The sequence below is a fragment of the Chelativorans sp. ZYF759 genome, from assembly GCF_012911015.1.
Lineage (GTDB): Bacteria > Pseudomonadota > Alphaproteobacteria > Rhizobiales > Rhizobiaceae > ZYF759.
Window position 1 is genome coordinate 680,311 of record NZ_WVVV01000001.1, and the last position, 56,284, is coordinate 736,594.

The window sequence follows — 56,284 nt, forward strand, 5'->3', positions numbered from 1 at the left end:
GCGCCTATCTCGACAGCAAGCGCGCCGTCATCGCCACCTTCAAGAGCCTGGGGGCCTCGGGGCGGCTGGTCTTCACCATCTACCTGACGCAGATCCTGGCCATTGCGGGGGTCGCAATCCTCATCGGCCTCATCCTGGCGGCCCTGATGCCGCAGGCGACGGCTCTCTTCCTGGCCGACATATTGCCGGTTGCGGCAGGTGGTGGGCTCTATCCCGGCGCGCTGGCGCTGGCCGCGCTGTTCGGGCTGCTGGTCACGCTCGCCTTCGCGGTGCTGCCCCTGGGCCGCGCGCGCGACGTGCCCGCCGCCTCGCTCTTCCGCGAGGCGGGTTTCAACGGCCAGGGCTGGCCGCGGCTCACCTACGTCCTTCTCGCGCTCGCCATAGCGGCGCTTCTGGCCGGCCTGGCGATCTGGTTCTCCTCGGAGCGGCGGGTGGCGGCGATCTTCGTTGGCGCGACGATCTTCGCCTTCGTGGTGCTCAGAGCGGTGTCGCTCCTGGTCCAGTGGCTGGCGCGCCGCGCGCCGCGCGTGCGCTCCACGGCGCTGCGGCTGGCGATCGGCAACATCCACCGGCCGGGCGCCCTCACGCCGTCGGTCGTGCTCTCGCTCGGTCTCGGCCTGACGCTTCTGGTCACGCTGGCGCTGATCGAGGGAAATCTGCGCAACCAGATCGCCGGCAACCTTCCCGAACAGGCGCCCAATTTCTTCTTCGTCGACATCCAGAACCGCGATGTCGAGGCCTTTTCCGAACTCGTGCGGGCGGAGGCGCCTTCCGGCACTCTCGCCACCGTGCCCATGCTGCGCGGACGCATCCAGGAACTCAACGGCATCGACGTGCGCGAGATAGAGGTGCCGGCGGAGGGGGCGTGGGTATTGCGCGGCGACCGCGGCATCACCTATGCGCGCGACGTGCCGGAAAACTCCACGCTGGTGGAAGGCGCGTGGTGGGACGGCGACCACGAGGGCGAGGCACTTGTGTCGTTTGCCGCGCAAGAGGCGCGCGAGATCGGGCTGGGCATCGGCGATACGGTGACCGTCAACGTGCTCGGACGCAACGTGACGGCGACCATCGCCAATCTGCGCGAGGTGCAATGGGAATCGCTCGGCATCAATTTCGTGATGGTGTTCTCGCCCAACACATTTGCCGGCGCGCCGCATGCCTGGCTGGCGACCCTGACCGATCCCCAGGCCAGCGCGGCCGACGAATCCCGCCTGCTGCGCGCGGTGACGCAGGCCTTCCCGGCGGTCACCAGCGTTCGGGTGAAGGATGCGCTCGAGATCGTCAACGACATCATCGCGCAGCTGGCGCTGGCCATTCGCGCCGCGGCGGGCGTCGCGCTGATCGCATCGATCCTCGTTCTGGCTGGCGCCCTGGCGGCGGGAAACCGGGCGCGCATCCACGATGCGGTCGTGCTGAAGACGCTCGGCGCCACGCGGGGCACCCTCATCAAGGCATTCTCGCTCGAATACGCCCTCATCGGTCTCGCCACGGCCATCTTCGCGCTTGCGGCAGGCGGGATCGCTGGCTGGTTCGTCGTCTCGCGGATCATGGGGTTGCCGGCCGCTTTCCTGCCCGAGGTCGCGCTGTCGACGATCGCCGTTGCGCTGGTGCTGACGGTCGGCATCGGCCTCATCGGGACGTGGCGGATTCTCGGCCACAAGGCGGCGCCGGTGCTGCGGAACCTTTAACTCTTTCTTCACCATCGTGACTGCGACCGAGCCCGAGGTGCCCGATGCGGCGATTTTACCGCGATCACGGTCGGTTAACCCGCATTACAGGTCTTGTTCTCGTCACGAACAATGCGCATATTTGCGCCAGGCATGCTGGAGTCCCGCCAGCGGCGCCTGGGCGTATGCCTGACACCCGACGGGACATGAGCACAAAGAGGTAATCATGGCTGACCTTCGCAATTATCAGGCACGCGCGGCCGCTGCCGGCACGAGGGCCGACGCTGGCATCGACGAGGGCCTGCGCGCCTATATGATCAAGGTTTACAACCTGATGGCGCTGGGTCTGGCGATCACCGGCGTCGCCGCGCTCGGTACGGTGTCGCTCGCAACGACTTCCGATCCTTCCCAGGCCGTCGCCACGCTCGGCAACGGACACATGCTGACGTCGCTCGGCGCCGCCCTTTATGGCTCAGCCCTGCGCTGGGTCGTGATGCTGGCTCCGCTCGGCTTCGTCATGTTCATGTCGTTCCGCATCCACACGCTGAGCATGCCCGCTGCCCAGGCAACCTTCTGGGCCTTCGCCGCCCTGATGGGTATCTCGCTGTCCTCGATCTTCCTCGTCTACACGGCGCAGTCGATCGTCCAGACCTTCTTCATCACGGCGACCGCCTTCGGCGCCCTGTCGCTGTGGGGCTACACGACCAAGCGCGACCTCACCGGCTGGGGTTCGTTCCTGATCATGGGTGTTTTCGGCCTGATCATCGCGATGATCGTGAACATCTTCCTGCAGTCCTCGGCGCTGCAGTTCGCCGTCTCGGCGATCGGCGTGCTCGTCTTCGCGGGCCTGACCGCCTACGACACGCAGAAGATCAAGGAGATGTATCTCGAGAGCGACAGCACGCTTGTCGCGGGCCGCAAGGCCATCATGGGCGCGCTGCGTCTCTATCTCGACTTCATCAACCTGTTCCTGTTCATGCTCCAGTTCCTGGGCAACCGCGAATAGGACTGTCGCAAGACATCGGAAAAGGGCGGCCTGCGGGCCGCCCTTTTTCGTGGAGGGTACCTTGAACGATCTCGTCATCCGCCCGGCACTGGCCGCCGATCTCGTCGCCATCACCGCGATCTATGCAGATGCGGTGGAAAACGGCACGTCTAGCTACGAACTCGACCCCCCGGGCCTCGCCGAGATGACGCAGCGCTTCGAGGCGCTCAGGGCCGGCGAGTTTCCCTACATCGTCGCCGAGGAGAATGGGCGGATCCTGGGCTATGCCTATGCCGGTGCCTTCCGGCCGCGACCGGCCTATCGCTTTGCGGTGGAGGATTCGATCTACATCGATCCGGACGCCAAGGGCCGCGGGCTCGGGCAGCGCCTGCTTTCTAGGCTGATCGAGGAGTGCCAATCGCTCGGCTTCCGGCAAATGCTGGCGGTGATCGGCGACGCGCGCCCCGACAGCGCGTCCGTCAGGCTCCACGAAAGGCTGGGGTTTACCCATGCCGGCCTGATCAAGGGGACCGGCTACAAGCATGGCCGTTGGCTGGACACCGGCTTCATGCAGCTTGAGTTGAACGGCGGGACAGGTGCTGCGCCCGATCCCGAAAGCCTGCCGGAGCGCCGCTTCCAGGCCGGCCGGATCAGGCCTTGACCAGTCGCAGCCTGTTTTCGAAAACCGCCAGCACACGGCCGAGTTCCTGGCCGCGCTTGAGGATCTGCCCGCTGGCCGCCACCACCGAATAAGCGCCTTGGCGGCGGGCGAGCGAAGGATCCTTGACGATCTGGAAGAGCGGCACCTCGCTCGTTCGACGGAACACCGAGAACACGGCGCGGTCCTTCAGGTGGTCGATCGCGTAGTCCCGCCACTCACCGGCGGCGACCATGCGGCCATAGACCTTCAGGATGAGATCGAGTTCACGGCGATGGAAGGTAACCTGCTGCTCCACTCGCGCTGCGCGCGCTTCCTGGAGCGGGATGAGAACTGCGTCAGCGTCCTCCGAAACATCTCCGCGATCGACCATTCGCGATGTCCTTTGTGACAGTTTCGTTGCGGGCAGGGTCGCGCGTTGAGGCATCAATTGCAAGCCCGCCGCAATGAAACGGGCCGGCCGCAACAAGTGCGGCCGGCCCGAGGAAGCGTTGTTCCAACCGTTCACCGCCCGTAGATGACCTGCGGCAGCCACAGTCCGATTGCCGGGAACATGTAGAATAGGAACATCGTCACGAAAACAAGGCCCAGGAACGGCATGATGCCCCGGAAAATGTCCATCAGCTCGATTCCCGGCGGTGCGATGCCCTTCAGATAGTATGCCGACATCGCCATGGGCGGGGTCAGGAAACTGGTCTGGATGTTCAATGCGACCAGCACCCCGAACAGGATCGGATCGATGCCGAAGGCCGGCAGCAGCGGGAGGAAGATGGGCACGAAGATGATGATGATCTCCGTCCATTCCAGCGGCCAGCCCAGCAGGAAGATGATCAGCTGCGCCAGGAGCAGGAACTGCAGCGGTGTCAGTTCCAGGCCCGAGAAGAACTGCTCGACGATGTGGTGCCCGCCGAGCAACGAGAAGACCGAGGAAAACAGCCAGGAACCGACAAACAGCCAGCACACCATCGCGGTGGTGCGCGCCGTCAGGTAGACGGATTCGGTGAAGCCTTTCCAGCTCAGCCCGCGATAGATCAGGGCGAGCAGGATGGCTCCGGCCGCACCCAGCCCCGCCGCCTCATGCGGCGTCGCAAGCCCGAACAGGATCGCGCCCAGCACGGAGGCAATCAGCGCGAAGAGGGGGACGAAGGAAGTCGCCAGCTTCAGCAGGATGACCTTGGCGGGAATGTCGTCGTCGGCGAAGGTGGGTCGGGGCGCGTCCTGGGGCCTGAGCGTGGCCCGGGTGATCACATAGACGATGTAGAGGCCGGCCAGCAGGAATCCCGGTATGAGCGCCGCTGCATAAAGCCGGACGATCGATTCGCCGGCCATGGCGCCATAGAGGATGAGCATGATGGAGGGCGGGATCAGGATGCCCAGCGTACCGCCCGCACAGATGATGCCGGCTGCCAGGCTCTTGTTGTAGCCGGCCTTCAGCATCTGGGGAAAGGCGAGCAGGCCCATCAGGGCGACAACCGCCCCCACGATGCCTGTCGCGGTGGCAAAGAGCGCGCAGGTGACCAGGCTTGCCACACCGAGCGATCCGGGCAGCCTGCGGGCTGCCAGTTGAAGGCTCTCGAACAGTTTCGACAGAACATTCGCGCGTTCGACGACATAGCCCATGAACAGAAACAGGGGCACGGCGATCAGAACCTGGTTGGTCATCACGCCATAGGCGCGCAACACCAGAAGCTGAAATATGCCGTCGCCGATGGCGTAGTAGCCGAACATGACGGCAAGCGCGACGAGCGTGAAGGCGATGGGAAAGCCAAGCAGGATCGTCAGAATGAAGACGCCCAGCATAACAACGCCGAGGATGGGTCCAGTCATCGTGGCGTGCTCCCGCCGTCTGTATTGCTCGGTCTGCCGGGCGCCGGTTCCGGCCGCAGGGCCGGGTCGATGACGACCTGATCGGCGATCGTCCCGGGCAGTGCGCCCTCCAGGGCCAGATCCTGGATCTCCTTCACGTCGGACCGGCGCGGCGGCCACTTGTCGTCCCGGATGGCGATGATGCAGCGAATGGTTTCCGCGACGCCCTGCACGAACAGGAAGGCGCCCGCGATCGGGATCAGCGTCTTGAAATGGTAGACGGGGATGCGGAAGGGACTGGCCGAACTCACTTCGCCCATGACCCATGAGCGGGCCGCGAATGTGTAACCCGAATAGACGAAGAAGAAGGCGGCCGGAAAGAAGAAGATCAGGTAGAGAACGAGATCGATGCTGCCCTGCGTTCTCGGTCGCAGAAACCGGTATATGACGTCGGCGCGCACATGCGCATTGCGGGCCAGTGCATAGGCTCCGGCCATGAAGAACATGGCCCCGTAGAGCATGTAGCCTGCATCATAGGCCCAACGGGTCGGCGCCCGCATCACGTAGCGCATGAAGACTTCGTAGCAGACCACCACGGTGAGAATGACGACGCACCACGCAAACAGCTTGCCGCACCATTCGCTGACCGTGTCGACCCAGTCGAGATATTTGAGCATTCGCCTCTTCCGCCTCCGGGTTCCGCCGCGCGACATCCCCGTCAATATCGTTCATAAGACGAGGCGGCGCCGGGCGCCGCCTCGAAGCACGCTCGAGCGAAGTCCGCCTCAGCTCCGGCGGGAGAGCGGCAGTTCGCCGAAGAAGTGGCGGTAGGCCGGTTCCTTGGGCGTGGTCGCGATAAGGTGATAGGCGACCGCCTTCTGGGCGAATTCTTTCTGGGATTCGATGACCCTGTTGAAGAATTCGTCCTGGGTGGAGTTCTCGATCACCGTGTCCCAGGCATCGAGCTGGGCGTCGAGGATCTCCTGCGGGGTGAGGTGCATGGTCACGCCGCCTTCCGTCTCGAGCCATTCGTAGTCGGCCGGATAGCGGACCTGGGCCTTCCAGTACATGTCGGACGAAACCGCAAAGGCCGCGTAGCGCAGGATGGCCTGGAGTTCCTCGGGCAGGTTGTCGACATTCGACTTGTTGAGCACGATCTCGAAGGCTTCGCAGTCCTGATGGTAGGACTGGTGGTACCAGTTCGAGGCGACATCGTAGAAGCCCAGTATGCGGTCGGAGGTCGGGTTGTTGAACTCCGCCGCGTCGATGACGCCGCGGTCGAGCGATGGCACGATGTCGGGGCCGCCCAGGATGGTGACCGAGGCGCCGAGCTCGTTCATCAGATCGGCCGCCAGACCGACAGTGCGGTAGCGCAGGCCTTCGATGTCGCCGACGCCGGAGATTTCGCTGCGGAACCAGCCGAGCGCCTGGGTCGGCATCGGTCCCGTCAGATAGCCTGTGACGTTGAGACCGAGCACGTCCTGAAGAAGTTCGTTGTAGAGGGCTTCGCCGCCGCCCTGGTAAAACCAGCCTAGGAACTGGTTGGCATCCCAGCCAAAGGCAGGCGGCGTGCCAAAGAGCGAGGCGGCCTTGTTCTTGCCGTACCAGTAGGCGGTCACGCCATGAGCGCCGTCCAGCGCGCCGGCGATCACCGCGTCCTGCACCTCCAGCGCGCCCACCACGGCGCCGGCCGGCAGGAGTTCCATGTTCAGCCGGCCACCCGACATCTGGTTGACCATGCGCACATATTCGGCGGCATTTTCGTGGAAGAAGTCCTGCTGCGGCCAGGTCGACTGGAACCGCCAATTGATGGTTTCGGCGCGCGAAATCTGCGGCATGGCGAGCGTGCCGGCGGTAGCCACCGCGGCACCTGTGAGGAACCGCCTGCGCCCCATGCTGGGGCCGGCGTCCTTCGTCGGTGTGGTCTCGGCTTTCATCTTCGTCATGGGTCGATTCTCCTCCACATTGAACGAAATCCCGACATGAGAGAACGGGATGCTGCGGAATGCCTTGCATGAGCCGTCCGTCGATGACGGGCGCCGACATGCTGCATCGGCCTGCTGCGAAGTTAAGCCAGATCGGCGCGAAAACTCTTCCCGCAACTGGCCAGCGACCCTGTCAGGTCTCCTCCCCGAGGGCCGGTCCATGCAAGCAAACGCAAACGCGAGCCGATGTTTTGATTGTAAGATTTCGGCCCGCGTGTCTTCCGAACGTTGCCATAGTGGCGACTTTTCTCACCATAGGCAACCAACGCTCATCCGAGGGGCGTACGACTTTTGTCTAATACTGCTGGAATCTCAGAAAACGAGAAGCCCGTACTGCGAACCGCGCCAGCGCCAGATCGCGACATCGCCTTGGCCCCGCAGGGGCAGGGTCACGAGGTCAGGCCAGCCAAATTCGTCATGCCGATGGTCGACGTGGAGTGCCACGCCCTCGGAATCGTAGGCGATCTGCCATTCATCCTCGCCCGAGGACGGGGCGAAACCCGTCACGTTGCAGCCCGTGCGGCCGAAATACCAGGACGAGCCGCACAATCGCGTGAAGAGCACCCGGCGCCCGTTTCCGAACTCGGCCATCGCGACCGACAGCACCGGCTCGGAGGCGGTGGAGAGGCGGAACTGCGCGATGTCGTCCGCGCGCAGCCGCCGCGCCAGCGCCATGTAGGAGGAGAACGGCGTGAAAGTAAGTGCGCGGTAGGCCGACATGTCGGGCCGCGAGCAGACCTCCTCGGCAGCCGTGATCGCCGCGCGGGAGCCCGCAAGGGAAAATCTCGGCCGACCGAGCACCGCGTCGGCGTCACCTTCGAAACGGAAGGCCAGGCCCACACCGCGCTTGAGTGGTTCGAGCGCATCCGACGGCAGTGCGATGGCGATGCGGTCGCTCGAAAATTCTGCCTCTGCCGCGAAGGTGGCCGCGTCGATCTCCAATTCCACAAGAACCGCACCGGCAAGGTCCACGGGCTGCCGCGGGGACAGTTCGAACGTCCATTGCCGCTCGGCGCAGGCAAGGCTTGCCGCTGACACTGCGGTGTCGCCCTGCGGAGGGGGAAGGACGGCCTCCGCGCGGTCCTCCGGCGCCGCCCAGCGTTCCTGGGCCGCCGCGGCGAGGGGGAGAGTCAAAAGCAGCGCCGCAAGAAGGGCGAGCCGCCCCGTCGTCGCCCGGATTGATGTCATGTCGCTCCCCACAGAGAATCAGCACTGCATGGTAGCGCTGCGCTGGTCGGCGGCAAAGCCGGCAAGGCGCCACGAGACTTGTCGCGGCCGGCGTTCCTGCTAAAAGAGCGGCCGATCGCAATTCGGCCATCGGCGGATGGCCGCAAGCAAACGGACCCAGATTCCATGTCGAAATTCCCGGACGTGAAGAAGGTCGTGCTCGCCTATTCCGGCGGCCTCGACACCTCCATCATCCTCAAATGGCTGCAGACCGAACTTGGCGCGGAGGTCGTCACCTTCACCGCCGATCTCGGTCAGGGCGCCGATGATCTCGAACCCGCGCGCCGCAAGGCCGAACAGATGGGTGTCAACCAGATCTACATCGAGGATGTGCGCGAGGAGTTCGTGCGCGATTTCGTGTTTCCGATGTTCCGCGCCAACGCCGTCTACGAGGGCACCTATCTGCTCGGCACGTCGATCGCGCGTCCGCTGATCTCCAAACGCCTGATCGAGATCGCCGAGGAGACTGGCGCCGATGCCATCGCGCACGGGGCGACCGGCAAAGGCAACGATCAGGTGCGTTTCGAATTGTCGGCCTATGCGCTCAATCCCGACATCAAGGTGATCGCGCCGTGGCGCGACTGGGAATTCAAGTCCCGCACGGATCTCATCGATTTCGCTGAAAAGCATCAGATCCAGGTCGCCAAGGACAAGAAGGGGGAGGCGCCGTTCTCGGTCGACGCGAACCTTCTGCACTCCTCATCGGAAGGAAAGGTGCTGGAGGATCCGTGGGTCGAACCGCCGGAGTATGTCCACATGCGCACCATCTCGCCGATGGATGCGCCCGACGAGCCGACCGAGATCACCGTTTCCTTCAAGAAGGGCGATGCAGTGGCCATCAACGGCCGCGAGATGACGCCGGCCTCGCTCTTGGGCGTGCTCAACGAGCTCGGCCACGACAACGGCATCGGTCGCATCGACCTGGTCGAGAACCGGTTCGTGGGCATGAAGAGCCGCGGCGTCTACGAGACGCCGGGCGGCACCATCCTGCTCGCCGCTCATCGCGCGATCGAATCGATCACGCTCGACCGGGGCGCGGGGCATCTCAAGGATGAGCTGATGCCGCGCTACGCGGAGCTGATCTACAACGGCTTCTGGTTCTCGCCCGAACGCGAGATGCTGCAAGCGGCGATCGACAAGAGCCAGGAAGATGTCGAGGGCGAGGTTCGCCTGAAGCTCTACAAGGGCAATGTCATCGTTACCGGTCGGCGTTCGCCGAAGTCGCTGTATTCGGACGCGCTGGTCACCTTCGAGGATGATCGCGGCGCGTATGACCAGAAGGATGCCGAGGGCTTCATTCGCCTCAACGCGTTGCGCCTGCGCACGCTGGCCGCGCGCAAGCGCAACTCCTGAAGGGCGGCGCGGCAGCGCGCGGCCAGGAATCGGCCATGACCGAGCAAACGATCGTGCGGCGGCGGCTCGTGGTGTTCCTTCCCGGCTTCGAAGCGATGCCGTCGGTTGCGCATGCCAAGCGCTTCCGGCGCGAGGCATCGCGCACGGCGCCTGTCTATGGCCTGGTGTTGCCGGAGAACGTTCCGATCGCGCAGGATGGCGATGTCGCGGTCGCGGAGATCGCGTGCGCCGGTTCGGCTGGTGCGACCTTCACCGAGCTGCATGTCGACAGCCTCGACGGCATCGCCGCCTTCTATGCAGGGCGGGGTGGCGTCGAGCGTCTGGTCTCCGGTTATGGCGCACTCGTCGACTTCGCGTTCAGCGGCGCCGCCTTTCGCTTCGCGCGGACGAGTTGGCGTTATCTTATCTTCTACCTCTACCCGCTGCTCTTGCCGCTGCTGGCCATCGTGCTGGCACTGACGGCCTTGCAGGTGACGGGGAGCTTGGGAGCGGGGGTGCTGACCGGCGCTGTTGCCGCCTCCATCCTTGCCTGGACCGCGCTCAACCGCCTGCATCTGATGCTGGTGATGGACGATTGGGCCTTTGCCCGCGATCTCGCCCACAGACGCCAGCCCGCCTTCGATGCGGCCATCGAGCGGCTCGCGGAGCGGACGAGGCGGCGGGCATCGGACGGGTCCTTCGACGAGATCGTGATTGCGGCCCACAGCCTCGGCGCAATCACCGCCGTGGCGCTTGCCGCGCGGCTCTTGCGGCAGGCGAAGGCGCCGATGCCGCCGATCGGCGTGCTGACCGTCGGCTCGAGCCTCTTGAAGGTCGCGCTCCATCCGCGGGCGGCATGGCTGCGGGACGACGTTCGAACGATTGCCGAAAGCAATTCTGCCTGGCTCGACGTGCAGGCGTTGACCGATCCGATCCATTTCTACAAGAGCCATCCCGTCCGCAGCCTCGGCCTCGCCGAAGTCGGGTCGGCCAATACCATGCGGGTTCGCTTCCGCGACCAGCTCCATTCCGACCGCTACCGGCAGATGAAGTTCGACCTGTTCGCGGTGCATCGGCAATTCGTCAATGGCGTCGATCGCGCTTCGGCCTATGCCTTTCATGCGATCCTGCTGGGCCCCACCAGCTTCGCGGCCGTTGCGGCCCGACCCGGGCTCCAACAGAAGAAAGAGACCGACAGATGATCGAGCTGGCGCTAGCGGGACAGATCGCCTGGGTGGTGATGGTGATGGCGTGGTACATCCTGCGCTATCCCTTTGACCGGAGGGCGAAACGGCTGAACGTGGCGGACAATCGCAAGGCGCTCGGCGAGCGCGTGCGCATGACGATCTCGCTCACCGGCCTCGGCATCGTTCCCGCTATCCATGTCGCCACGGGCTGGCCCGTGTTCGCCGATCGCGTACAGCATCCGATCGTGTTCGCACTCGGCGTTCTGGCCGCCATCGCGGCCCTCGTCATGTTCCGGCTTACCCACAAGGCGCTGGGGGCCATGTGGTCGGTCTCTCTGGAACTGAAGCAGGAGCACAGGCTGGTTACGAGTGGCGTCTACCGGCATCTGCGCCATCCCATGTACACGGCATTCTGGCTGATGGCGTTGGCCCAGGCGCTGCTGCTCTCCAACTGGGTGGCCGGGCTGGCGGGTCTCGTGGGCTTCGGTACCCTTTATGTGCTGCGGGTCGGCGAGGAAGAGCGCATGATGGAGGAGGCCTTTGGCGAGGAATACCGGCTCTACAGCGCGCGCACCAAGCGCATCATACCCTTTGTCTACTAAGCTCGTCCGCGCTACATAGTGGCCGGCGGGGCGAGGATAGGGACATGCTGAAAAACTTCGCGACACTCGCCGCTTTCGTTTTCATTCTGGCGGCCTGTCAGGCAAGCGCCCTGGATGATGTCGATCTCCTGGCAGCCGACTCGGCGCTGGACTTTCCGCAACTGTCCTGCGCGCCGCATGGCCGGCCCAATGGCGAACCCGCCCGCCTGACCGCGCATCAGCACGTCGCGGGGCACAGGGCCTATATCGAATTCCGCCAACGCCTGTCGCCCGCCATACCGAGCGGGCATCTTTACGTGGTCTTCGGGCGCTTGAATGCCAGAGGCGAAGTGCTGACCCGGCAGTATGTCGGCCTCTATCCGGTCGGTTCGCTGATCGGTCTCTACGGCGGCGCGATCGTGCCGATGCCGGCGGAGCTGACCCCGAGCTATTCCGACTGCCGCTTCAATGTCCAGGCAGCCTACCGCGTCTCGCTCGATGAACAACAATATCGGCGGCTTCTCAACGCTGTGCGCGATGCGCTGGCCGATCCGCCGCAATGGCACATGGCGGCGTTCAACTGCAATCATTTCGCGGCGTCGCTGGGCAACGTCGTGGGTCTTCAGGCACCCCGCAACCGGCTGCTTCCCGCCTTCGCCTATATCCATGCGCTCATCGGCGCGAACGGAGCCGCCCGCACCGACGGGGCCTGATCGTCGGCTCCCCGGCAGGTGTCGCCAGGGAGAATCAGGTCATGCGACGATGCGGCCGCGCGATCAGCGGCTGTCGATGCGCTGCCCGATGATCGCGATGGACTGCTGGTAGACGCCGGCCGCGTTCCAGGCCTGAATGGCGGCGAAGTTCGGCTGCCCGGGCTGGTAGCCCGCGCCCCTCTGCCAGCCATGGGCGCGCAAGAAATTGGCGGTGGAAGCAAGCGCATCGGGGACCGAGCCGATGAGATCCACGCGTCCGTCGCCATCGCCATCCACGCCGAAGCGGATCACGTTGGCGGGCAGGAACTGTGTCTGTCCAACCTCCCCATGCGCCGCGCCACGTGCATTGGGCGAGAGCCACCCCCGATCGACCAGCTGGAGCGCGGCCAGCGCATGGGGCCGGAAGAAGTCGGTGCGGCGGCAGTCATAGGTCAGGGTGACGATGGCTGAGACGATGTTTTGGTCGCCGAGGAAGCCGCCAAAAGCGGTCTCCATGCCCCAGATGGCCAGAAGCGGGCCGGGCGGCACGCCATATTGCTGCTCGATCCGCTGCAAAAGCCCCGCATGCTGGCCCTTGAGGCGCACGCCGCGCTGCGTGATGGCATCTGCGCCACGCCGCTGCATGAATTCGTCGAGCGACAGGCGGAAGGATCGCTGGTTGCGATCCGCCGAGATCGTGCGCGAGTTGTAGCTCGTCTGGTCGAGGGCGGCCAGGCCCCGCGCACCCACGCCGTTGGCGGCCGCCACCTGGCGAAATTCCGCCTTCCAGGCGTTGAACCGCGAACCATCATTGCTGCATTGCTGGGCCGAAGCCGTCCCGGCTGACATCGCAAGCGCGACCGTCGCCGCGCCCAGGATGCCGATCCTTGCGATTGCGCGCATCGAAATTTCCTTCATGGTCAGAAAGCCCTTCAAATCCATTTTGCCATCCCCCGCCGGCGCTGTCATGCCAAAGCGGATCGGGCCGTCCCTGCATGATCAACTAGGCCACCATGGTTACCGGCGCGTTACGGCGCGATCACACGAACTTGAGCGGAGCCGGGCTGTGCGCCTCTTTCTGCGTGCCGGCAGACCTATGATCGCGTTGTGCCCGATCCGAGTAGAGGCAACGCAACAATGCAGGAGGCAAATCCGTACATCGGTGGCCGGCGTATCCCGCGGACAGAAATCCGAGGTTGCGCATGCCAAAGACAGGACCCCGCCGGCTGATAGTGGTGCTCGGCGACCAGCTGAGCACAGACCTTTCCAGTCTGCAGGCAGGAGACCGCGAAAGGGACGTGGTCCTGATGTGCGAGGTGGCCGAAGAGGCCACCTATGTCGACCACCATAAGCAGAAGCTCGTCTTCGTCTTCTCTGCCATGCGCCATTTCGCGGATGAATTGCGCCAGGAAGGCTGGGAAGTCGACTATGTCGGGCTCACCGATAGCGGGAATACGGGTTCGTTTGCCGGCGAGGTAAAGCGCGCCGCCCATCGCTACGAGCCGGACCAGATTATCGTGACCGAGCCGGGCGAGTGGCGGGTCCTGAAGGACGTAGAGGGTTGGGAGAAGAGCACCGGGCGCCCGGTCAAGACCCTGCAGGACCGGCGCTTTCTCTGCTCGCGCGCCGAATTCGCCGAATGGTCTGATGGCCGCAGGGAAATGCGTATGGAGCATTTCTACCGCGTCATGCGCCGGCGAACGGGGCTTCTGATGGACGGCGACCATCCCGAGGGCGGGCGGTGGAATTTTGACGAGGAGAACCGCAAGCCGGCCGATCGCAGTCTCTTCATGCCGGAGCCTCCACGATTCCGACCCGATGCGACGACGCGCGAGGTCATGGCGATGATCGAGCACCTCTTTGGTGACAATTTTGGCGATCTGCAGGGCTTCGGGTGGGCGGTCACGCGCAAGGAGGCTGAAAGGGCACGCGACCATTTCATCGACAACGTCCTGCCCGGCTTTGGTGACAATCAGGACGCGATGCTACTCGGCGAGGATTTTCTCTATCACTCGCTCTTGTCTCCCTATCTCAATACGGGGCTCCTCAACCCGCTCGATCTGTGCCGGCGGGCGGAGGAGCGATGGCGCGAGGAAAAGGCACCGCTCAACGCCGTCGAGGGCTTCATCCGTCAGATCATCGGCTGGCGCGAATATGTGCGCGGCATCTACTGGCTGATGATGCCCGACTATGCGGCCAGCAATCACCTAGATGCAAAGCGCGATCTTCCCTGGTTCTACTGGTCGGGCGAGACGGACATGGCATGCATTGCGGAAGTCGTCTCGCAGACGCGCCGGAACGCCTACGCCCATCACATCCAGCGGCTCATGATCACCGGCAACTTTGCGCTTCTGGCCGGCGTTGAACCGCGGCAGGTCCACGAATGGTACCTGGCGGTCTATGCCGACGCCTTCGAATGGGTTGAACTGCCCAACACGATCGGCATGAGCCAGTTCGCCGATGGCGGCATACTGGGTTCCAAGCCCTATGCCTCAAGCGGGGCCTATATCGACCGCATGTCGGATTATTGCGGCAAGTGCCGCTACGACGTGAAGAAGCGCGTGGAAGAGGAGGCCTGTCCCTTCAACGCACTCTATTGGGATTTCATCGCCCGCAACGAGAGCAAACTGGGCAATAATCGCCGTCTGGCCTTTGCCTATCGCAACTGGGCGCGGATGGATCCGGCAACCAAGAAGGCGCTGCGAACACGCGCCCGTTCGTTTCTGAATCAGCTGTCCTGAACAGGCACGAAATCGTTACTGCTGCAACAATTCGTGAGCCGGCGAACGGGCACCCGCCGGAACGGCTTTCGTCCAGCCCCGTTTTCAGCGCGGAAGGGACGTTGCAGGAGTACACACTATGAAGACCAAGCTATTCGCAGGCGTCGCCGCAGTTGCCATGCTGGCCGCGAGCGCCGTTTCCGCCCAGACGATGGCCACCGCGACGACCGATCTCAACGTACGTGCGGGCCCCGGCCCGCAATATGAAGTCATCGGCGTGATCGGCGTCGACGAGCAGGCGACCATCCTTGGCTGCCTGGAGGCCAGCCAGTGGTGCGAGGTGTCCCACGGCGGCGGCGAGGGCTGGGCCTATTCGGACTATCTCATCGCCGAATATGAAGGAACCGGCTACGTGGTCACGGAGCGCCCGGCCGAGGTCGAGGTTCCGGTCGTCGAATATCGCAGCTCGGGTGGTGGCGCCCTTGCGGGCGGCGCGACGGGTGCTGTTGCCGGCGCCCTGATCGGCGGCCCGGTCGGTGCCGCGGTCGGTGCGGTCGCGGGTGCGGCGACCGGCGGCATCACCGAGGGCGTACTTGCCCCGGAAGCCCGCTCCTACGTGGTCGAGAATCCGGTCGAACCCGTCTATCTCGAGGGTGAGGTCGTGGTCGGCGCCCAGGTGCCAGAGACCGTGGAAGTCCGCGAGATTCCCGACTACGAGTATCGCTACGTCTATGTGAACCAGCAGCCGGTAATCGTGGAGCCCGATACGCGGCGCATCGTCTATATCGTGCGCTGAGCCGCCGATTCAGACCAGCAAGGGCCGGTGCAATGCACCGGCCTTTCGCTTGCCGGTTGCACGGCGTGCCGCTACGGTCGCGTGCATGGACATGCCGGTAACCTATTCCGATTTGAAGGACGCCTCGGTGCTGATCACCGGCGGCGGTTCGGGAATCGGCGCCGCACTGGTGGAAGGCTTCGTGCGGCAGGGCGCGCGCGTCGCTTTCCTCGACGTTGCCCGCGAAACCAGCGAGGCGCTGGTTGCCCGGCTTGCCAATGTGGCGGGACATGCGCCCCTCTTCATCGAGACAGACCTCACCGACGTCGCCGCGCTCGAGGCATCAGTGGCAAGCGCGGCCCGGGAGCACGGACCGATCAGCATTCTGGTCAACAACGCGGCCCGCGACGATCGCAATGGTGTGGGGGGCTATTCGGTCGAGGAGTGGGATGCCAACCACGCGGTCAATCTGCGTCCGCATTTCTTTGCGATCCAGGCCGTCGCCGAGGAGATGAAGCGCCGCGGCAAGGGCTCCATCATCAATTTCTCCTCGATCTCCTTCATGATCAACGGGCCGGAATACCCCGTCTATGCGGCGGCAAAGGCGGGCGTGATCGGCCTGACCAAATCGCTGGCCGGCGCGCTCGGACCGCATGGCATCCGCGTTAACGCGGTCGCCCCCGGCTGGGTGATGACGGAACGCCAGAAGAAGCTCTGGGTCACCGAGGAGGCGCTTGCCGAGTTCGTCGAACGCCAGTGCCTGCGGCGCGCGATGCTGCCGGAGGATCTGGTGGGACCCTGCCTGTTCCTCGCTTCGGACGCCTCCGAGATGATCACGGCCCAGACCCTCATCGTCGACGGAGGCGTCAGGTGAGCAGCCCGAACGTCACGATCTTCAGCCATCATGTCTGCGAGCTGGGGGAAGGGCCAAGCTACGACCCCCTGCGCAATCGCCTGTTCTGGTTCGACATTGTCGGCCGCAAGTTTCTCGAAAAGGCCTGGCCCGACGGGGAGACCATTGTCCACGACCTGCCGGAAATGGCGAGCGCGATTGCCGTTATCGACCCCGACCGCCAGTTGCTCTTCACGGAGACGGGGCTTTTCATTCGCCACGAAAGCGACGGCCGTCTGGAGCCCCATTGTGCGATCGAAGCGGATGATGCGGCCACCCGCTCCAACGATGCGCGGGTGCATCCGTCCGGCGCTTTCTGGCTCGGCACGATGGGCAAGCGCGCCGAGAAGGCGGCCGGTGCCATCTACTGGCATCGCGGCGGCGAGTTGCGGCGGCTTTTTGCCGGCATCACCATCCCGAACTCGATCTGCTTTTCGCCCTGCGGGACAATCGCCTATTTCGCCGACACGGACGAGGGCATCATTCACGCCGTCGATTGCGATTCCGAGACCGGTCTGCCCCGCGGCGCGCCGCGCATTTTTGTCGATGGTCGTGGCGGGGAAGGGGGCATCGACGGCTCGATTGTCGATGCGGAGGGCAGGCTGTGGAACGCGCGCTGGGGAGCCGGCGCGCTCGACTGCTATTCGCCAGCCGGGCAACATCTGCGCAGCATCGCGCTGCCAGCCAGCCAGACCTCATGCCCGGCCTTTGTGGGCCCGGATGCCATCCGGATCGCCGTCACCTCAGCCTGGCAGGACATGGGTGAGACAGCGCGCGATGCCGATCCGGAGGCCGGCAAGACTTTCCTGGTGGATATCGCGGTGCCGGGGCGATTCGAGCCCCTTGCCGTGCTCTGATCAGCTTTCGTCGCTCACAGGCACCACACTCAGCGAGCCGTCTGTCTCCAACGTGACGCTCTGCACGGAAGTGATGGCCGCCACCCCGTGCTGTCGGAGGGCGGCTTCGATCTCTTCGCGCGTCACCCGCTGGGCACGCATGTTCTCCTCCAGATAGCTGCCGTTGCGCACGAGCGCGGTCGGGGCGGCCTTCACGAGTTCCTGGAACCGGTCGGAGCGGACCGATCCCCAGGTGATGACATATTGGAGAAACACAAGCAGACCGAGAGCCAGCAGACCGTCGGCAAGAGGAACGTTGCGATCGAGCAGCACCGTCGCCAGGGTCGACCCAAGCGCGACCGTCACCACGAGGTCGAAGGCGTTCATCTTGCTAAGCGTGCGTTTGCCGGACACGCGAAGCATGACCACCAGTCCCACATAGGCGGCGGCGCCGACACCGAGCACGCGGAGCAGGCTTTCCCAGCTCTCGAAGATCATCGCGTTTCCGCCGTTCGGCTCTGCGGGTTCAGCGGGCCGATGTCAGGAGGTCTTCGCAATGCAGCCACCATCGTTCGGTCACCGCCGCCTCGCGCAACTGATCGATGAGACCCTCGCCCGTACCAGTGAAGTCAACCAGGCAAAGCCTGTCGCCATCGCCGTCGAGCACGCTCACAGTCACCTCGCGGCAACCTTCCGGCATGATGTCGCCATTGCTGGCGCTGACCTGTTCGAGTTGGGACTGCTCCTGGCACGCAATCAGGGGCTCCTGGGCGCTGACGCCGGCTGTGCCCAGAAGAAGAATTCCAAATCCGGTTGAAATGAGTCGCAGCATGTCTGTCTCCCTGCCTATGGAGAGCAAACGCCCAAATGCCGGAAATGTTCGCCGCCCGGAGGCCTAAGGCTCCAGTTCGACATCCCAATAGAGATAGTCCATCCAGCTTTCGTGCAGAAAGTTGGGCGGAAACAGGCGGCCATTGTTGTGCAGATCGTGCACGCTCGGCTGGAAAGGCTTCTGGCGCGGCCACATCTTGGCGTCCGCCGGCATCTCTCCGCCTTTCCGAAGATTGCACGGTGAGCAGGCGGCGACGACGTTCTCCCAAGTGGTCGCTCCGCCGCAGCGGCGCGGAATGACATGGTCGAAGGTCAGATCTTCCGTGGTGCCGCAATACTGGCACTGGAAGCGGTCGCGCAAAAAGACGTTGAAGCGGGTGAAGGCAGGGAAGCGAGACGGCTTCACATAGGATTTGAGGCTGACGACGCTCGGCACCCGCATCGAGAACGATGGGGAGGATACCGCGTGATCGTATTCAGCAACGATGTTCACGCGGTCGAGAAACACCGCCTTGATGGCGTCCTGCCACGACCAGAGCGACAGGGGATAGTAGCTGAGCGGGCGGTAGTCGGCGTTCAGCACCAGGGCGGGAAGCCCATCCGGCGAGACCGCGATCGTCACTTAACTGACCTCCATGGGCTGTCCGTCGATCGACACGGATAATGTAAGCAGGACATGACAGGCTTGTGAAGCTGTTTGTCGGGGGTCGGAGCTGCCAAATTCGCGGTTTCATTCAATTTTTCGCGCTATTGCCGTTGTGGGTGCGGCGTCGCGCCCCTTGATGCCCGCGTAGTGGGCCCAGAACAGGCGGGCAGCGMCGCCCCGCCACGGGGCCCATGATTCGGCCAGACGTGCCGTTTCGCGATGGTCGGGACGCGCTCCAAGCCCGAGGGCGTGGCCCACGGCCACCTGCAGCGCGAGGTCCCGGGCGGGGAAGATGTCGGGGTGTCCGGCGCAGAACAGGAGATAGATCTCGGCCGTCCACGGCCCGATGCCGGGGATGGCGACGAACTCCGCCATGGCGGCCTCGGCCGGCATCTCGCAGAGCCGATCGAGATCGAGCCCGCCATGCACGATCCTCGCCGCCAGCCCCAGCAGCGTTTTCTGCTTCGGGCGCGACAGGCCAGCCTCGATCAGGCTTTCCGCCCCGCCGGTCAGCACCCCCGACGGGGTCAAGGGCTCGATCGTGCGACACAGGCGGGCAAAGATGGCCTCGGCGCTGGCCCGCGACACCTGCTGCGAAATGACGATCGAGCAGAGGCTTGCAAAGCCCGGCTCCAGCCGGCGCAAGGGCAAGTGGCCGGCATCCGCGATCAAAGGCTCCAGGCGTCGGTCCCTCGCACGGAGTGCCACCAGCCCCCGCTCGATATCGGCTGTCGTCTCGATGCGGTCCATCTTCGATCTTGCCTTCCACTCGCGTGGCTGCGAGCCTACCGCCCCACGTCCCGCACGCAATCCGGATTCTCGCAATTTGCCAGCATGACCAGGCCTGTCTTTCGCTTCGCCCCCAGTCCCAATGGCGAGTTGCATCTCGGCCATGCCTATTCCGCCATGCTGAACCACCAGTTGGCTCGGGAGGCCGGCGGGCGCTTCCTGTTGCGCATCGAGGACATCGATATCGGCCGCTGCCGGCGTGAATACGAGGATGCGATCCTGCGCGACCTCGCCTGGCTCGGGCTCGAATGGGAAGAGCCGGTGCGGCGTCAATCGGATCATTTCGAGGATTACGCCGAGGCGCTGGACCGGCTGATTGACGCGGGGCTGGTCTACCCGGCTTTCATGAGCCGGGGCGAAATCCGCGCCTTCATCGCCGGCACCGACGACGGCGGTGCATCCTGGCCGCGCGATCCGGACGGCGCGGCGCACTATCCGGGGGAAGACCGCCATCTTTCCACCGCCGAGCGCCGTGCGCGGATCTCGGCCGGGGAACCCTATTCCTGGCGGATCGACATGATGGCGGCCGTGGCGCACGCCGGCGCTGGGTTGTCATGGCGCGAGGAAGGTTCGGGTCCGCAGGAAGAATGCGGGCTGGTGGCGGCCGACCCGGCAGCCTGGGGCGACGTGATCGTGGCGCGTCGCGACGTGCCGACGAGCTATCATCTGGCCGTGGTGGTCGACGACGCCATCCAGGGCATCACGCATGTGGTGCGCGGGCGGGATCTCTTTCAGGCCACCGCCGTGCAGCGACTGATACAGGAGCTTCTGGGCCTGACGCCCCCGACCTATCTGCACCACGACCTGATCCTGGGCGATGACGGCCGCAAACTGTCCAAAAGTCGACGCGACACGGCGATCTCCGTGCTGCGTGAGGCCGGCGCTCAGCCGGGCGACATCGCCCGCATGGTGGGCCTGAGGCAGCTTACCAGCGGTTGAGAAGTCCCTTGAGGGTCGCGAGAGACGTCATGGCGGCGAAGGCGCCCAGAACACCGGCCCCGGCACCCCATTTCATGTCGGAAAGGTTGTAGCCGTACATGTTGAAAAGATAGATCGACAGGAAAAAGCCGGCAGTCAGCACGAAGGCGTTGCCAACCGGGCCGAACCCGTCGCGACCCATCAGCGCGTCCAGCGCCATGGCGAGAATGAAAGCCAGGATCGTCACGCAGCCGATCATCATGACCAGCCAACCAAATCCGAGGTTCCAGATCATCGATCCCCTCCGCAAGGATTGAAACATTGCCCCGAGGGCCTGCCGACGCACAGTGTAGTGGATCAATCCTTTCCCTTTGCTTGCCAGACCGAATGCGGCTAGTGCGGGGCAACCCTCACGCCAATCGGCAATACCCCGCCATGACAAGCTTTTCCCGTTTCGCGCCCGCGCTCTTCGTCCTGCTCTGGGCGACCGGCTTCATCGGCGCGGGATATGCGATGCCTCATGCCGAGCCCTTTGCCTTCCTGTTCGTACGTTTCGCGCTGTCGGCGGTCCTGCTGCTCCTGATCATCTGGTGGTGGCAGGCGAAGGCGCTGACGCCGCGGGCGGCCATGCATGCCGCCATTGCCGGGACAATGATCCACGGGGTCTATCTCGGCGGCGTGTTCTGGGCGATCAATCACGGCATGCCGGCGGGACTGTCGGCGCTCATCATCGGGCTACAGCCCCTGGTCACCACGCTCCTGGCCGGAGCCGTTCTGGGAGAGCGGGTCCGCCCGCGCCACTGGGCAGGGCTCGCCATCGGCTTCATTGGCGTGGTGATCGTACTCTCGCCGCGACTGGGAGCCATCGGTGGCGGGGTGAATGCCGCGACCGTCGGCGCTTGTCTGGCCTCGGTGGTGGGCATTTCAGCGGGCACGGTCTGGCAGAAGCGTTTTGTCGCCGATGCCGACCTTCTGACTGGCACGCTCTGGCAATATGCCGGCGGGGCGGTGCTGGTTGCGGTGGCAGCGCTGCTGCTCGAAACGGGAAGCTACCGGCTCAACGGCGAACTGGTCTTCGCGATGGCGTGGCTGGTGCTGGTCCTGTCCATCGGGGCGATCCTGCTTCTCATGTACCTGATCCGCGACGGCGTCGTCGCACGCGTGTCGTCGCTTTTCTATCTCGTGCCGGGGGTTACCGCGGTGATGGCCTGGGTGCTGTTCGGCGAAGCGCTGGAGCCGATCCAGATCGGCGGCATCGTCATCGCCTCGCTCGGCGTCGCGCTGGCGACGCGCGATCGCCGAAACAGCCTACCTACTGGCGGCGCATGACACGGGCACGCGAGTCGAAATAGCGCCTCAGGGCGGCATTCAGTTCGGCGCCCATGATGAAGATGACCGAGATGATGTACAGGAAGACCAGCGCGATCATGATCGAAGCGAGGCCTGCATAGTAGGACGCATAAAGCGCGTATTGCTGCAGGTAATAGGCAAAGACGGTCGAGCCGACGACCCAGCCGATCAGCGTGAAGACCATGCCAGGCATCAGGTGGACGAATTTGCGCTTGCCGTCCGGCAGCCAGTAATGGGCGGCGGCCAGCCCGATCACGATGATGAAGGACGCCACGATGTAACGCCAGATGGTGATCGTGCCGAGATAGGGTTCAAGCTGCGGCACGCGTTCGACCGCGAAATTGACCGCTATGGGCAGGAAGACGAGCAGCGTCGAGACGATCACGAAGCCGAGCGTGGTCACGATGACGAAGGCGAAGCCCTGCATCCGCAGCCAGAACATGTTGCGGGTCTCGCTGACGCGGTAGGCGCGATTGAGGGAGACACGGATCGCCTCGACGCCGTTGGTCGCGAAGAAGGCGGTCACGAGAATGCCGATGGTCAGGAAATCGCCGCGTTGCACCGTGAGCACGGTGGTCACCTCCCGCGCGATCGGCGCGGCGATGTCGGCGGGCCAGGTGTCGAAGAGAAGGTGCACGATGGTGTCGGCGAAGGCCTGCGCTCCGACGAAGCTCGCCAGCGAGGTCGCGAAGATCAGGAAGGGAAAGACAGCCAACAGCGAGGATAGCGCCAGATGGCTGGCCATGGCCCATCCGTCGTCATAGTTGAAATGACCGAAGGCGTCGTAGATGACGCGCTTGGTGGCGACGATGGCCCTCACGATCCGCACATCCGATTGTGTCCTTGGGACGAATATGTGAATGGGTGACCCGCCATGGCAAGTCGACAGGAAAGATGAATTGCGGGACGAAGGCAAACGCTCCATTCTTCTGACCGGCGCCTCAACCGGTATCGGAGCCTACTGCGCACGTGCCCTCAATGCCGAGGGATGGCGTGTTTTTGCCACCGCGCGCAAGCCGGCCGACCTCGAAAAGTTGCGATCGGACGGGCTGGAAGCCATCTATCTCGACTATCGAGAGCCCGAATCGATCGCCATCGCGGTGGAAACCGTGCTGGCGACGACCGGCGGGCGGCTCGACGCGCTCTTCAACAACGGCGCCTACGCGCAACCCGGCGCGGTGGAAGACATTCCGGTCGAGGCGCTGCGCGAACAATTCGAGGCCAACTTTTTCGGCTGGCACGACCTGACGCGGCGTATCGTGCCCGTCATGCGCGCGCAGGGGCATGGTCGCATCGTCCACTGCTCCTCGATCCTCGGTCTCGTGCCGGCGCGCTGGCGGGGGCCCTATGTCGCCTCCAAGCATGCGCTGGAGGGGCTGATGCTGTGCCTGAGGCTGGAACTGGAAGGGTCGGGCATCGAGGTTTCGCTGATCGAGCCGGGACCGATCGAATCACGTTTTGCCGCCAATGCGCTCTCCTTTTTCGAACGGAACGTCGACGTCGAGGGGTCGGTGCATCGTCGGCACTACGGGGACGAACTCGCGCGGATGCGGCAGGGCGGCATTCGGTCGCGCTTCAAGCTCACGCCTGCCGCCGTACATGAGGTGCTGCGTCATGCCCTGGAACATCCCCGCCCGCGCCCTCATTACGTGGTCACGACGCCCGCCAGGATCGGCGTCATCCTCAAGCGCCTGCTGCCGTCCCGGCTCTTCTACCGCCTCATGGCATCCCGCGCCTGAGCTCAACGAAGGAAAACCCATGTCCACCGCCTTCAACATCCTCGCCATCCTCGTCATGCTTGCCGTCGTGGTCGTTCTCGTCCGCGGCCTGATGAACATGATGCGCGGCGGTTCCGGCAACGCTTCCAACAAGTTGATGCAGGCGCGTGTCGTGCTGCAATTCGTGGCGCTGGTGCTGATCATGACCGCGCTCTATTTCTCGAGCTGACACGGCAAAGGGGCTTCGAAAATGGTCGTACTCAACAAGATCTACACGCGCACGGGTGATGACGGCACCACCGCGCTCGTCGGCGGCGAGCGGCGCGAGAAATTCGACCTCAGGGTCACGGCCTATGGCACCGTCGACGAAGTCAACGCATGTATCGGCTTGGCCCGGCTGCATACGGATGGCATGGCCGAACTCGATGCGATGCTGGGCGCCATCCAGAACGATCTCTTCGATCTCGGTGCTGATCTCGCGACGCCCGAAACGAGCGAAAAGCCGGAGGTAGAACCGCTGCGCATCGTGGCAAGTCAGGTCGACCGGCTGGAGCGCGACATCGACCGGCTGAACGGCGAACTCGCTCCCCTGCGCTCCTTCGTGCTGCCGGGCGGGTCGGCGGCCGCCGCTGCATTGCATCTGGCACGCACCGTGTCGCGGCGGGCCGAGCGGCTCATCGTCGAGCTTTCCCGCAGGCCCGGCGAGAGCGTCGGCGCCGAGGCGATGAAATATGTCAACCGCCTGTCCGATTTCCTGTTCGTGGCGGCGCGGGCCGCCAATGACAATGGCGCCCGCGACGTGTTATGGGTGCCGGGCAAGAACAGGTAGCACGGCCGGATCGGGGGCGGCATAGCGACGCATGTTCATCCCGATACACGACGCCAATGCGCTCAAGCACATTAAGGTGCAGTATGTGACGATCGGCCTGATCGTCGCCAATGTCATCTTCTTCTTCCTGTCCGTCATGGGTTCGGAAGCCGAGATCCAGGCGACTGTGATGGGCTATGGCTACATTCCGGCAGTGGCCTTCGACTATGCGGTACTGCCCCCCGAATACAGCCTCGTGCCGACATCAGCCACCTACGTCACCTATTCCTTCCTCCATGGCGACATCTTCCACCTGGGCGGCAACATGCTGTTCCTCTGGGTCTTTGGGGACAATGTGGAGGACGCGCTCGGCCATCTGCGGTTCCTCGTCTTCTACCTTCTCTGTGCCATGGCGGGCGCCTTCCTGCACGGCCTGCTACTGCCGGAATCACAGGCGCCGCTCATCGGCGCCTCGGGCGCGATCGCGGGCATCGTGGCGGCGTATCTCATCCTGCACCCCAGGGTGAAGATCTGGGTGCTGGCCTTCGCGCGGATCCCGCTGCGCATTCCCGCCTGGATCGTGCTGGCCCTGTGGATCGGCATGCAGTTCTTCATGCTCGCCGTGGCCGGCGATGACGCCGTGTCCTGGGCCGCCCATGTGGGTGGCATCCTCATGGGCGCGGCGCTGGTGTTAATGATGCGGCGTTCCGGGGTGCCGCTTTTCGACCGCGAGATCGTCACGCCGGAGGCGGTGGAGACGACCGTCCCGCTGCCGAGGCGCAGGCCGCCTGGCGCTCCCCCCGTGTCGCGCCGGCGCTGAGGCTCCTTCCCATGGAAGGCGCCCTTATTGACGCCCGCGCCGCCTCTGACTACGTTCCGCCGCACCTGCGACGGCGGCGTTCAGGTCGTGTACGCCGTGCGCGAATTTCACCCGGAATGTCGGAAACGGGCAATCGGTCGAGGAGCGACCGTGCCAATTCCGTCCCCGAAATCTGATCGGAGAGGTCTCGAGGTCATGAAGGTTCTGGTCCCCGTCAAGCGGGTTGTCGATTACAATGTGAAGATCCGGGTGAAGTCGGACGGATCGGGCGTCGAGCTCGCCAATGTGAAGATGTCGATGAACCCGTTCGACGAGATCGCCGTCGAAGAGGCGATCCGGTTGAAGGAAGCCGGCAAGGTCGAGGAGATCATCGCCGTGTCCGTCGGCCCGCAGCAGGCCCAGGAGACCATCCGTACCGCGCTCGCCATGGGCGCCGACCGCGGAATCCTGGTGAAGACCGACGAACTCACCGAGCCGCTGACGGTCGCCAAGATCCTCAAGGGCATTGTCGAGGAAGAGAAACCCGACCTGGTCATTCTCGGCAAGCAGGCCATCGACGACGACGCCAACCAGACCGGCCAGATGCTGGCCGCGCTGCTCGGCTGGAGCCAGGGAACCTTCGCCTCCAAGGTGGAGATCGAGGGCGGCAAGGCAAAAGTGACGCGCGAGGTCGATGGCGGCCTGCAGACGATCGAGATTTCCATGCCCGCGATCGTCACCACCGACCTGCGTCTCAACCAGCCGCGCTATGCCTCGCTGCCCAACATCATGAAGGCCAAGAAGAAGCCGCTCGACGAGAAGGCGCCGTCCGACTACGGGGTCGAGGTCGCGCCGCGGCTCAAGGTGCTGAAGACGGAAGAACCGGCGGGCCGCCAGGCAGGCGTCAAGGTCAAGGACGTGGCCGAACTGGTCGAGAAGCTGAAGAACGAAGCCGGCGTGCTTTGATCGGGCGATAGGATAGGGAAACGACGACGATGGCCATTCTTCTGATTGCCGAACACGACAATTCCACCCTCTCCGACCAGACGGCAAAGGCGCTGTCGGCGGCCGCCCAGATGGGCGGCGACGTCGACGTGCTGGTTGCAGGCAAGGGCGCCCAGTCGGCCGCCGACGCAGCCGCGAAGCTCGCCGGCGTGCGCAAGGTGCTGCTGGCCGAAAGCGACGCGCTCGCCGAACGCCTCGCCGAGCCGCTGGCGGATACGATCGTCAAGCTCGCCGAAGGCTACGACGCGCTGGTTGCGCCCGCCACGACCATGGGCAAGAACGTGATGCCGCGCGTGGCAGCCCTTCTCGATGTGATGCAGATATCCGACATCGTGGAGGTCGTCTCCGCCGACACGTTCAAGCGGCCGATCTATGCCGGCAACGCCATCCAGACGGTGCAGTCATCCGATGCCAAGAAGGTCATCACCGTGCGCACGGCCTCCTTCCAGGCGGCGGGCGAAGGCGGTTCGGCTTCGGTCGAGAGCACCGAGGCGGCGGCCGATGCGGGTCTTTCCAGCTTTGTCGAGAACAAGATCGCCCATTCCGAGCGTCCCGAATTGACCTCGGCCAAGATCATCATCTCGGGCGGGCGCGCGCTCGGCTCGAAGGAGAAGTTCGAGGAGGTCATGCTGCCGATCGCCGACAAGCTGGGCGCCGCCATCGGCGCCAGCCGCGCGGCCGTGGATGCCGGCTATGCGCCGAACGACTGGCAGGTCGGCCAGACCGGCAAGGTCGTTGCCCCGGAGCTCTACATCGCCGTCGGTATCTCGGGTGCCATCCAGCACCTGGCCGGCATGAAGGATTCCAAGGTCATCGTGGCTATCAACAAGGACGAGGAGGCGCCGATCTTCCAGGTGGCCGATTACGGCCTCGTCGGCGACCTCTTTACCCTCCTGCCGGAGTTCGAAAAGGCACTTTGACTTTGGCCTGAGGCGATGTTCATTATCGTTGGGGCGGGGTGGAGTTTTCCGCCCCGCCCCTTTACGTTGCAACGCAGCAAGACGCGGGCGCGCAGGGCGCCCCGACGGGAAAATCGCAATGACGGGCAAGATCGAGACGGTGGGAGTGATCGGCGCCGGGCAGATGGGCAACGGCATCGCCCATGTCGCCGCGCTTGCGGGCTACAAGGTGCTGCTTCACGACAACTCGACCGACCGCATCCAGGCGGGTCTTGCCACGATCAACGGCAACATGGCGCGCCAGGTCTCGTCGGGCAAGCTCGACGAAGCCGTGCGCAAGGCAGCCGTCGAGCGCGTGGGCGCAGCCCCCTCGATGGAGGATCTGGCGTCCTGCGACCTCGTCATCGAGGCGGCGACCGAGGATGAGACCGTCAAGCGCAAGATCTTCCAGCAACTGTGCCCGGTGCTCAATCCGGAAGCCATGATCGCCTCCAACACCTCCTCCATCTCGATCACGCGTCTTGCCGCGCAGACCGACCGGCCCGAGCGCTTCATCGGCATCCATTTCATGAATCCCGTGCCGGTGATGAAGCTCGTCGAGCTGGTGCGCGGCATCGCCACCGAGGACGTGACCTTCGAGGCGGCGCGCGAATTCGTCACCGCGCTCGACAAGACGATCACCGTGGCGGAGGATTTCCCGGCCTTCATCGTCAACCGCATCCTGCTGCCAATGATCAACGAGGCGATCTACACCCTCTATGAGGGTGTCGGATCGGTCGAGGCGATCGACACGGCCATGAAGCTCGGCGCCAACCACCCGATGGGTCCGCTGCAGCTTGCCGATTTCATTGGCCTCGACACCTGCCTGTCGATCATGCAGGTGCTCTATGAGGGGCTGGCGGATTCCAAATACCGCCCCTGCCCGTTGCTGGTGAAGTATGTCGAGGCTGGCTGGCTCGGGCGCAAGACGGGCCGGGGTTTCTACGACTATCGCGGCGAAACGCCCGTGCCGACACGCTGATCCGGCGCGCGTCATCGAGGCCGACAGCGTGCTTGACAGTACCGTGCGCGCGACCCTAAATGCCGCTCGTCCTGGACCGGGGCCGTAGCTCAGTTGGGAGAGCGCGTCGTTCGCAATGACGAGGTCAGGGGTTCGATTCCCCTCGGCTCCACCAGTCCACCAGGCCAAGCCCCCTCCCTCTTTCCTGTCATGACTGCCCGGTGGTTCTCGTCCGCGGCAGCAGCTGGCGCCTTCGTCTTTCGCGCTGGGCGACGGGGGATTGGAGCGTGAATGGGGGACCGGGAAGGCGGCCGGGAGGCCGTTTGGCGGTTGGGTCAATTTGGCTGTTGCAATCGCCAGTCAGTTCGGCCATATACGCGCTGCTTGCGGCTTTCGCCGCGCGAGCGGGCGTAGCTCAGGGGTAGAGCACAACCTTGCCAAGGTTGGGGTCGTGGGTTCGAATCCCATCGCCCGCTCCAGATTTCCAACCGATCCGAAGCCGCGCATCGCCGCGGCTTTCGTGTTTTCCGGCCTTCGATGCGCGTCCTGCGACCTGACGGGGGACGTGTTCGCTCTCGCCATGGCTTGCGTCTTTTAACTTGACAATTGGCCTCATGTTTTCTTACCAACGGCGCGCAAGCCAGCCCATGCTTTTCGCAAAACGCATCTGCCAGCGAACGATTTTTCGATTTCCTGGTGGGGCACATAAGATGAAGCACTCAATTCTGATGAGCGGCACGGCACTTCTGGTGCTGGCCCTGGCGACGGCACAGGCACAGGCTCAGGAGGACGAGGTTGCGGCGAATGCCGAAGCCCGGCCTCCCGCGGGGCAAACACTTCTCGACCGCATCACGATCACCGCAACCATGGCATCCCAGGCCGTCATCGACGCCCTGTCGGGTACCAGTCTCGTCACCGGCGAGGAAGTGGAACGTATCCAGGCCGTCACGGCCGCCGATCTGTTCCGTCAGGTGCCCGGCGTGCGCGCCTCGATGAGCGGCGACGATCCGTCAACCGCCATCAACATTCGCGGCCTGCAGCAGATGGGACGCGTCGCCGTCACGGTCGACGGCGCGCGCCAGGATTACTGGCGGGTGGGGCACGGATCGGGGTCGTTCTTCATCGAGCCCGAGCTTCTCAAGCAGGTCACCGTCATCCGCGGGCCGGTTTCCAACGCCTATGGAACAGGTGCGATCGGTGGCGTGGTGGCCTTCGAGACCAAGTCGGCAGGCGATTTCCTGCGCGCCTACGAAAGTTGGGCGATCAGCGAGAAGGTGCGCTACGAGACCAATGGCCAGGGCTGGCTCTCCAGCACGACCGGCGCCTACCGTTTCAGCGAGGATTTCGACGTCATCGGCAATTTTGTCGCCCGCACGAGCCGCGAATATCGCGATGGCAATGGCGAAATTGTGCGCTGGACTGGCGAGGATGGGCTCAGCGGGTACGGCAAGGTGACACTGCGGCCGGCCGACGGACACGAGATCAAGCTGGGCGCCATGGTCCAGCGTTTCGATGACGTCCTCTCCGGATCCAGCGGCTCGACTTCGGCGACGTTGTCGCGCTTCGACGCACGGACGCTGTCGCAGAACTACACGGTCAACTACACCTACAACCCGTTCGACAATGATTACTGGGACCTCGATCTCAACGTTTATCACAGCGCTACGCGCTCCGATCAGACCCAGGCCTGGCCCACGTCGGCCATCGGCAACACGCGTTTCTACGACGTGGCCACGACCGGTTTCAATCTGCGCAACGCCTCGCGTTTCACGAGCGGGGCGATCGATCACACGCTCACCTATGGCGGCGATCTCGCGCATCTCAGGGGTGAATCGGACGCCGATCATTTCGGGCGCGGCAAGCAGGTCGCCTATGGCGCCTTCCTCCAGTGGGAGGGCCAATATGATCGCTGGCTCGATGTGACGGCGGCCCTGCGCTACGACGGCTACCGCCTTGACGGCTCATCCAAGGCCACGCCCACCGAGCCCTCAAGCGATGTCTCGCTGAGCGGGCAGCGCTGGTCGCCGCGCGTCACTGTGGGCGTAACGCCCGTCACCGGGCTGCAGGTCTACGCAACCTATTCAGAAGGCTACCGCACGCCGCATCTGCAGGAGGTCTTCCGCCAAAACGGTGCGCATGGCTCCGGTTACGAGCCGAACCTCTTCCTGCGGCCCGAAGTGGCCCGCAGCTGGGAAGGCGGCATCAATCTGAAATTCGACGACGTGATCGCTTCGGGCGACATGATCCGCGCCAAGGTCAATCTCTTCCATTCCGATGTCGCCGACTATATCAGCACGGTTTCCAGCGGCGGCGTCACCCAGGCGCGCAATGTCGGCACGGCGCGGTTGCGCGGCATCGAGCTGGAAGGCGTTTATGATTTCGGTCGCGGCTATCTCAGCGCCGGCGCCTCGTTCACCAGCGCGACCATGCGGGACGGACCTTATGCCGGCGAGACACTGTCCAACACGCCGCTCGAAAATGCCGGCGTGACCCTCGGCTTCCGGGCGCTGGAGGACCGGCTGAACTGGGGCGTGCAGTATCAGAGCATCGGCCGCGTCGTCAGGCAGCTGTCGTCCGGTCCGACCGTCTATCCGCGCGTCGATCTCGTCAATGTCTTCGCCAATTGGGACATCAACGACAGTTTCCGGGTGGATGCCGGCATCGATAATGTCTTCGACAAGGCCTACACCGACCCGCAGAGCGGCTGGGCAACCACCTCCGATGTCCATCAGGGCAAGGGTCGCACCTTCAAGGTCGCGCTCACCGGCCGGTTTGGCGGCTGAGGCGGAGAGGATCATGCCCGAACTCGCCTGCCAGACGGAACTGAAGCTGCCGCGGATCGAATCCTACCTCGACCAGATCGAATCCCGTCTGCTGACCTTCGACGCCACCGCCAGCCGCGGCGGCAGCCGGCTCGATTTCAGCTTTCCTTTCGGCGCGGCGCGTTTCGACATGGAAGGGGATCGCGTTTTCGTCGACGCGCGCTCGCCCGATCGCGAGGGCCTTGCCCGCGTCAAGGACCTCGTCGCCACCGCGATACGGGTCTACGCCAAGGAGGACGCCCCGGATATCGCCTGGCGAGGCGATCTGGCAGGCGAGACGCAACTGCCGCAGTTCCGGGCAATGCGGGTGGCCTCGATCGTCGATATGACGCCGCGCATGCGCCGCTTCCGGCTGGCTGGCGAGGATCTGGGCCGGTTCGCACGCTTCGGCGGCATGCATGTGCGCCTGCTCTTCCCGAGCCGCGAGGTGCCGGCGCCGGAATGGCCGACAATGGGACCGGACGGGCTGGTCGCCTGGCCCCCCGCCGAACGCAAACCTACGCCGCGCGCCTATACCGTCCGCCATCTGGACGTCTCGGCGGGATGGATCGATGTCGATTTCGTCATTCATCCGGGTGACAGCGTGGGCTCGCGCTGGGCCGACATGGCGGCACCCGGCGACATGATCGGTCTGATGGGCCCGGTTGGCCGCCCGGTCCCGCTCGATCGGCAATGGTATCTGTTGGGGGCCGACGAGACAGGCCTTCCGGCCTTGGCGCGGATGATCGAGACGCTGCCGCCCGAAACCGAAGGCGAGGCCTGGATCGAAATCGCCGATCGCGCGGAACGCCAGACGATCGCCAACCGCACCGCCATCAGGATCGGCTGGATCCACCGCAACGGCATCGGGCCGGGCACCGATCCCAGGCTCGCCGGCAAGATGCTGTCGACGCGCTGGCCGGGGGACCGCCGCAGCTTCGGCTGGTTCGCCGCCGAAGCGACCGCCGCAGACACCGTACGCCGTCACTGGCGCGAGGTGAAGGGGCTTGGCCGCGACGAGACGTTGACGGCCACCTATTGGCGACGCGGCACGACCGGCTTCATGGCTGGCGGCTGATCGGGGCCATTTCCCGAGGGCGGCGCACCGCAAGCGCCTCGGATTGACGCTGCGTGAAGGGTATTGCGCACCTGAATCGTTGCCGGCGGGTGCTTTTGCTCGCCTCAAGGTCTCGACGGGCTCCCCGGAGGCAGCTAAGACGTTACCCGCATCGGTGGAAAAACAACGCCGAGGCCGAGAGGGAACCGCGCCCAGCGAGGCTTTACAAATCGGGGCCACAATCCCAATATCGGTGCCAATCCGGGCGCTCCAACTGTCCGGAGCCTCTTCGCTTTCTCAGGAACACTCAGGGAGTTGTCAGTATGAAATCAAGTTTGCGCACGATGCTTGCAGCCTCGGTTGCCGGCGCCGCCTTCATGGCCGCCTCAACCGCCGCTCAGGCCGAAGAAATCAATATCGGCGTTATCCTCGGCTTCACCGGTCCGATCGAGTCGATTACGCCCGGCATGGCGGATTCCGCCGAGCTCGCCATCAACGAGGTCAATGAGAGCGGCCTGCTTCTCGACGGTGCGACCCTCGTGCCGGTGCGCGCCGATTCCACCTGCATCGACAGTGCAGCCGCACAGGCCGCGGCCGAGCGTCTGATCACGGTCGACAATGTCGCCGCCATCGTGGGCGCCGACTGCTCTGGCGTCACCATCGCCATCGCCAACAACGTGGCGGTGCCGAACGGCGTCGTGATGGTCTCCCCGTCCGCGACCTCGCCGGCGCTGACCGACATCGACGACAATGACTACTTCTTCCGCACCGCGCCTTCGGATGCACGCCAGGGTGTCGTGCTGGCCGAGATGCTGCAGGAAGAAGGCATCACGGATGTCGCCGTGACCTACACCAACAACGACTACGGTCGCGGTCTCGCGGAAGCCTTCGCTGCGGCTTTCGAGGAAGTGGGCGGCACCATCACCATCAATGCGCCGCATGAAGACGGCCGCGGTGACTATTCCGCCGAAGTCGGTGCGCTTGCCGCCGGCGGCGGTGAAGTCCTCGTCGTGCTCGGCTATGCCGACCAGGGCGGCGTTGGCGTCATCCGCAGCGCCATCGACACCGGCGCGTTCGATCGCTTCGTGCTCGGTGACGGCATGTTCGCACAGAGCCTCATCGATGCGATCGGCGACGATCTGGAAGGCACGATCGGCGTCGTTCCCGGCGTCGAGGGCGAAGGCTCGGAAGCCTTTGCCGGCGTGGCAGAAGCAGGCGGCGTCAATCCGTCCGCGTCCTACACGGGCGAAAGCTATGATGCCGCCGCGCTCATCGCGCTCGCCATCCAGGCCGGCGGCTCTGCCGACCGCACCTCGATCCGCGACAACCTGCTCGCCGTCGCCAACGCGCCGGGCGAGGAAATCCTGCCCGGCGAACTGGCCCGTGGCCTCGAGATCCTGGCCGAAGGCGGTGAAGTCAACTATGTCGGCGCCACCAGCGTCGAGCTGATCGGCCCCGGCGAGGCCTCCGGCAGCTACCGTCAGTACATTGTCGAGAACGGCGAGTACGTGACGGTGCAGTTCCGCTAGGGTTCGGAAACAGACATTGGACGGCCCGGCGGTTTTGTTCGCCGGGCTGTTCTCATAAGGGCCAAGGGAAACAATAGGCCCAGGGGAACGATATGATCCGTGTAGACGATCTGCATATGCATTTCGGGGGCATTCGCGCGGTCGATGGGGCGAGCATCGAGATCGCCGAGGGCTCCATCACTGGGCTCATCGGACCGAACGGCGCCGGAAAGACCACGCTCTTCAACGTCATTGCCGGCCATTACCGGCCCACTTCCGGCCGTGTCTGGCTGGGCGACGAGGACATTACCGGCCTCACGCCGCACGAACTCTTCGCTAAGGGGCTCCTGCGCACATTCCAGATCGCGCACGAATTCTCCACGCTTTCCGTGCGCGAGAATCTGATGATGGTGCCTGGCGGACAGCCGGGCGAAAGCCTGGTCGATGTCTGGCTGCGGCCCTCGAAAGTGCGCGCCATCGAGGAGAACGTGCGCAAGCGCGCCGACGAAGTTATCGAATTTCTTGAAATCACCCATCTCGCAGACGAGCGCGCCGGCAATCTCTCCGGCGGCCAGAAGAAGCTGCTCGAACTCGGCCGCACCATGATGGTCGATGCCAAAATCGTCTTCCTCGACGAGGTCGGCGCGGGCGTCAACCGCACGCTTCTCAACACGCTGGGCGACGCCATCATCCGCCTCAACAAGGAACGCGGCTACACATTCTGCATGATCGAGCACGACATGGATTTCATCGGCCGCCTGTGCGACCCGGTCATTGTCATGGCTGAAGGCAAGGTGCTGACGGAAGGCACGGTGCAGGAGGTCAAGGCCAATGAGCAGGTCATCGAGGCCTATCTCGGCACTGGCCTGAAGAACCGCCCCGCCAACGCCGGAGGCAAACAATGAGCTACCTCATCGGCGAGAACATGACCGGCGGCTATGGCGGCGCCGACATTCTTCATTCCTGCACCGTGGCCGTCGAGAAGGGCCAGATCGCGGTGATCGTCGGGCCGAACGGTGCCGGCAAATCCACCGCGATGAAGGCCGTCTTCGGCATGCTGCCGATCCGCGAGGGTCGCGTCATGCTCGACGGCACCGAGATCACTGGCCTGTCTCCGCAGGATCGCGTGAGGGCCGGCATGGGCTTCGTGCCGCAGAACAACAACGTCTTCGTCACCATGACCGTCCAGGAAAACCTGGAGATGGGCGCCTATATTCGCGACGACGATTTTTCCGAGACGATGGATCAGGTCTTCGAGCTGTTCCCGGTGCTGAAGGAGAAACGTCGTCAGGCGGCCGGAGAACTGTCGGGCGGTCAGCGCCAGCAGGTCGCGGTCGGCCGCGCGCTGATGACCAGGCCGAAGGTGCTCATGCTCGACGAGCCGACGGCGGGTGTCTCGCCCATCGTCATGGACGAACTTTTCGACCGGATCCTGGAAGTGGCGGCCACCGGCATCGCCATCCTCATGGTCGAGCAGAATGCGCGCCAGGCGCTCAACATCGCCGACAAGGGCTATGTGCTCGTCCAGGGCCGCAACCGCTTCACCGACACCGGGGCCAATCTCTTGGCCAATCCGGAAGTCCGTGCATCGTTCCTGGGAGGCTGAATCGGTGACGGACTTCCTCAACGCAATCGTCCTCTTTGCCAATTTCGTGTTCCTGCCTGGCGTTGCCTATGGCGCGCAACTGGCGCTCGGCGCACTCGGTGTCACGCTCGTCTTCGGCATCCTGCGCTTCGCCAATTTCGCGCATGGCGACCTCATGGCCTTCGGCACCATGATCACCATCCTCGTGACGTGGTGGCTGCAGTCGATGGGTATCGGTTTCGGACCCTTGCCCACGGCGCTCCTGGCGCTGCCGATCGGTATTCTGGGCGCGATTGCCCTCTCGCTCGGCACGGACAGGATGATCTTCCGCTTCTACCGGGTCAAAAGATCGGCCACGATCGTCATCGTCATGGCCTCGGTGGGCGTGATGTTCATCTACAACGGCATCGTGCGCATGATCATCGGTCCCAACGACCAGCGTTTCGCGGATGGCGAACGCTTCCTGATCACCGTGCGCGAGTTCCGCGATCTCACCGGGCTCGACGAAGGGCTGGCCGTGCGTCTGCCGGTGGTCATCACCGTGGTGGTGGCCGCCATCGTGGTGACCGCCCTGTTCCTGTTCCTGCAGCGGTCGCGCACCGGCAAGGCGATGCGCGCCTATTCCGACAACGAGGATCTGGCGCTGCTTTCGGGCATCAATCCGGACCGCGTCGTGGCCGTCACCTGGATCATCGCCGCCAGCCTCGCCACCATCGCGGGCGTGCTCTACGGCCTCGACAAGAGCTTCCGGCCCTTCGTCTACTTCCAGCTGCTCCTGCCGATCTTCGCGGCGGCCATCGTGGGCGGCATCGGGCAACCGATCGGCGCGGTGGCCGGCGGGTTCATCGTAGCCTTCTCCGAGGTGATGCTCACCTACGCCTATCGCCGCTTCTTCGAGTATTTCGGTTTCGAGCCGGATGGGCTGATGCAGCTCCTCTCTACCGAGTACAAATTCGCCATTTCGTTCGTGATCCTGGTGCTGGTGCTCCTGATCCGACCGACGGGCATCTTCAAGGGGAGGGTGCTATGAGCCAGCGCATGCGCATCGTCGTGCTCTACGGCATCATGGCGGCCCTTCTGCTCGTCGTGGGTGTCTTCCAGAGCTGGAACCTCGCCATCACGATCATCAATCTGTGCCTGATCTCGGCGATCATGGCGCTCGGCGTGAACATCCAGTGGGGCTATGCGGGCATCTTCAATGTCGGCATCATGGGCTTCGCCGCGCTTGGCGGGCTTGCCGCCGTGGTGGTCTCCATGCCTCCCGTGATGGGCGCGTGGGAGGTCGGCGGCGCCGGCATCGGCATGGCATTTCTGATGCTGGTGGGCACCGTCGCCGCGGTCTATTTCGTGCGAAGACACACGACGGGAAACACGCGCTTCTGGGCGACGATAGCCACCTCCATCGTCGGCTATTTCGTGATCCGCTATTTCTACGATCCGGCAGTCGACGCCATCGAGAGTTTCGATGCCGCCCGTACCGGCTATCTGGGCGGGCTGGGCCTGCCGATCATCTTCTCATGGATCGTGGGTGGCGTCTTCGCGGCTGCGGCCGCCTGGCTGATCGGCAAGATCGCGCTCGGCCTGCGCGCCGACTATCTGGCCATCGCCACGCTCGGCATCTCCGAGATCATCATCGCCATCCTGAAGAACGAGGAATGGCTGACCCGCGGCGTCAAGAACGTGTCCGGCCTGCCGCGGCCCGTGGCCTATGAATCGGGACTTCAGCAGGCCGACTGGTTCCTGAACCTCTCGGCATGGCTCGGTGCCAACCCGGTCATCTTTTCCACGCTCTATGTGCGCCTGTCCTATGCCATCCTTTTTGCGATCGTGCTGATCATCATCATGTGGCTGGCCGAGCGGGCGCTGAACTCGCCCTGGGGCCGCATGATGCGCGCCATCCGGGACAACCGCGACGCCGCCGAGGCGATGGGCAAGGACGTAAAGGGCCGCCACCTGCAGGTCTTCATCCTGGGCTCCGCGGTCGTCGGCGTGGCGGGCGCGATGCTGACGACGCTCGATGGGCAGCTGACGCCCGGCCAGTACAACCCGTTGCGCTTCACCTTCCTGATCTGGGTGATGGTGATCGTCGGCGGCTCGGGCAACAATTGGGGCGCGGTGCTGGGCGGCTTCCTGATCTGGTTCCTGTGGGTGGAAGCCGAGCCGGTGGGTGCCTGGCTGATGAACCAGCTCACCATGCCGCTTGGACCGGGAAGCGGCCTGCGGGCGCATCTTCTCGACGCGGCCCCCTATATGCGGCCGCTGCTGATGGGCGTGATCCTGCTGCTGGTTCTGCGCTTCGCGCCCAAGGGGCTCATTCCCGAAAGCGGCGGCAGTCCGCCCACTGCAGCGAAGAAGGCAGCGGTCGAGACGTAACCGAAAAGAGGGCCCCGCGGGGCCCTCTGTTTTTGCGGCCCGCCAACGCTTCGTCGGCTCGCGCGCTCAGCTGCCGGCGGGTTGTTCCATCGCCGCACGGATGAGGGCCTTTGCATCATCGCTTGCCCATTCGGCCGGGCCGTTCATATGGGCGAGCAGGCAACCTTCCTCATCGATCAGCAGCGTGACGGGCAGGCCAAGTGCCAGATTGCGGCGCTTCAGCTCGTTGAACAGGCCCACGGTATTGTCGCGGTAGAAGCCGAGCGAATCGACGCCGATTTCGTCGAGGAAGGCTTTGGGCTTGGCGTCGTCGCCGGTCTCGACATTGATGGCCACCACCTCGAATTCCTCGCCGCCCATTTCACGCTGCAACTGGTCGAGCGCCGGCATCTCGTGGCGGCAGGGCGCGCACCAGGTCGCCCACAGATTGACCAGCAACAGCCTGCCAGAGAGATCGGCCAGTTGAATCGGCTGTCCATCGGGATCATCGAAGGCAAGATCGCCCAGCGAGCGGGACGGATCGGCCGGCAGCATCGCTGCGACCTCGCCGCCGATCATGGGGTCGATACGGGCGAGCGTCGCCTCGCGGCCCTGGCAGGCGGCTTCGACCCCCGCCGTGGCACTGGGCGCATTGTTGCCAGAGGGGCCACCCATCACGTATAGCCCGATCGCGCCCGCCGCCATTCCGGCGATGGCTGCGATACCGAAAAGACGCAGCGCTGACATATGGACCTTGCCGTCCGACATTCGTTTAGCTCCGGGGATTCGTTAGCACTATGAGTGACACCAAGGCCAGCAACCAAATGTGGGGCGGACGATTCGCCTCGGGTCCCGCCGCGATCATGGAAGCGATCAACGCCTCCATCGGCTTCGACAGGAAGCTCTACGCCCAGGACATCCGTGGTTCCATCGCCCATGCGGGCATGCTGGCGCAAACCGGCATAATTTCGACCGCGGATCAAGAAAAGATCGTTCACGGGCTGAACACGATCCTGTCGGAGATCGAGCAGGGCCGCTTCGAGTTCTCGACCAGGCTCGAGGACATCCACATGAATGTGGAGGCAAGGCTTGCCGAACTGATCGGCCCGGCGGCCGGCCGCCTTCATACCGCACGCTCGCGCAATGACCAGGTGGCGACCGACTTCCGCCTCTGGGTCAAGGAGGAACTGCAGCGGACTGAGGGCGCTCTGGTCAATCTGATCGAAGCCTTTCTCGACCGTGCCGAGGAGCATGCGTCAACGCTGATGCCCGGCTTCACCCATCTGCAGACGGCCCAGCCCGTGACGTTCGGCCATCACTGCATGGCCTATGTCGAGATGTTTTCGCGCGATCTTTCGCGGGTGCGCGACGCGATCGAGCGCATGGACGAAAGCCCGCTCGGCGCCGCCGCGCTCGCCGGCACGGGCTTTCCGATCGACCGCGCCATGACGGCATCCGCCCTCGGTTTCCGTGAGCCGACCCGCAATTCCATCGATACGGTTTCCGATCGCGATTTCGCGCTCGAATTCCTTTCGCTTGCCTCCATCTGCGGCACGCATCTTTCCCGGCTGGCCGAGGAAATCGTCATCTGGTCGACGCCGCAATTCGGCTTTGCGAAGCTGTCGGACGCATTCGCCACCGGCTCCTCCATCATGCCGCAGAAGAAGAACCCGGATGCCGCCGAGCTCGTGCGTGCGAAGACGGGACGCCTGAATGGCAATCTGATCGGCCTGCTCACCGTCATGAAGGGCCTGCCGCTCGCCTATTCCAAGGACATGCAGGAAGACAAGGAGGCCGTCTTCGACGCCGCCGAGACGCTCGACCTGATGATCGCGGCAATGACCGGCATGGTGCGCGACATGGCGATCGACAAGGCGGCGATGAAGAAGGCGGCGGCTTCCGGCCATTCCACAGCCACGGATCTCGCAGACTGGTTGGTGCGGGAGGCCGGCCTTCCCTTCCGTGAAGCCCATCACGTGACTGGCCGCGCCGTGGCTCTTGCTGATGAGCGCCGCACCAGTCTCGACAGGCTGTCGCTCGATGATCTCAAGGCGATCAACGGGGCCATCACCGAGCAGGTGTTCGGCGTGCTCTCCGTCGCGGCCTCTGTGAAAAGCCGCACCTCCTTCGGCGGCACCGCGCCGGCCGAGGTTCGCCGCCAGATCCGCTATTGGAAGAAGCGGCTGAAACGGGATGCATCGCGGGCCAAAACCCGCTAGAGAAGTAACCGCAAACGCAGTCGGGACGGTCTTCATGCGCGCAGGCACCTTCGCCAAATCTCTTCTGGTCGTGGCCACCGTGGCCCTGATGGTCAGCGCTTGCGGGCGCAAGCCGGCCGAACTCTACACGCCCTACGAGGCCGCCGTGGAAGAGCGCCGCCAGATGGAGCGCGACGGTGTGGAGCCGCTGCCGCCGCAGCCGACCCAGCCCGTGCGCGAGCGTCCCTTCATCCTCGACGGCCTGATCTAGGCGACGAAAACCGTGAACCATTTCGACTATCGCGACGGCGTGCTTCACGCCGAGGACGTGCCGATCCCGACGATCGCGCAAGCTGTCGGCACGCCGTTCTACTGCTATTCGACAGCCACGCTGACGCGGCACTACCATGTCTTCTCGGAAGCCTTTTCCGATCTCGACGCGATGGTGTGCTATGCGGTGAAGGCCAATTCCAACCAGGCGGTTCTCGCCACGCTGGCGCGTCTGGGCGCCGGTGCGGATGTGGTGTCGGAAGGCGAGCTGCGCCGCGCGCTTCAGGCCGGCGTGCCGGCCGGCCGGATCGTCTTCTCCGGTGTCGGCAAGACGGCGCGCGAGATGGATTTCGCGCTTTCGGTCGGCATCTTCTGCTTCAACGTTGAATCGGAGCCGGATCTCGAGCTTCTGTCCGCGCGGGCCGTGGCGGCTGGGAAGCAGGCGCCCGTTTCGCTGCGCATCAATCCGGATGTCGACGCGCGCACGCATCACAAGATCTCGACCGGCAAGGCCGAAAACAAGTTCGGCATTCCGTGGAACCGTGCCCGGGCCGTCTATGCGCGTGCCGCCGAATTGCCGGGCATCAAGGTGACCGGGATCGACATGCATATCGGCAGCCAGATCACCGATCTGGAGCCGTTCGACCGCTCCATCGCGCGTCTGGTCGAGCTTCTTGCGCTGCTTCGCCAGGATGGCCACGACATCGCCCATGTCGATGTCGGCGGCGGGCTGGGAATCCCTTACCGCTTCGACGAAGAGCCGCCGCCTCTGCCAGTGCGCTACGCCGAGATCGTCAATCGTCACCTGAAGCCGCTCGGCCTGAAGGTCATCTTCGAGCCCGGCCGTCTCATCGTCGGCAATGCCGGCATCCTGGTGGCGTCGGTCCTGTTCGTGAAGGAAGGCGAGGCGAAGAACTTTCTGGTCGTCGATGCGGCCATGAACGACCTGATCCGCCCTACCCTCTACGAGGCATGGCACGAAATCCGGCCGGTCCGCGAAGCCGCAGCCGAGGTGTCGCGCTTCCGTGCGGATGTCGTCGGTCCGGTGTGCGAGACGGGCGACTATCTCGGCCTCGATCGCGACCTGCCGGTGATGGCGTCAGGCGATCTCGTGGCATTTCTGACGGCAGGTGCCTACGGGGCCGTACAGGCGGGTACCTACAATACGCGGTTGCTCGTGCCCGAGGTTCTGGTCGATGGCGATCGCTTCGCGGTTGTGCGCCCGCGCCAGACCTATGAGGAACTGATCGGCATGGACCGGCTGCCGGACTGGCTGCAGGATAGTTGAGCCTCCGGGCGGATCACGATTTCTTGCCCTGCCTCGTCTTCGCCGCGTTTGCTGCTATCCTGATCGCCATATGATGGCGGCGTACGCCGTCCGATGACGCCCACCCGACCGGAAAGGCCGCATGGCTTCAGATCCAGACGCCCCCGAACAGACCGGCCTCCTGGCGCGGCTTGCGCGTGCGCGGCTGGCTGCGGCCGGCGTCATGTGGACCGAGCGCGTGTGGCCGCTGCTCGTTCCGGTGCTGTTCGTGCTAGCGCTTTTCGTGAGCTTGTCCTGGCTCGGCGTGTTCCGCCTCGTGCCTGAATGGGCGCGCATGGGTCTCGGCCTTGTCTTCGGCCTGGCCCTCATCGCTGCCCTCCTGCCGTTCAGAAAGCTGCGTCCGCCCGAACCTGCGGAGATCGACCGCCGAATCGAGCGGGCCAACCGGCTCGACCATGCGCCCGTTCTGACACAGACCGACCGTCTGTCCGGCGCCTCCGACGACGCCTTCGCGGCAGCGCTGTGGGGAGAGCACCGTCGGCGCATGGCCCAGAAGCTCGACCGTCTGGCTGGCGACCTTCCGCACCCGCGCGTTCCCGAGCGCGATCCCTGGGCCATCCGCGCGATCGCGCCTCTGCTGCTCGTTGTTGCCTTCGCCTTCTCCTTCGGTCCGCTCGGCGGTAGCCTAACCGATGCCTTCCGTGCCAAGGCCGGCGCCGAGCCGGTGCCGCCGCGCATCGATGCCTGGGTGACGCCGCCCCCCTATACCGGCCGCGCGCCGGTCTATCTGACCTCGAATGCCAATCGCGGAGAGGATATCTTCACCGTTCCGGCCGGAAGCCAGCTTGCGGTGCGCGTGACCGGAGGCTCGGGCGCGGAAGCCATCGACTATCTGGATGCCCATACAGGCGAGGTGAACCGGGTCGACCCCAGCGCTGCCCAGCCCTCCTCCAGTCAGTTCGACATGGCGCTTTCGGCAGATGGTCTGTTGACCCTGCACGAAGACGAGACGGAAATCCGCAGCTGGCGCTTTCTGGTCACGCCGGACGACGCGCCGGTGATCCGGCTGGCGGAAGAGCCGCGCCGCGCCCGTAACGGCTCGCTCGAACTGACCTACGAGATCGAGGACGACTATGGCGCCGTCGCGGCTGAAGCCTCGTTCGAGCATGCCGATGCCTCGGACAGTGCCCGGCCGCTTTACGACGCGCCGGAAATGGCGCTGTCGCTGCCGCGCCGGGATGCGGACGCCGCGCGAACCGTGCGCGATCTGACGGATCACGCATGGGCCGGAGCGGTCGTCGATCTGACGCTGGTCGCCCGCGATGCCGCGGAGCAGGAGGGTCGCAGTGAGCCGACGCGTTTCGTATTGCCGGAGCGCCCCTTCACCAACCCGCTTGCCATGGCACTGGTCGAACAGCGGCGTCTCCTGGCGCTCGATGCCAACCAGCAGCGCCATGTCCTCGACCTAATGGACGCCATCACGCTGCGCCCGGAAGAGGCGATCGACAATCTCAGCCATTATCTCGGCGTCATGTCGGCGCGCTCGCGGCTTGCCCAGGCGCGGACCGACGATTCGCTGCGTGAGGTTGCCGACTATCTCTGGGAGATCGCTGTCCGCATCGAAGACGGTTCTTTGTCGGATGCCGAGCGTCGGCTGCAGGCTGCCCAGGAGGCGTTGCGCGATGCGCTGGAGAATGGCGCCTCCGACGAGGAACTGCAGGAATTGATGGCCGAGCTGCGGGAAGCCATGCAGGAATTCCTGCGCGAACTCGCCCAGCGGGGCCAGCAGAATCCCGATCAGGCCATGCAGATGCCGCAGGATGGCCAGATGCTCACCCAGCGCGATCTCGACCGCATGCTGGACCAGCTGGAGGATCTCGCCCGTTCAGGCGCGCGAGACCAGGCGCAGGACCTCCTCTCCCAGCTGCAGGACATGATGAACAACCTCCAGGCCGGCCGCCAGCAGAACCAGCAGGGCGGCCAGCAGAGCGAGATGAACCAGCAGCTCAATGAGCTTGGCGAGATGCTGCGTCGCCAGCAGGAGCTGATGAACGAGACGCACCAGATGGAGCAGATGCGTCCCGGCCCCCGCGGCGACGAGATGAGCCCCGAGGAATTCGCCGATGCCATGGAGCAGTTGCAGGAGCAGCAGGGCCAGCTTGGCCAGGATCTCCAGTCGCTCATGGAGGCTCTGGAGGGTATGGGGCTGGAACCCGGCGACCAGTTCGGCGATGCCGGAGACGCCATGGGTCGCGCAGGCGACGCGCTTGGCGAGCAACAGGGCCAACGGGCCGTGGGCGAGCAGGGACAGGCGCTTGAAGCGCTGCGTCGCGGTGCCCAGGACATGATGCAGCAGATGCAGCAGGCCATGCAGGGCGAGGAGGGCGGCTCGGAAGAGGGCGGCCAGCGCCAGCAGGGCGCCGACCGCGATCCGCTCGGCCGGCCGCGCGCCAATACCGGTCCGGATTTCGGCGATTCGGTCAGGGTGCCGGACGAGATCGACGCGCAGCGCGCCCGTCGCATCCTGGAGGCGATCCGCGATCGGCTCGGAAACACGCTGAGCCCCGATCTCGAACGCAACTATCTGGAGCGACTGCTCGAGATGCGGTGATCATCCTCTTTGGACGAGCCTGCGTATACGGGGCGCGGCGCCTGGGCTACATGAGGCCGGGCCGGGGCACGACGTGGCGGCCACCGCGCGGGCTTCTGTCCGGAGTCAATCTTTCTGTCGGCAGCGCGTGCTCGCAGCAGCCGTTTTCATTCGCCAGTTTCCATTCATCAGGGGGCTATGTGTCCAAAGGTGCTACCGACGATTCCAGTGCCCTTCAGCGGCTGATCGGACGCATGGGCTCGAGCCTTTCGCTGCGCAATCGCTTCATCATCATCCTCCTCGTCGCGTCGCTCCCGGGGATGGTCGTGGCCCTTGTCCTCGCGGCCAATGCTCTGAACAACGAGCGCGAGCAGATCGAAATAACCGCCGAGCGGCTGGCGGACATTCAGGCGGCGCACCACACCAATGTCATCGACACGGCGCGCGTGATGCTCGAGACCATTGTGGAAACGATCGAGGCCGGTACGGTCGACGACGCCGACTGCACGCAATTTCTCGGCGACCGCGCGGCAAGCTATCCATCGTTCACGTCGCTCACACTCGTCGACAGTGCCGGGACCATCGTCTGCGCTAACGAGGATTCAGAGCTTCCGGCCGGGTTCCCCGACGACGCCCTGTTGGAATCCATGCGCGCCGCCGACGGGTTCATCGTCGGAGACTATGCCGTGGGGCAGTCCGGGGTGCCCTTGATCATCGCCGCCCTCCCGGTACGACGCGACGACGGTTCGTTTTACGGCGCGGTGGCCATGGGGATCGACCTGCGCTGGCTGGAATTTCTCGCGCGACGGATGAACCTGCCGGCGGGCAGCACGATCACGGCTATCGGCGGAGACGGGAGGGTTCTCAACCACTACCGAGCCGAAAATGTCGGGAACGAGGAACTGGCGGCACCGCGCGAATCCGTTCCGATGGAAGCGTATCGGCAACGCATGGCGGCTGAAGGCGGCGGGGTGCTGCGCGGCCAGTCCAACGGTGGCGATCAACGCGTGTACGGCTTTCAAAGGACAAGTTCGGGAAATCTGAGCGTTGTCGTCGGGATGCCGCAATACGCGGAATTCGAGCGTTACGGCGCAGCGCTGCGCGACACGCTTGCCGCGCCCATGGCAATCCTCATCCTGGCGCTGCTGGCAGCGGGCTACGCCAGTCAGGCGCTTGTCATCCGGTGGGTGTCGATGCTGACGGGCGCGGCCAGGAAGATGGCGGATGGCGATCTGCTGGCCCGTTCGATGGTGCCGCATTCGCGCTACGAACTCGGTCGTCTTGCAGCCGCCTTCGACACGATGGCGGCCTCGATCCAGCAGAAGCAGGACGAGATCCGTGCCAAGGCAAACCAGTATGCGGAACTGCTGCGTGAGCTGAATCACCGCGTGAACAACAACATGCAGATGATCCGAAGCCTGGTTCGCATGCGGGGAAGAGAGATCGCCGATCCCGGTGCCCGTGCGGCGATTGAGGACATTGAAGAACGGCTCGGCGCCATGACCGAGATCCAGCGGCTTTTATACGACCAGGACGATGCCGGTCACATCGCGGCTGACTACCCCGTGCGGCTGGGACGGTTCCTGGAGGAATTCTACTCCTCGGATCGCGTTGAGGTCCGGATCGATGCCGAACCGATCCCGCTTCCGCGCGCCTCGTCGATTCCCCTCGGGCTCATCATGAACGAGCTGATCGCAAACGCCTGCAAGCACGCCTATCCCGAAGGGAAGGGAACGGTACGCGTCAGTCTGCGGTTGCAGGGCGAGCATGTTCAGCTCGCGGTGGCCGATGATGGTGCGCCGATGCCGGAGGATCTCGACACAAGTCGCCGGAAGGGGTCCATGGGATTGCGCATCGTGCGCAACATGTCCGAGCAGTTGAACGGCGTCCTGAAGGTTGCCCCCCATGAGGGGGGCAAGACGATCCAGCTCGACTTTCCGCTCGACAAGAACGCCGCGGCGGACGGGACGATCTGAGCCAAAGTCATCGCCCGCGCCGGAAGGCGCGAGCGCACAAATCAGGCGGCCTTCTTCTTGGGCTGGATCAGGCCGCGTGCGAGAAGTAGCTCCGCGATCTGGATCGTGTTGAGGGCCGCGCCTTTCCGGAGATTGTCGGAGACGATCCACATGTTCAGCGCGTTGTCCAGCGTGGAGTCCTCGCGGATGCGGCTGATATAGGTCGCGTCTTCGCCGGCCGATTCCAGCGGGGTGATGTAGCCGCCATCCTCGCGCTTGTCGATGACCAGACAGCCCGGCGCCTCGCGCAGGATGTCGCGTGCTTCGTCCGCCGTGATCTGCTCCTCGAACTCGATATTGACCGCTTCCGAATGTCCGATGAAGACCGGCACGCGCACGCAGGTCGCCGTCAGCTTGATCTTCGGATCGAGCATCTTCTTGGTCTCGGCGACCATCTTCCACTCTTCCTTGGTCGAGCCGTCGTCGAGGAAGACGTCGATATGGGGAATGACGTTGAAGGCAATGCGCTTGGTGAACTTCTTGTTCGAGATCGGATCGGCGACGAAGACCGCGCGGGTCTGCTCGAACAACTCGTCCATGCCTTCCTTGCCGGCGCCGGAGACCGACTGGTAGGTCGAGACCACGACACGCTTGATCTTCGCGCGGTCGTGCAGCGGCTTCAGTGCCACGACGAGCTGGGCCGTCGAGCAGTTCGGATTGGCGATGATGTTCTTGCGGGTGAATATATCGATGGCTTCCGGATTGACCTCCGGCACGATCAGCGGCACGTCCTGGTCGTAACGCCAGGCCGAGGAATTATCGATCACGACGCAGCCCTGGCGGCCGATCTTCGGTGACCACTCCTTGGAAACGTTGCCGCCGGCGGACATCAGGCAGATGTCGGTGTCGGAGAAGTCGTACGTGGCGAGATCCTTCACCTTCAGCGTCCTGTCGCCGTAGGAGACTTCGGTGCCCAGCGACCGACGCGAGGCCAGCGCCACCACCTCATCGGCGGGAAAGCCGCGTTCTTCCAATATGTTGAGCATTTCGCGGCCCACATTGCCCGTGGCGCCCACAACTGCGATCTTGAAACCCATTTTTGGCTGCTCCTTCAGACCCTCTCCGCTGCTCCGCTTCGGGAACCGGCCTTGCGCACCGGGTCCGTCCGCCTCATCCCCCGGGCCGGACCCGGGAGAGGGCGAGCAGGCCAGGGAACGTCAGACCGTTTTGGTGACGGTTTTGGTGGTCCCGGTCGGCTTGGCCGCAAGCGCACGCATCGCGGCACCGGCAGGGCCGGGGGCGACAGGCATAGACATGGCATCGATCATGCCGCGCATAGCGGGTGCTCCGTTTCGAGGCAGCTTTTACGCGTTGACGGGCGAGAGCGCAACGGGTCAGGCCTTGTCAGTCCCGGCGTTGCCCGGGGCTTGCCCGCGGCAGGCGCAATGGCTATCAGTCGCAAAGTCCACAGGGAGTTCCGCATGCTCGCGCTGATCAGCACAATCGACCTCGCCCTCGGCATCTACTGGTGGATCATCATCCTGTCCGCCGTCTTCTCGTGGCTCTACGCCTTCAACGTGGTCAATCCCAGCAACCAGTTCGTCGGTATGATCGGCAATGCGCTTTACCGGCTCACCGAGCCCGCTCTTCGCCCGATCCGCCAGATCCTGCCTGATCTCGGCGGAATCGACATCTCGCCGATCGTGCTGCTGCTCCTCATCTTCTTCTTGCGCCAGCTTCTGTGGACGACGATCGCCCCGGCGCTGATCTGACCGGAAAGCCGGCAGTCGTCGAGGAGACGGCGACAGGCTGCCGTCTCCTCGTCCGGTTGACACCGAAATCTTCCCGTGACGCGGTTGAAGGGATTGAGCGGCTCGCCGACGGACGCGCCTTTCTCAAGGCGCGTGTGCGTGCCGTGCCCGAAAAGGGCAAGGCCAACGCCGCCCTGGTGAAACTTCTGGCGGCGGTCTTGGAAATTCCCGCCTCATCCATCGAGATAGGAGCCGGCGCGACGTCTCGGCTCAAGACCGTCCATGTCGCGTCATCGGTCGCGGTCATCGAAGCGCGCCTGGCCGCGCTGATCTCCTAGCCGTCGGCGCTGGCGATGTCGGCGGCCGTGGTTTCGCGCAGATCCGTCAGGCACTCCTGCGGGATGTAGGGCCATACGGCGCTTTCGCATGCGGTGCTTGCCGCGGTTTCCTGCACGGGCTCCAGTACCTGGGCCTGCGCCGAGGACTGTTCCAGGTCGGTGATGAAGGCCAGCCCGGCGAGCGCCATCGCGCCAACGCCTGCGGCAATGGCCATGCCATTGACGGTGATCATGTTTGTTGCCCTTTGCTATTGGGCCATCAACGCCGGTGCCGGCTTCCGGTTCCACGAGCAAGCAGCACACCAAGCCTTTCGCGACTGCGAAATATGCTGTATGGGCAGCGCGACCGAAACCGATCCGGCCCCGGCACAACCGGCGGCGCGGCTGACCAGCAGGTCGCCGACGGGATTGAAACAGCTTCCGAGAGAGAACATGAATCTCCGCAACATCGCGATTATCGCGCACGTCGACCATGGCAAGACCACTCTCGTGGACGAGCTTCTCAAGCAGGCCGGTTCTTTCCGAGAGAACCAGCGCGTCGCCGAACGGGCGATGGATTCCAACGATCTCGAGAAGGAACGCGGCATCACGATCCTGGCCAAGGCGACCTCGGTCGACTGGAAGGATTATCGTATCAACATCGTGGACACGCCCGGTCACGCCGATTTCGGCGGCGAGGTGGAGCGTATCCTGTCGATGGTCGATTCCGCCATCGTGCTGGTGGATGCGGCCGAAGGCCCGATGCCGCAGACCAAATTCGTGGTCGGCAAGGCGCTCAAGGTCGGGCTGAGGCCCATCGTCGTCATCAACAAGATCGACCGTCCCGATGCCCGCCATGTCGAGGTGGTCAATGAGGTGTTCGACCTGTTTGCTGCACTCGATGCGACCGACGAACAGCTCGACTTCCCGATCCTCTACGGGTCCGGGCGCGACGGCTGGGTGTCGGAAAACCCGGAAGGTCCCAAGGATGACGGCCTCGCGCCGCTTTTCGACCTCATCGTCAAGCACGTACCGGCGCCGACCGTCCACCCCGGTCCGTTCCGGATGATCGGCACGCTTCTTGAAGCCAATCCATTCCTTGGCCGCGTCATCACCGGCCGCATCGAATCTGGCACCTTGAAGTCGAACCAGGCCGTGAAGGTGCTGGCGAATGACGGCTCGCTGGTCGAGACGGGCCGCGTCTCGAAGATCCTCGCCTTCCGGGGTCTCGAGCGCCAGCCCATCGATGAGGCGCAGGCAGGCGACATCGTGGCGATTGCTGGCCTCTCCAAGGGCACCGTGGCCGATACGTTCTGCGATCCGTCGGTAAGCGAGCCGCTGCACGCGCAGCCGATCGATCCGCCCACCGTCACCATGTCCTTCATCGTCAACGACAGCCCGCTGGCCGGCACCGAGGGCGACAAGGTCACAAGCCGCGTCATTCGCGACCGCCTCCTGAAGGAGGCCGAGGGCAATGTCGCGCTCAAGATCGAGGAAGCCGAGGACAAGGATTCCTTCTACGTCTCCGGTCGCGGGGAGCTGCAGCTTGCCGTCCTGATCGAGACGATGCGCCGGGAAGGCTTCGAACTGGCCGTCTCGCGCCCGCGCGTCGTCATGCAGAAGGACGAGAATGGCGACGTTCTGGAGCCGATCGAGGAAGTCGTCATCGACGTCGACGAGGAGCATTCCGGCGTCGTCGTGCAGAAGATGTCCGAGCGCAAGGCCGAGATGGTCGAGCTGAAGCCGTCGGGCGGCGACCGCCAGCGCCTGGTCTTCCACGCCCCCACGCGCGGGCTCATCGGCTACCAGTCGGAGCTTTTGACGGATACCCGCGGCACGGCCGTGATGAACCGCCTCTTCCATTCCTACCAGCCTTACAAAGGCGAGATGGCGGGCCGTAACAACGGCGTGCTGATCTCCAACGACCAGGGCGAATCCGTTGCCTTTGCGATGTGGAATCTCGAGGATCGCGGGCCCATGGTCATCGATGCCGGCGTCAAGGTCTATGCCGGCATGATCATCGGCATCCACTCCCGCGACAACGATCTCGAGGTCAATGTGCTCAAGGGCAAGAAGCTGACCAATATCCGCGCCGCCGGCAAGGACGAGGCCGTGAAGCTGACCCCCCCGATCCGCATGACGCTGGAGCGGGCTCTCGCCTGGATCCAGGACGACGAGCTGGTCGAGGTGACGCCGAAGTCGATAAGGCTGAGGAAGCTCTATCTCGACCCGCATGAGCGAAAGCGCTTTGAAAAGTCGTCCAAGACTCCCAGCGTTGCCTGAGCGGCCTTCGCGACCCCATCCAACCACGAGAGGAAACCCTCATGGCCAAGATGATCCACTCGATGATCCGCGTGCTCGAGGAAGGGCGTTCGGTGGAGTTCTACAAGAAGGCCTTCGGACTTGAAGTCGCCGAGAGGCTGGATTTCGAGACATTCACCCTGATCTACCTGTCCAATTCAGAGACGGGTTTCGAGCTGGAACTGACGGTCAACAAGGGCCGCGAAGAGGCCTATGATCTGGGCGACGGCTACGGCCACCTCGCCTTTTCGGTCGAGGATGTCGACGCCGAGCACAGGCGGCTGACCGATGCCGGGCTCTCGCCACGCAAGCTGGTCGATTTCGCCCCAGCCGGCGATGTCATCGCGCGCTTCTTCTTCATCCAGGATCCCGACGGCTACGAAATCGAGGTCCTGCAGCGGGGCGGGCGGTATCTTTAGGGCTCACCGCGCCATGGTGTGGTAGGCGTCGTTCGGGCGCATGTCGACGGCGGCGGCGACGCGGTTCGACATGTTGAAGAAGGCGGCCACCGAGGCGATGTCCCAGATGTCGCGGTCGCTGAAACCGGCATCGCGCAGGGCCTGGCGGTCGCTTTCCTCCATCATGTCAGGCCGTTCGGTGAGCTTCACCGCGAAATCGAGCATCGCCTTCTGCCGGCTCGAAAGCTCGGCCGCGCGATAGTTCATGGCCATCTGTTCGCCGAGCCTGGGGTCGCCGGATAGCTGCCGCACAGCGGCGCCATGGGCGGTCAGGCAGTAATAGCAGTGATTAACCGATGACACGGCGACCGCGATCATTTCGCGCTCCAGCTTGCTCAGCCCCGAATCGCCCAGCATCAGATCGTTGTACATGTCGGTGAAGGCGCGCAGCTTCCTGTCGTCGAACGCGTAGGCCAGAAGCACGTTCGGCACGAGGCCAAGCTTCTCCCGACATTTGTCGAAATAGGCCTTCGTGGCCTCGGACAGCTCGCTGTCGGCCTCCAATTCAAGCGCAACCACCTTCTTCGTCATGCCGTTTACCCTCCCTGTACCGGTTTTCTGCGATAGACGGTGACCGGCATCGTGGCACGGGTCGTCAAACGCGAGCGGTCTGCTACCATAGTTCCAAAAGACGACAGGCGGGAGGGCTGCATGGCCGTTAGGCGAGACACCGAGGCAAGATCGGGAACGACAGGCAAGATGAGCAAGTCGGCCGCGATACTGCTCGATTATCTGAAGGCGCATGCCCCGGCGGAGGATCTGGCGCCGTACGACGCAGCCACCCTGGCCGCCACGGCGGAAATGGCGTGGGCGCTTCTTGCCAAACACAAGGCCGGCGAAAGCCTCGTCGCGGTGAAGAACGACACCGGAATCGAGCGCCAGGGGCGCGCGATGAGCGTCGTCACCATCGTCAATGACAACATGCCCTTCCTGTTCAACTCGGTCATGGGTGAGATCACGCAGTCGGTGGGAGAGCCGGCTCTGGTGTTGCACCCCGTGCTGGCCGTCAAGCACGGCAAGAATGGCGTCAGCGAGCTCCTGGGCGATGCGGGTTCGGGCAAGGCGGATGACGGCGTCGACCGCGTCAGCCTCATCCATGTGCACATCCCGCGCCGCAGCGATGCCGAATGCAAGGCATTGGCAGAACAGCTTCGGGGGGTGCTGAAGAAGGTTCGCGCCGCGGTATCGGACTGGAAGCCGATGCTGGCGCGCCTTGACCAGGCGATCAGCGATTTCCGCTACGCGCCCGTTCCGATGGCCGAGAAGGACGTGGCCGAGGCCATCGCCTTCCTCGAGTGGCTTCGCGACGACAATTTCACCTTCCTGGGCGTTCGCGAGTATCGCTACAGGGGCGGCGAGGAAAGCGGCGTTCTGGAGCGCATGCGCAAGCCCGGTCTCGGCATCCTTCACGATCCCGACGTGCTGGTGCTCAGGCGCGGCGACCAGCCGGTCACCGCTTCTCCGGAGATCCGCGAGTTCCTGCATGGCCCCGAACCGCTTATCGTGACCAAGGCCAACGCCAAGTCGGTCGTCCACCGCCGGATCTATCTCGACTATGTCGGGATCAAGCTGTTCGATGCGAAGGGCCGGTTGCTGGGAGAGTTGCGCATCGTCGGCCTGTTCACCTCAACGGCCTATACGCGCTCGGTCCTCAAGATCCCGTATCTGCGCTCCAAGGTGCAGGCGGTGATCGAGAAATCCGGGTTCGACGCGACGGATCATTCCGGCAAGGCGCTGATCAACGTGCTGGAATCCTATCCGCGCGACGAGCTGTTCCAGATCGATGTCAGCTCCCTCCGGCGGAACGCAATGGCCATTCTGGCGCTGGGCGAGCGTCCGCGGGTGCGGGTGCTCTACCGCGTCGATCAGTTCGACCGCTTCGTCTCCGCCCTCGTCTTTGTGCCGCGCGACCGCTACGATTCCGAAATTCGCCAGAAGATCGGCGCCTATCTGGCAGAAGCCTTCGACGGGCACATCTCCGCCTACTATCCGGCCTTCCCCGAGGGCACGCTGGCGCGGGTTCATTTCATCATCGGGCGGCGCGGCGGCAAGACGCCCAAACCCCGCCAGGAGACGCTGGAAGCGGCGATCCGCGGCATCGTGCGCACCTGGGAAGACGCGATCCGCGAGGCCGTGACAGATGCGCAGGCCGACCCCCGGCTGGCGGAGATCGCGATGCGCATGCCCGACAGCTATCGCAACAGCTTTCCGCCCGAGACCGCGCTTGCCGATGCCGCGCGCATAGAAGGCGTCTCGGCGGACAAGCCGATCGCCATTGATTTCTACGCCGTGGAATCCGCTTCAAAAAGTGCGGTGGGGTTGAAAATCTACCACCTTGGCGAGCCCGTTTCCCTGTCGCGAAGGGTACCCTTGCTGGAACATATGGGCTTTCGCGTCATCAGCGAGCGAACCTTCGAAGTAGCTGCGGCCACCGAGGACACGGTTTTCGTCCACGACATGGAACTGGAAAGCGGGTCGGGTGGGGCAATCGATCTGTCGGATGGCGGCGCGCTTCTGACAGAGGTCTTCCTGTCGGCCTGGACGGGGGATACGGACGGCGATGGATACTCGGTGCTGGTCCAGACCGCGGGGCTTGGTGCCCGCCAGATATCACTGCTGCGCGCCTATGGCCGCTACCTCCAGCAGGCCGGTATCCCGCAGAATCAGGATTTCATCGCTTCCACCCTGAACCGGTATCCCGAGATAACCCGCCAGCTGCTGGCTCTGTTTGCCGCCCGCTTCGAACCCGGGCCGGAACGTGGCTCGGCGGCCGAGAAGGCCGAAAAGGCCATCGAGACGTCGCTCGAAGAGGTGCCGCTCATCGACGACGACACGATCATCCGGCGCTACAAGAACCTCATCGACTGCACGCTCAGGACCAATTTCTACGCCGATCTGGATCGGGAGCGGGTCTCGCTGGCTCTGAAGCTCGATTCGGAGGCTGTGACCGGTCTCCCACAACCTCGTCCCTGGCGGGAAATATTCGTCTACGGCCCGGAAGTCGAGGGCGTTCATCTGCGCTTCGGGCCGGTGGCGCGCGGTGGGCTGCGCTGGTCTGATCGGGCTCAGGACTACCGTACGGAGGTGCTTGGCCTGGTGAAGGCACAGCAGGTCAAGAACGCCGTCATCGTGCCGGTGGGCGCAAAAGGCGGCTTCTATCCCAAGCAATTGCCGGCAGGAGGCAGCCGTCAGGAAGTCTTCGAGGCCGGCCGCAAAGCCTATGTGAATTTCATCTCCAGCCTCCTGTCGATCACCGACAATCTGGACGGCGACAGGGTCGTGCCGCCGTCGGGCGTCGCACGCCGGGACGGCGACGACCCGTATTTCGTGGTGGCGGCGGACAAGGGCACGGCGACCTTCTCCGATACGGCCAATGCGATCAGCCAGGCGCATGGCTTCTGGCTCGACGACGCCTTCGCCTCGGGCGGGTCTGCCGGCTACGACCACAAGGTCATGGGCATCACGGCGCGTGGCGCATGGGAGGCGGTGAAGCGGCACTTCCGCGAGATGGACCGCAACATCCAGGAAGAACCCTTCACGGTGGCGGGTGTCGGCGACATGTCGGGCGACGTGTTCGGCAACGGCATGCTCTTGTCCCCCTGCATCAGGCTGGTGGCCGCCTTCGACCACCGCGACATCTTCATCGATCCCGACCCGGATTCCGAAAGCTCCTTCGACGAGCGCAAGCGGCTGTTCGAGAAAGGTCAATCGAGCTGGCAGGACTATGACAGGGCCAAGCTGTCGCAAGGCGGCATCATCGTTTCGCGGTCCCAGAAATCGATCACGCTGTCGCAGGCGGCCGCCGATGCGATCGGGCTGGCCAAGACCACCGCCTCGCCGGTCGAGGTGCTGACCGCCATTCTCAAGGCGCCGGTCGACCTGATGTGGTTTGGCGGCATCGGCACCTATGTGCGGGCACGTGACGAATCCAATGCCGACGTCGGCGACAAGACCAACGACGCGATTCGCATCACCGGGCGCGAGCTTCGCGCCAAGGTCATCGGCGAGGGCGCCAATCTCGGCATGACCCAGAAGGCCCGGATCGAATACGGGCTGAATGGCGGGCGCTGCAATTCCGACGCCATCGACAATTCGGCGGGCGTGAACTCGTCCGACGTCGAGGTCAACATCAAGATCCCGCTCGCCGCCGCCATGCGCAAGGACGGGCTGACCCGCGAGAAGCGCAACAAGCTTCTCTCCGAGATGACGGAAGACGTGGCCCGGCTGGTTCTGGCCAATAACTACCGCCAGACGCTGGCCATCTCGCTGACCGCGGACCGCGGTGCAGCGGATCTTGGCCATCAGGAACGCTTCATGGAAGCGCTCGAGGCGCGCGGTCTCCTCGACCGCGAGGTCGAGCAGCTGCCCTCCTCGCAGGAGATGGCGGAGCGCCAGAAGGACAATCGGGGCCTGACACGCGCCGAGATCGGCGTCCTGCTGGCCTATGCCAAGCTCGTTCTCTTCGACGATCTGGTGGCAAGCGACCTGCCGGACGATCCCTGCCTGGAGCCTGATCTGGTCAGCTATTTCCCCGGGCGGATGGACAAGCGGCACGGCGCGCGGATGCGCGAGCACAGGCTGCGTCGCGAGATCATCGCCACGCAGATCGCCAACGATGCCATCAACCGGGGCGGCCCCTCCTTCGTCAGCCGCCTGCAAGATCTGTGCGCCAAATCGGCCGCCGAGACGGTCGGCGCGTATCTGGCGGTCCGCGAGGGCTTCGAACTCAACGAGCTCTATGCGGCGATCGACGATCTCGACAACAAAGTGGAAAGCCGGGCCCAGACCGAGCTCTACCAAGGCGTCGGCCGCCTCGTGCATGTCCAGTCGGCCTGGTTCCTGAAGAACGATTATCCCGGCGAGACGCTGGCCGAACGCATCGGAGGCCTGAAGGCTGCCAGACGCACGCTGGAACCCAAACTGGCGTCGATGGCGCCGGAGTTCACGCGCGCGCATCTGGAGGAGGTGGCTCATGCCATGTTCCGTGACGGTGCGCCCGAGGAACTGGCCCGGCGCATCGCCTTCCTGCATATCAGCGAGTTCATTCCGGACATCGTCCTGGTCGCGACCCGTTCGGGCGCCGATCTCACGGCCGCTGCCCATGCCTTCTTCGCGGTGACCGAGGCGTTCCGCATCGGCCGTATAGCGGAAGCGGCCCGCGGCATCGGGGTGACGGACTATTATGACGGTCTGGCGCTGACGCGGGCCCGCGACGCGATCGGCGACGCACGCCGGGGCATCGCGGTTGCCGCGCTGCAGGCCTACCCCAAATCGTCGGAACCCGTGGCCGAATGGCTGGAGGCAGGCGGTGGAACGATCGCGCGGGCGCGCGACCGCCTGAAGGCGCTGACCGAAACCGGCGACATCTCCGTCTCGCGCCTGTCAGTGGCCGCCGGCCTGATGTCGGATCTGTCCTAGGCGGAAGGGCTCCGCCTTCATCATTCGGGGTCGGGACGTTCGAAGTCTCCGGCCTCGTTCATGATCCACAATTCGCCCGACAGGATGTCGAACCAGGCACCGCAGATCTGGAGCCGGCCCTCGGCCTCCATCTCGGCGATCTGCGGAAAGCTTCGCAGATTGGCGATGGAATGGCGGATGGAGATGCGTTCGAGCGCCGTCTGCCTCTCGCCCTGGGTCATCAGTTCGTTGCCCGAGACGGAGGCCGCGACCGGCGTCAGCATGCTCATCCATTTGCCGATGAAATCGCCCGAGGAGAGGGGCTCCCCCGCCGGGTCGAGAGCGGCCTTGATGCCGCCGCAGCGGCCGTG

General features: G+C 64.4%; 54 protein-coding genes and 2 tRNA genes (2 of these 56 running past the window's edge). 39 read left to right on the forward strand and 17 right to left on the reverse strand.

The genetic code is table 11. The annotated features are described in order from the left end of the window. From GRZ55_RS03100 to GRZ55_RS03110, 3 genes are all read left to right on the forward strand, one after another. On the forward strand, positions 1 to 1,688 hold the 3' portion of the coding sequence (locus tag GRZ55_RS03100) for an ABC transporter permease (RefSeq protein WP_169285580.1). Its footprint begins 811 nt before the window's first position; the window shows 1,688 of its 2,499 coding nt (coding positions 812–2,499); its start codon lies beyond the left edge, outside the window; the stop codon is at positions 1,686 to 1,688. A gap of 205 nt (positions 1,689 to 1,893) precedes the next feature. After that, on the forward strand, positions 1,894 to 2,673 hold the full coding sequence (locus GRZ55_RS03105) for a Bax inhibitor-1/YccA family protein (protein WP_169285397.1): 780 nt from the start codon (positions 1,894 to 1,896) through the stop codon (positions 2,671 to 2,673). A 61-nt stretch (positions 2,674 to 2,734) separates the two neighbouring features. Next, complete coding sequence (locus GRZ55_RS03110) at positions 2,735 to 3,313, forward strand: GNAT family N-acetyltransferase (RefSeq protein WP_169285398.1); 579 nt, start codon at positions 2,735 to 2,737, stop codon at positions 3,311 to 3,313. Here GRZ55_RS03110 and GRZ55_RS03115 read toward each other — a convergent pair. From GRZ55_RS03115 to GRZ55_RS03135, 5 genes are all read right to left on the reverse strand, one after another. Then, entirely contained in the window at positions 3,303 to 3,683 is a 381-nt protein-coding gene (locus tag GRZ55_RS03115; protein WP_169285399.1) for a DUF2794 domain-containing protein, read from the reverse strand. The genes GRZ55_RS03110 and GRZ55_RS03115 overlap by 11 nt on opposite strands. A 131-nt stretch (positions 3,684 to 3,814) precedes the next feature. Further along, complete coding sequence (locus GRZ55_RS03120; RefSeq protein ID WP_169285400.1) at positions 3,815 to 5,137, reverse strand: TRAP transporter large permease subunit; 1,323 nt, start codon at positions 5,135 to 5,137, stop codon at positions 3,815 to 3,817. Further along, positions 5,134 to 5,793 (reverse strand): TRAP transporter small permease subunit, encoded by a 660-nt coding sequence (locus tag GRZ55_RS03125; RefSeq protein WP_169285401.1) that lies wholly within the window; start codon positions 5,791 to 5,793, stop codon positions 5,134 to 5,136. Before GRZ55_RS03125 ends, GRZ55_RS03120 begins: the two co-directional genes overlap by 4 nt. Before the next feature lie 108 nt (positions 5,794 to 5,901). Further along, positions 5,902 to 7,062, reverse strand: a complete 1,161-nt coding sequence (locus GRZ55_RS03130; RefSeq protein ID WP_246734462.1) for a TRAP transporter substrate-binding protein — start codon at positions 7,060 to 7,062, stop codon at positions 5,902 to 5,904. Between the two features lie 351 nt (positions 7,063 to 7,413). Then, positions 7,414 to 8,289: a hypothetical protein gene (locus tag GRZ55_RS03135; RefSeq protein ID WP_169285402.1), complete on the reverse strand. Its 876-nt coding sequence runs from the start codon at positions 8,287 to 8,289 to the stop codon at positions 7,414 to 7,416. A 165-nt stretch (positions 8,290 to 8,454) separates the two neighbouring features. Between GRZ55_RS03135 and GRZ55_RS03140 the strand changes: the two genes are divergently transcribed. The 4 genes from GRZ55_RS03140 to GRZ55_RS03155 are packed head-to-tail and all read left to right on the forward strand — an operon-like array spanning position 8,455 to position 12,141. After that, positions 8,455 to 9,681: an argininosuccinate synthase gene (locus GRZ55_RS03140; RefSeq protein ID WP_169285403.1), complete on the forward strand. Its 1,227-nt coding sequence runs from the start codon at positions 8,455 to 8,457 to the stop codon at positions 9,679 to 9,681. A gap of 35 nt (positions 9,682 to 9,716) precedes the next feature. Continuing rightward, positions 9,717 to 10,862, forward strand: a complete 1,146-nt coding sequence (locus GRZ55_RS03145; RefSeq protein WP_169285404.1) for a hypothetical protein — start codon at positions 9,717 to 9,719, stop codon at positions 10,860 to 10,862. Further along, entirely contained in the window at positions 10,859 to 11,449 is a 591-nt protein-coding gene (locus GRZ55_RS03150) for a protein-S-isoprenylcysteine O-methyltransferase (RefSeq protein ID WP_169285405.1), read from the forward strand. Before GRZ55_RS03145 ends, GRZ55_RS03150 begins: the two co-directional genes overlap by 4 nt. A gap of 44 nt (positions 11,450 to 11,493) precedes the next feature. After that, complete coding sequence (locus GRZ55_RS03155) at positions 11,494 to 12,141, forward strand: hypothetical protein (RefSeq protein ID WP_169285406.1); 648 nt, start codon at positions 11,494 to 11,496, stop codon at positions 12,139 to 12,141. A gap of 63 nt (positions 12,142 to 12,204) precedes the next feature. Here the strand turns inward: GRZ55_RS03155 and GRZ55_RS03160 are convergent, their stop codons facing one another. Further along, positions 12,205 to 12,969, reverse strand: a complete 765-nt coding sequence (locus GRZ55_RS03160) for a lytic transglycosylase domain-containing protein (RefSeq protein ID WP_246734502.1) — start codon at positions 12,967 to 12,969, stop codon at positions 12,205 to 12,207. A gap of 353 nt (positions 12,970 to 13,322) precedes the next feature. On the opposite strand from GRZ55_RS03160, the gene GRZ55_RS03165 reads away from it, so the two are divergent. From GRZ55_RS03165 to GRZ55_RS03180, 4 genes are all read left to right on the forward strand, one after another. Next, on the forward strand, positions 13,323 to 14,861 hold the full coding sequence (locus GRZ55_RS03165; protein ID WP_169285408.1) for a cryptochrome/photolyase family protein: 1,539 nt from the start codon (positions 13,323 to 13,325) through the stop codon (positions 14,859 to 14,861). A 118-nt stretch (positions 14,862 to 14,979) separates the two neighbouring features. Further along, the gene (locus GRZ55_RS03170) at positions 14,980 to 15,636 is read left to right on the forward strand and encodes a DUF1236 domain-containing protein (RefSeq protein WP_169285409.1); all 657 of its coding nucleotides are present in this window, start codon (positions 14,980 to 14,982) and stop codon (positions 15,634 to 15,636) included. An 85-nt stretch (positions 15,637 to 15,721) separates the two neighbouring features. After that, positions 15,722 to 16,489 (forward strand): SDR family NAD(P)-dependent oxidoreductase, encoded by a 768-nt coding sequence (locus GRZ55_RS03175; protein WP_169285410.1) that lies wholly within the window; start codon positions 15,722 to 15,724, stop codon positions 16,487 to 16,489. Next, a complete protein-coding gene (locus GRZ55_RS03180; protein WP_169285411.1) occupies positions 16,486 to 17,364 on the forward strand; it encodes an SMP-30/gluconolactonase/LRE family protein in 879 nt (292 codons plus the stop codon). The genes GRZ55_RS03175 and GRZ55_RS03180 overlap by 4 nt, the downstream gene beginning before the upstream one ends. On the opposite strand, the gene GRZ55_RS03185 is transcribed toward GRZ55_RS03180, so the two are convergent. The 4 genes from GRZ55_RS03185 to GRZ55_RS03200 form a co-directional block, all read right to left on the reverse strand. Then, positions 17,365 to 17,841, reverse strand: a complete 477-nt coding sequence (locus GRZ55_RS03185; RefSeq protein ID WP_169285412.1) for a DUF421 domain-containing protein — start codon at positions 17,839 to 17,841, stop codon at positions 17,365 to 17,367. 28 nt (positions 17,842 to 17,869) lie between these two features. Continuing rightward, positions 17,870 to 18,175, reverse strand: coding sequence for a hypothetical protein (locus GRZ55_RS03190; protein ID WP_169285413.1), 306 nt, complete (start codon positions 18,173 to 18,175; stop codon positions 17,870 to 17,872). A 63-nt stretch (positions 18,176 to 18,238) separates the two neighbouring features. Then, positions 18,239 to 18,796 (reverse strand): HNH endonuclease, encoded by a 558-nt coding sequence (locus tag GRZ55_RS03195; RefSeq protein ID WP_169285414.1) that lies wholly within the window; start codon positions 18,794 to 18,796, stop codon positions 18,239 to 18,241. 108 nt (positions 18,797 to 18,904) lie between these two features. Further along, complete coding sequence (locus tag GRZ55_RS03200) at positions 18,905 to 19,570, reverse strand: DNA-3-methyladenine glycosylase (RefSeq protein ID WP_169285415.1); 666 nt, start codon at positions 19,568 to 19,570, stop codon at positions 18,905 to 18,907. Between the two features lie 84 nt (positions 19,571 to 19,654). Between GRZ55_RS03200 and gluQRS the strand changes: the two genes are divergently transcribed. Then, positions 19,655 to 20,548, forward strand: coding sequence for a tRNA glutamyl-Q(34) synthetase GluQRS (gluQRS, locus tag GRZ55_RS03205; protein ID WP_169285416.1), 894 nt, complete (start codon positions 19,655 to 19,657; stop codon positions 20,546 to 20,548). Here gluQRS and GRZ55_RS03210 read toward each other — a convergent pair. Then, on the reverse strand, positions 20,535 to 20,822 hold the full coding sequence (locus tag GRZ55_RS03210; protein WP_169285417.1) for a hypothetical protein: 288 nt from the start codon (positions 20,820 to 20,822) through the stop codon (positions 20,535 to 20,537). The two genes, gluQRS and GRZ55_RS03210, sit on opposite strands and share 14 nt — an antisense overlap. A gap of 140 nt (positions 20,823 to 20,962) precedes the next feature. On the opposite strand from GRZ55_RS03210, the gene GRZ55_RS03215 reads away from it, so the two are divergent. Then, complete coding sequence (locus tag GRZ55_RS03215) at positions 20,963 to 21,856, forward strand: DMT family transporter (RefSeq protein ID WP_169285418.1); 894 nt, start codon at positions 20,963 to 20,965, stop codon at positions 21,854 to 21,856. Here the strand turns inward: GRZ55_RS03215 and GRZ55_RS03220 are convergent. Next, positions 21,840 to 22,700: a YihY/virulence factor BrkB family protein gene (locus GRZ55_RS03220; protein WP_169285582.1), complete on the reverse strand. Its 861-nt coding sequence runs from the start codon at positions 22,698 to 22,700 to the stop codon at positions 21,840 to 21,842. The two genes, GRZ55_RS03215 and GRZ55_RS03220, sit on opposite strands and share 17 nt — an antisense overlap. Positions 22,701 to 22,776: 76 nt before the next feature. On the opposite strand from GRZ55_RS03220, the gene GRZ55_RS03225 reads away from it, so the two are divergent. The 16 genes from GRZ55_RS03225 (at position 22,777) to GRZ55_RS03300 (ending at position 37,430) form a co-directional block, all read left to right on the forward strand. Continuing rightward, positions 22,777 to 23,616, forward strand: a complete 840-nt coding sequence (locus GRZ55_RS03225) for an SDR family oxidoreductase (protein WP_246734463.1) — start codon at positions 22,777 to 22,779, stop codon at positions 23,614 to 23,616. Positions 23,617 to 23,635: 19 nt separating this feature from the next. After that, complete coding sequence (locus tag GRZ55_RS03230; protein WP_169285420.1) at positions 23,636 to 23,824, forward strand: twin transmembrane helix small protein; 189 nt, start codon at positions 23,636 to 23,638, stop codon at positions 23,822 to 23,824. Between the two features lie 21 nt (positions 23,825 to 23,845). Then, a complete protein-coding gene (locus GRZ55_RS03235; RefSeq protein ID WP_169285421.1) occupies positions 23,846 to 24,424 on the forward strand; it encodes a cob(I)yrinic acid a,c-diamide adenosyltransferase in 579 nt (192 codons plus the stop codon). Between the two features lie 31 nt (positions 24,425 to 24,455). Further along, positions 24,456 to 25,223, forward strand: a complete 768-nt coding sequence (locus GRZ55_RS03240) for a rhomboid family intramembrane serine protease (RefSeq protein ID WP_169285422.1) — start codon at positions 24,456 to 24,458, stop codon at positions 25,221 to 25,223. Between the two features lie 195 nt (positions 25,224 to 25,418). Further along, entirely contained in the window at positions 25,419 to 26,168 is a 750-nt protein-coding gene (locus GRZ55_RS03245) for an electron transfer flavoprotein subunit beta/FixA family protein (protein ID WP_169285423.1), read from the forward strand. A gap of 29 nt (positions 26,169 to 26,197) precedes the next feature. Continuing rightward, on the forward strand, positions 26,198 to 27,127 hold the full coding sequence (locus tag GRZ55_RS03250; RefSeq protein ID WP_169285424.1) for an electron transfer flavoprotein subunit alpha/FixB family protein: 930 nt from the start codon (positions 26,198 to 26,200) through the stop codon (positions 27,125 to 27,127). Between the two features lie 118 nt (positions 27,128 to 27,245). Further along, positions 27,246 to 28,127 carry a 3-hydroxybutyryl-CoA dehydrogenase gene (locus GRZ55_RS03255; RefSeq protein ID WP_169285425.1) on the forward strand — a complete coding sequence of 294 codons (882 nt, stop codon included), beginning with the start codon at positions 27,246 to 27,248 and terminating at the stop codon, positions 28,125 to 28,127. A gap of 78 nt (positions 28,128 to 28,205) precedes the next feature. Next, positions 28,206 to 28,281 (forward strand) — tRNA-Ala (locus GRZ55_RS03260). A gap of 229 nt (positions 28,282 to 28,510) precedes the next feature. Beyond that, positions 28,511 to 28,585, forward strand: a tRNA-Gly gene (locus tag GRZ55_RS03265). A gap of 231 nt (positions 28,586 to 28,816) precedes the next feature. Then, on the forward strand, positions 28,817 to 30,889 hold the full coding sequence (locus tag GRZ55_RS03270) for a TonB-dependent hemoglobin/transferrin/lactoferrin family receptor (protein WP_169285426.1): 2,073 nt from the start codon (positions 28,817 to 28,819) through the stop codon (positions 30,887 to 30,889). A gap of 13 nt (positions 30,890 to 30,902) precedes the next feature. Next, positions 30,903 to 31,985: a siderophore-interacting protein gene (locus tag GRZ55_RS03275; protein ID WP_169285427.1), complete on the forward strand. Its 1,083-nt coding sequence runs from the start codon at positions 30,903 to 30,905 to the stop codon at positions 31,983 to 31,985. 302 nt (positions 31,986 to 32,287) lie between these two features. Continuing rightward, positions 32,288 to 33,493 (forward strand): ABC transporter substrate-binding protein, encoded by a 1,206-nt coding sequence (locus GRZ55_RS03280; protein WP_210257186.1) that lies wholly within the window; start codon positions 32,288 to 32,290, stop codon positions 33,491 to 33,493. Positions 33,494 to 33,585: 92 nt separating this feature from the next. Continuing rightward, on the forward strand, positions 33,586 to 34,377 hold the full coding sequence (locus GRZ55_RS03285; RefSeq protein ID WP_169285428.1) for an ABC transporter ATP-binding protein: 792 nt from the start codon (positions 33,586 to 33,588) through the stop codon (positions 34,375 to 34,377). Then, a complete protein-coding gene (locus GRZ55_RS03290; protein WP_169285429.1) occupies positions 34,374 to 35,078 on the forward strand; it encodes an ABC transporter ATP-binding protein in 705 nt (234 codons plus the stop codon). The genes GRZ55_RS03285 and GRZ55_RS03290 overlap by 4 nt, the downstream gene beginning before the upstream one ends. A gap of 4 nt (positions 35,079 to 35,082) precedes the next feature. Further along, positions 35,083 to 36,087 carry a branched-chain amino acid ABC transporter permease gene (locus GRZ55_RS03295; RefSeq protein ID WP_368856575.1) on the forward strand — a complete coding sequence of 335 codons (1,005 nt, stop codon included), beginning with the start codon at positions 35,083 to 35,085 and terminating at the stop codon, positions 36,085 to 36,087. Continuing rightward, positions 36,084 to 37,430, forward strand: coding sequence for a branched-chain amino acid ABC transporter permease (locus GRZ55_RS03300; RefSeq protein WP_169285431.1), 1,347 nt, complete (start codon positions 36,084 to 36,086; stop codon positions 37,428 to 37,430). The genes GRZ55_RS03295 and GRZ55_RS03300 overlap by 4 nt, the downstream gene beginning before the upstream one ends. 66 nt (positions 37,431 to 37,496) lie before the next feature. Here the strand turns inward: GRZ55_RS03300 and GRZ55_RS03305 are convergent, their stop codons facing one another. Continuing rightward, complete coding sequence (locus GRZ55_RS03305) at positions 37,497 to 38,177, reverse strand: TlpA disulfide reductase family protein (protein ID WP_169285432.1); 681 nt, start codon at positions 38,175 to 38,177, stop codon at positions 37,497 to 37,499. Between the two features lie 29 nt (positions 38,178 to 38,206). On the opposite strand from GRZ55_RS03305, the gene argH reads away from it, so the two are divergent. From argH to GRZ55_RS03330, 5 genes are all read left to right on the forward strand, one after another. Beyond that, complete coding sequence (gene argH / locus GRZ55_RS03310) at positions 38,207 to 39,628, forward strand: argininosuccinate lyase (protein WP_169285433.1); 1,422 nt, start codon at positions 38,207 to 38,209, stop codon at positions 39,626 to 39,628. Positions 39,629 to 39,662: 34 nt separating this feature from the next. Then, entirely contained in the window at positions 39,663 to 39,878 is a 216-nt protein-coding gene (locus GRZ55_RS03315) for a hypothetical protein (RefSeq protein WP_169285434.1), read from the forward strand. A 12-nt stretch (positions 39,879 to 39,890) separates the two neighbouring features. Beyond that, on the forward strand, positions 39,891 to 41,165 hold the full coding sequence (gene lysA / locus GRZ55_RS03320; RefSeq protein ID WP_169285435.1) for a diaminopimelate decarboxylase: 1,275 nt from the start codon (positions 39,891 to 39,893) through the stop codon (positions 41,163 to 41,165). A gap of 121 nt (positions 41,166 to 41,286) precedes the next feature. Then, complete coding sequence (locus GRZ55_RS03325; RefSeq protein WP_169285436.1) at positions 41,287 to 43,755, forward strand: TIGR02302 family protein; 2,469 nt, start codon at positions 41,287 to 41,289, stop codon at positions 43,753 to 43,755. A gap of 179 nt (positions 43,756 to 43,934) precedes the next feature. Further along, positions 43,935 to 45,710: a cache domain-containing protein gene (locus GRZ55_RS03330; RefSeq protein ID WP_169285437.1), complete on the forward strand. Its 1,776-nt coding sequence runs from the start codon at positions 43,935 to 43,937 to the stop codon at positions 45,708 to 45,710. Between the two features lie 41 nt (positions 45,711 to 45,751). On the opposite strand, the gene GRZ55_RS03335 is transcribed toward GRZ55_RS03330, so the two are convergent. After that, positions 45,752 to 46,786 (reverse strand): aspartate-semialdehyde dehydrogenase, encoded by a 1,035-nt coding sequence (locus tag GRZ55_RS03335; protein ID WP_169285438.1) that lies wholly within the window; start codon positions 46,784 to 46,786, stop codon positions 45,752 to 45,754. A 384-nt stretch (positions 46,787 to 47,170) separates the two neighbouring features. On the opposite strand from GRZ55_RS03335, the gene GRZ55_RS03340 reads away from it, so the two are divergent. Beyond that, positions 47,171 to 47,461: a YggT family protein gene (locus GRZ55_RS03340; protein WP_169285439.1), complete on the forward strand. Its 291-nt coding sequence runs from the start codon at positions 47,171 to 47,173 to the stop codon at positions 47,459 to 47,461. Further along, on the forward strand, positions 47,458 to 47,778 hold the full coding sequence (locus tag GRZ55_RS03345) for a DUF167 family protein (RefSeq protein ID WP_169285584.1): 321 nt from the start codon (positions 47,458 to 47,460) through the stop codon (positions 47,776 to 47,778). The genes GRZ55_RS03340 and GRZ55_RS03345 overlap by 4 nt, the downstream gene beginning before the upstream one ends. On the opposite strand, the gene GRZ55_RS03350 is transcribed toward GRZ55_RS03345, so the two are convergent. Further along, complete coding sequence (locus GRZ55_RS03350) at positions 47,775 to 48,011, reverse strand: hypothetical protein (protein ID WP_169285440.1); 237 nt, start codon at positions 48,009 to 48,011, stop codon at positions 47,775 to 47,777. The genes GRZ55_RS03345 and GRZ55_RS03350 overlap by 4 nt on opposite strands. A 199-nt stretch (positions 48,012 to 48,210) precedes the next feature. Here GRZ55_RS03350 and typA point away from each other — a divergent pair, with 199 nt between their 5' ends. Continuing rightward, a complete protein-coding gene (typA, locus tag GRZ55_RS03355; RefSeq protein WP_169285441.1) occupies positions 48,211 to 50,040 on the forward strand; it encodes a translational GTPase TypA in 1,830 nt (609 codons plus the stop codon). A 41-nt stretch (positions 50,041 to 50,081) separates the two neighbouring features. After that, a complete protein-coding gene (locus GRZ55_RS03360) occupies positions 50,082 to 50,477 on the forward strand; it encodes a VOC family protein (protein ID WP_169285442.1) in 396 nt (131 codons plus the stop codon). Positions 50,478 to 50,480: 3 nt separating this feature from the next. Here GRZ55_RS03360 and GRZ55_RS03365 read toward each other — a convergent pair whose 3' ends face one another. Further along, positions 50,481 to 51,047, reverse strand: a complete 567-nt coding sequence (locus GRZ55_RS03365) for a peroxidase-related enzyme (RefSeq protein ID WP_169285443.1) — start codon at positions 51,045 to 51,047, stop codon at positions 50,481 to 50,483. 168 nt (positions 51,048 to 51,215) lie between these two features. Here GRZ55_RS03365 and GRZ55_RS03370 point away from each other — a divergent pair, with 168 nt between their 5' ends. After that, positions 51,216 to 55,934 carry an NAD-glutamate dehydrogenase gene (locus GRZ55_RS03370; protein WP_246734508.1) on the forward strand — a complete coding sequence of 1,573 codons (4,719 nt, stop codon included), beginning with the start codon at positions 51,216 to 51,218 and terminating at the stop codon, positions 55,932 to 55,934. Between the two features lie 20 nt (positions 55,935 to 55,954). Here GRZ55_RS03370 and GRZ55_RS03375 read toward each other — a convergent pair whose 3' ends face one another. Beyond that, on the reverse strand, positions 55,955 to 56,284 hold the 3' portion of the coding sequence (locus GRZ55_RS03375) for a carbonic anhydrase (protein WP_169285445.1). Its footprint extends 312 nt past the window's final position; the window shows 330 of its 642 coding nt (coding positions 313–642); its start codon lies off the right edge, out of view — the gene reads right to left on this strand; it ends in the stop codon at positions 55,955 to 55,957.

Excerpts from the sequence above, each read along its gene's own strand:
- GRZ55_RS03290 (WP_169285429.1), top strand. The coding sequence starts at position 34,374 with ATGAGCTACCTCATCGGCGAGAACATGACCGGCGGCTATGGCGGCGCC.
- GRZ55_RS03275 (WP_169285427.1), top strand. The coding sequence starts at position 30,903 with ATGCCCGAACTCGCCTGCCAGACGGAACTGAAGCTGCCGCGGATCGAA.
- GRZ55_RS03145 (WP_169285404.1), top strand. The coding sequence starts at position 9,717 with ATGACCGAGCAAACGATCGTGCGGCGGCGGCTCGTGGTGTTCCTTCCC.
- GRZ55_RS03340 (WP_169285439.1), top strand. The coding sequence starts at position 47,171 with ATGCTCGCGCTGATCAGCACAATCGACCTCGCCCTCGGCATCTACTGG.
- GRZ55_RS03245 (WP_169285423.1), top strand. The coding sequence starts at position 25,419 with ATGAAGGTTCTGGTCCCCGTCAAGCGGGTTGTCGATTACAATGTGAAG.
- GRZ55_RS03130 (WP_246734462.1), bottom strand. The coding sequence starts at position 7,062 with ATGACGAAGATGAAAGCCGAGACCACACCGACGAAGGACGCCGGCCCC.
- GRZ55_RS03215 (WP_169285418.1), top strand. The coding sequence starts at position 20,963 with ATGACAAGCTTTTCCCGTTTCGCGCCCGCGCTCTTCGTCCTGCTCTGG.
- GRZ55_RS03170 (WP_169285409.1), top strand. The coding sequence starts at position 14,980 with ATGAAGACCAAGCTATTCGCAGGCGTCGCCGCAGTTGCCATGCTGGCC.
- GRZ55_RS03300 (WP_169285431.1), top strand. The coding sequence starts at position 36,084 with ATGAGCCAGCGCATGCGCATCGTCGTGCTCTACGGCATCATGGCGGCC.
- GRZ55_RS03360 (WP_169285442.1), top strand. The coding sequence starts at position 50,082 with ATGGCCAAGATGATCCACTCGATGATCCGCGTGCTCGAGGAAGGGCGT.
- GRZ55_RS03230 (WP_169285420.1), top strand. The coding sequence starts at position 23,636 with ATGTCCACCGCCTTCAACATCCTCGCCATCCTCGTCATGCTTGCCGTC.
- GRZ55_RS03160 (WP_246734502.1), bottom strand. The coding sequence starts at position 12,969 with ATGTCAGCCGGGACGGCTTCGGCCCAGCAATGCAGCAATGATGGTTCG.
- GRZ55_RS03235 (WP_169285421.1), top strand. The coding sequence starts at position 23,846 with ATGGTCGTACTCAACAAGATCTACACGCGCACGGGTGATGACGGCACC.
- argH (WP_169285433.1), top strand. The coding sequence starts at position 38,207 with ATGAGTGACACCAAGGCCAGCAACCAAATGTGGGGCGGACGATTCGCC.
- GRZ55_RS03255 (WP_169285425.1), top strand. The coding sequence starts at position 27,246 with ATGACGGGCAAGATCGAGACGGTGGGAGTGATCGGCGCCGGGCAGATG.
- GRZ55_RS03370 (WP_246734508.1), top strand. The coding sequence starts at position 51,216 with ATGAGCAAGTCGGCCGCGATACTGCTCGATTATCTGAAGGCGCATGCC.
- GRZ55_RS03175 (WP_169285410.1), top strand. The coding sequence starts at position 15,722 with ATGGACATGCCGGTAACCTATTCCGATTTGAAGGACGCCTCGGTGCTG.
- GRZ55_RS03135 (WP_169285402.1), bottom strand. The coding sequence starts at position 8,289 with ATGACATCAATCCGGGCGACGACGGGGCGGCTCGCCCTTCTTGCGGCG.
- GRZ55_RS03250 (WP_169285424.1), top strand. The coding sequence starts at position 26,198 with ATGGCCATTCTTCTGATTGCCGAACACGACAATTCCACCCTCTCCGAC.
- GRZ55_RS03125 (WP_169285401.1), bottom strand. The coding sequence starts at position 5,793 with ATGCTCAAATATCTCGACTGGGTCGACACGGTCAGCGAATGGTGCGGC.
- GRZ55_RS03140 (WP_169285403.1), top strand. The coding sequence starts at position 8,455 with ATGTCGAAATTCCCGGACGTGAAGAAGGTCGTGCTCGCCTATTCCGGC.
- GRZ55_RS03280 (WP_210257186.1), top strand. The coding sequence starts at position 32,288 with ATGAAATCAAGTTTGCGCACGATGCTTGCAGCCTCGGTTGCCGGCGCC.
- GRZ55_RS03315 (WP_169285434.1), top strand. The coding sequence starts at position 39,663 with ATGCGCGCAGGCACCTTCGCCAAATCTCTTCTGGTCGTGGCCACCGTG.
- GRZ55_RS03325 (WP_169285436.1), top strand. The coding sequence starts at position 41,287 with ATGGCTTCAGATCCAGACGCCCCCGAACAGACCGGCCTCCTGGCGCGG.
- GRZ55_RS03240 (WP_169285422.1), top strand. The coding sequence starts at position 24,456 with ATGTTCATCCCGATACACGACGCCAATGCGCTCAAGCACATTAAGGTG.
- gluQRS (WP_169285416.1), top strand. The coding sequence starts at position 19,655 with ATGACCAGGCCTGTCTTTCGCTTCGCCCCCAGTCCCAATGGCGAGTTG.
- typA (WP_169285441.1), top strand. The coding sequence starts at position 48,211 with ATGAATCTCCGCAACATCGCGATTATCGCGCACGTCGACCATGGCAAG.
- GRZ55_RS03120 (WP_169285400.1), bottom strand. The coding sequence starts at position 5,137 with ATGACTGGACCCATCCTCGGCGTTGTTATGCTGGGCGTCTTCATTCTG.
- GRZ55_RS03105 (WP_169285397.1), top strand. The coding sequence starts at position 1,894 with ATGGCTGACCTTCGCAATTATCAGGCACGCGCGGCCGCTGCCGGCACG.
- GRZ55_RS03115 (WP_169285399.1), bottom strand. The coding sequence starts at position 3,683 with ATGGTCGATCGCGGAGATGTTTCGGAGGACGCTGACGCAGTTCTCATC.
- GRZ55_RS03165 (WP_169285408.1), top strand. The coding sequence starts at position 13,323 with ATGCCAAAGACAGGACCCCGCCGGCTGATAGTGGTGCTCGGCGACCAG.
- GRZ55_RS03285 (WP_169285428.1), top strand. The coding sequence starts at position 33,586 with ATGATCCGTGTAGACGATCTGCATATGCATTTCGGGGGCATTCGCGCG.
- GRZ55_RS03365 (WP_169285443.1), bottom strand. The coding sequence starts at position 51,047 with ATGACGAAGAAGGTGGTTGCGCTTGAATTGGAGGCCGACAGCGAGCTG.
- GRZ55_RS03150 (WP_169285405.1), top strand. The coding sequence starts at position 10,859 with ATGATCGAGCTGGCGCTAGCGGGACAGATCGCCTGGGTGGTGATGGTG.
- GRZ55_RS03350 (WP_169285440.1), bottom strand. The coding sequence starts at position 48,011 with ATGATCACCGTCAATGGCATGGCCATTGCCGCAGGCGTTGGCGCGATG.
- GRZ55_RS03155 (WP_169285406.1), top strand. The coding sequence starts at position 11,494 with ATGCTGAAAAACTTCGCGACACTCGCCGCTTTCGTTTTCATTCTGGCG.
- GRZ55_RS03335 (WP_169285438.1), bottom strand. The coding sequence starts at position 46,786 with ATGGGTTTCAAGATCGCAGTTGTGGGCGCCACGGGCAATGTGGGCCGC.
- GRZ55_RS03305 (WP_169285432.1), bottom strand. The coding sequence starts at position 38,177 with ATGTCGGACGGCAAGGTCCATATGTCAGCGCTGCGTCTTTTCGGTATC.
- GRZ55_RS03210 (WP_169285417.1), bottom strand. The coding sequence starts at position 20,822 with ATGATCTGGAACCTCGGATTTGGTTGGCTGGTCATGATGATCGGCTGC.
- GRZ55_RS03190 (WP_169285413.1), bottom strand. The coding sequence starts at position 18,175 with ATGCTGCGACTCATTTCAACCGGATTTGGAATTCTTCTTCTGGGCACA.
- GRZ55_RS03185 (WP_169285412.1), bottom strand. The coding sequence starts at position 17,841 with ATGATCTTCGAGAGCTGGGAAAGCCTGCTCCGCGTGCTCGGTGTCGGC.
- GRZ55_RS03270 (WP_169285426.1), top strand. The coding sequence starts at position 28,817 with ATGAAGCACTCAATTCTGATGAGCGGCACGGCACTTCTGGTGCTGGCC.